Source organism: Mesorhizobium sp. RCAM 05104 (genome assembly GCF_059683645.1).
This window is the reverse complement of the sequence record NZ_JCASJA010000002.1, coordinates 57,672-113,449: the sequence shown is the minus strand read 5'-3', so window position 1 is coordinate 113,449 and position 55,778 is coordinate 57,672. Positions and strand designations below refer to the sequence as shown.

Here is a 55,778-nt window from a genome sequence, read left to right as displayed (position 1 = left end):
CCGCCGTCGCTCATTGAGACGCGTCCGGCGTGATGAAGCCTCAACAATCCGCCGCTTGGAGAGGGGCCGATCCGATTGCAGCTGGGGACTGGATCGTGCGTACCCGGTCAGGCTGTACGCCAAAACCAATGTGATAGGCGACGTACGGTTTTTTCGGAACCGACTTGCGGCAGTCAAGTTCTACTGGTGCTCGGTTTCCCTCACCGAGCCGGTGTAACAGAAAGGCCCGTCACTGCTTGCTCGGTGGCGGGCTTTCTCTTTTTGACGCGTCCGGCGCCGCCAAGTGCAGCCAGGCTTACGCTCGAGCCGCGCGACGCTTGGAAAGCGACTGCCACAACTCTGCTTCTTCGATGAACCCGCTCTCAAAAGCCTCGATAACTTCGCCGGCAAGCATATTCCTCTGATCCACGTCTTTAAGGGCGAGCCGGCGCTCATGGCACAAGTGGTCGAACACCCTCTGGATGATTGCCAGGTCGGCTGGGTTGAATACGCTACTGTATTTTTTGAAGGGCATGACGCTCTCCTCCCTTTGTCTGGGCGAAAGCGTGATCGGCTCTTTCAAGCGTCCGTCTGCCTCGGTTGGTCCGGACGACAAACGGCTCCTATACGCGCACACACGCCTTGGCGAATCCTTGGTGGACGCACATTGAAACCACGACCCAATTTCTGGAACCATTTCAGCGCCAGCTAATTGAATCGCCGTGGCAACGCAATGCGCCGACCTTAGCACCGCAGGGGTATGCGAAACCCCGGCATAGTCCCCGTCACACCCCGGGGGCGGCCCGCCGCTGCCGTGAATGGAGCGGCGGGTTTTTTGCTGGCCGCACTGGAACTGTTGCCGGCGGCGAAGCCTACTTCGCTGACCCGTCGTCGATGAGGGGTGAGGCGCTCGGCATGCATTGCTGCCAGCCGGCTGGCGTTGGCTGCTTCTCATATTCAATGATGGCAGCTGGGCACTGTTCGCGTTTGGCGAACGTTTCTGGCAACACCGCCAAGCCACCTTGAGGGCCTGGGACGACGAGATACCAGGCCAGAGCTGTCGGAAGCACGAGGCTCTTCTACCCATTTCTGCCGACGCCGGATCGGAACGATCGGAAGTTGATGGCGAAATGCTGGCTTTCAGCCTTTGATGGCATTTCAGCGCGGCATAACCGACGGATCAATGTTGCTGACTGAGTTACGATCGCGGCGTCACGCGTGCCGGACAGCGCCGTCATCGGGTAACGAACGTGCGCACTCAAAAAGCTGCATTGGCAACTGGTGCTGACCACTAGCGACAAGCAAGCGACCCTCGATCTACCCAAAGAGATCGGCGACTAGGTTCGAGACGATCGTGCCGAATTCGGAGAAGCGTTGGTGCGTAAGGCGACGACCTTCTCCATTGTGCATTGCACCGCGCTGAGGAGCTTGGTCGTACCTGCAATGGCAACGATCGATGGGTTTGCGCAAGCACCCAGGCGAGTGCGAGTTGTGCGGGCGTTACCCGCTTCTCGGTGAGCGATGCTCGCCTCGGAGGTCGTACAGGAAGGTCGGCGACCTGCCAAGCCTGACAGACGCCTTAGCTGGAGGAGCCGTCCTAATTGGTAATATGTTGGCGAAGCGCGCGATCTGGTTGACCACGTGGAATTGCAATCTTCCAAGGCCATGGTCCTCCAGCAACAACTTCCTGCGAACCTTCTGGGGCAGAATTTCAACTGCGGCTGCCACAAGCAGTCGCTGCACAGGACGCATGCCCGAGGCGATCGATGCCGTCCTCATTATGTCAAGAAACTCGAATATTATGCCCGAGGACTCCAGCGATGGCATCATCTGGTCGAGCATCGAGTGCCATTCATCCATGGAACGGGGCGCGCTGATTGCACCATAAAGGCGCGCAGCCGGCTCGGCTTCCGCGAAAGCCTGGGATTTTTCGGCGCCACTGATGGGACTGGCGAAGCGTGCATAGGCCTCGATAAACCCGAATGATGCCGTCGCCTGCACCCAGTCGAGAAGCCGAGGGTCGTTGGCGTGATAGGGCTTGCCATCCGGCGTTGCGCCATGGACCCCTTCGTGCACCCTGACGACCCTCGCGATCATCTTTTCGGCGGCACTCTTAGGCCCGTAGACGGTCATCATCGCCGCCGCGCCTGTACGTCGTAGGCGCATGACCGGGTCCTTCTGAAAGCTGCTGTGATCCCAGACCCCGGAGCGGACTGACGGCTCTGCAAGTTCGAGAATGACGGCAGCCACGCCTCCCACGAACAGCGTCACCGGGTTCTTGAAAATGCGCCAAGAGATGGAATCTGGCGGAATAAGAGCCAATTCTCCCGCTGGCTGGCTGAAGTCGAAATCTAGCCCCCTTGGGGGTTTCATCAGATCAGCGACGGGAGCAAGAAAGCGATCGAGAATGGGCATACACTTTCCGTCTGGATCAAGGGCTTCTTATCTAGCGTTCAACCCTCACATCGGCAACGAGCGAGCGATCTCTCCCGGATGAGCTGCTCAATGCAAGGGGTGAGTTGGCATCGTCGTCCGCGAGCGATAATGGCCGCTGTCAGCCTTACAAAAAAACTCTTTGATGCGGATCTTGAACGTGATTTCCCCGTTCGCAGCGGCTTTCTACTGAAGCTCGTATAGGAGCATCCGAAAGCCCGCCTTCGACGCATCAGGCGACCGGGCACGTACACGAGAGGATCGTGACGATATGTGACACCTCAACTGAGCGCCGCACATGGCCTGCGCTCTATAGCAAGGGCTGGGTATTGGAACTCGTCCGGCGAAAGAGCACGTTCCCAAAAAGTCCTACTAGGGCTCATTCCAGTGGCCCACTGGATAACCCTTCAATTGATGCAGAGCGCCATTGTTTCTCAGCCATTTGTCTGACCTATTGTGATTTGCGGCTCGGGGGCGGGCCGTATATTGGGGGAAGAATATTGAAAACTCTTGGATATTTGGGGGCAGCTTCGGCTGCTCTTCTGACTGCTTGCGCCACGCCTGCGGAGAAAATCACTGCCGCTTACACCTCACCGATTTTGTATCAGAATCTAACATGTCAACAGATCGCAGCCGAGGCACAGGCGGTGACGTCTCAAGTTGCGATAGCAACCGGAAACCAGAATCAGAAAGCGACAGGTGATGCTGTCGCCTTTACGGTCGGCATGGTTGTCTTCTGGCCCGCCTTGTTCCTCATGCACGGCGACGGCGCCGAAGCTGGCCAAGTCGCCAATCTGAAAGGCCAGATGCAGGCGCTCGAAATAGCCAGTGCGCAGAAGGGCTGCGGAATAGTGTTCCAGCAGCCAAAGCCGGAGCCGAAGTCAGCAAAGAAAGGCGCGACACCCTATCCATGACCGCCTTAGGACACCCTCGGACTGCGTCGCGGGAAAATCCATCGGTGAGGGGGCGGGCGGCCTTGGACCGTGTCTTCGGGCCGGCGGCATTGTCTGAGAGTAGCTCTGCCCGATAGGCGGTAGGGGAAACCGGGCCTCACTTCCCACACGCACCCTCCCAACATTCGGAAAGAGGTGACCATCGGTCGCGCTTCTTGCAAAGGCTAAAAACAAGGTCTACCGCCTGTGATGAATGGGGATCTCGCGGACTCCGTTTGTTTTGACTGCTCCAGCTTCAGGAGCAATGCGGATTGCCGAACCGCCGCCGCTTAGAGACACAACCTGCTTTCTCAGCTGTGCAAGTTCGCCCACTCGAACCCTTGTAAATGCCCATGACCATGGGACCCGACGCTCGGCCGCAAACGTCTTCTGCCCTCGCTCCAGCATCAATGCGCCAGACAAAATAGCCTTTGCTTTATTGTGGCGGGACGGTTTGGTTTGGATCTAACAGGTGACGAAAGATTTCATAACGGAATGAACAGCAGGCGCTGCAACGCCGGCGCCAAATTGGACACGTTGGGCCAGACCAGGTTCGAGGCGCGAGAGACAGGCGAAGTGCGTTAGCCAACGGTGAAAGCACGGAACCATTCGCTTCGCCCGTTCTTTCTGCCAAGCCAATCCGGGCTAAAGGAGCATTCTGATGAAAACGCTGGCTGACATTTTCGAGCATACACTTCAAGACATGTACTATGCGGAGAACGCGATCACCAAGGCTTTGCCGAAGGTTGCCGGGGCCGCGAAGGATGCCAAGCTCAAGAAGGCCGCGGAGGACCACCTCGAGGAAACGAAGGGACAGATCAAGAAGCTCGATCAGGTGTTCAAGTCGATAGGGAAGAAGGCCTCCGGCGAGAAGTGCGACGCTATCGAGGGTCTGATCAAGGAAGCTGACGGACTGATGGAGGAAGCGTCAGGAACGGCCCTGGATGCGGGCCTGCTGGCGGCCTGTCAGGCCGTGGAGCACTACGAAATCTCCCGGTACGGCTCTCTGCGGGAATGGGCAAAGGAGCTCGGGCATGACGAGGCGCACAAGCTGCTCAGTGAAATCCTCGACGAGGAGAAGGCGACCAACAACAAGCTGACGAACCTGGCCGTTACGTCGATTAACAGCATACGCTAATCCCCCGAGCCACGCTGATCCTCCGCCCCAATGGCACGTGGACTGCGAAGTCAAGATCGAAGTCGGGACCGCAGGGTTCGACTGCATCCGGCAGAACATTCGATCGTGGCTCTCGGAACTTTTGTGAAGCCAGGCCCTTCTCCATTCGAACCATGGAGGACTCAATGGCAAATCTGGGAAAATTGGCGGTCGCTATGCTTGGCGTCCTGGCATACCAAAATCGCGACAAGATCAGTGAGATGATCCGGGGAGCCGGAGGACGAAACCCGAGCGACTCTCAAGGCGGGATCTTGGATGAGATATCGAAAGGCGTGTCGGGAACAGCCCTCGGTGACATCCTCGACCGATTCAGAGGGGCAGGGGCAGGGTCGAAGGTCGACTCCTGGGTTGGCAGGGGGCCGAACACCCCAATCGAATCAAGTGACGTGGAAGCAGCTATCGACGAAGACACCCTGACTTCGCTTTCGACACAGACGGGTCTTTCACGCGAGGAGCTCATCCGCCGGATCACGCAAGATCTACCAGAGGCAGTCGACAAGATGACGCCAAATGGTGAATTGCCTGCGGAGCCGACGCAAGCGGATAGGACGACCCTGCTTGACGACGTACCCCCGCGTCGGACTCAGGGATAGAATTCAGCTGGTCCGGGGACGTCTAGAATGAGCTCTACAGCGCGGAGATCTGCTTACCCGCCCCAAGCCAACGGCTGGGGTCCGGCAGGGCTATCAAGCCTCTGAGGCGGCAAGGACAATTGCCGAATTGGATGTGTGGTTGCGCTACTCGATTCCCGCTGGCGTATCCCTGGAACATCAATTCGTTTCGGACTGGTCCCCGTGCTCCGCGTGCTGCTCGATACGGTCTTGGGAAGCGTTCCTGCTCTCGCCTCAATCTTCGACGTCTATTTCAAGGCAAACAATCGCAACGTCAGACTGCTTCGCCGTCATCTGCAGAGGTAAAGGTTGCGGTGGCAAGCGACGTTCGTTTGCGACCGGCGAAGAATCGAGCGGGGACGGGTTTCATCTCAACCTCGGGGTCCGCCGCGGCCGTTTCCAAGGCCGGCGCGCAAGGCAGTGATGATGCGGATCACTCGTGACGATAACATCCACACTAGCGCGCTGCGCGCCGACCTTGCTGCAGCATCATGTAGGCCGCAGGGGGAATGTCCGGCGTTGTCGTCTCGGTGAATGCGAGCCGCCCCGGCCACGCCGGATGCTAGGCTGTCAAATCGGTGCGATGCTGTACAGTGGCGGGCTGAGGTTCAGGCATGCGGGCGTTTGTTGTTTTCCAGGAAAACCTGCACGATCAGGCAAAGTTCGACGCCTATCGCAAGGTTGTTTTACCCACCTTGGCTGCGTTCGAAGGCAGGTTTCTTGCTCGCGGTGGAGAGTTCTCAATTCTTGAGGGCTCCTGGCCCTTCGCCCGCACCGTAATCATAGAATTTCCCTCGCGGGCCGCTGCCGAGGGCTGGTATGCCTCGCCATCCTATCAAGCGATCTTGCCGCTTCGCCTGCAGAGCATGACTTGCAACGCCGTCATCGTTGATGGGGTGGATTAGTTTGTAACGGCTGGTCCAGCGCCTGGCCGAAACAATAGCGAGAGTGCCTCTCCACGGCTCTCTGTCGACTTTTCAAACGGTCATGAAGCCTCCTGGGCGGCAGGCCTATAGACTTTGAATGTCTGATCCGGTGAAAATTCCTCTCTTGCGATACAGCGTGCCGAGCGCCTCGCCTTTCCCTGAAAGCGGGCTTCGACGCTCGTTGATGGGGTATGATCATGAGCGGGTCGTATGCCCTGCGGCTCGACCCGATAGTATCGCTGACGGACTTAACGGCTCTCGCTGGGCCGGTTGTTGTAGCTACAATTAGCTTTGACCGCGCCAGTGTGGTCGATATCTGAATTTGCCTAACCCGGCGACGGGTTCGCTGTAGCCGCCCCAGGGCGAGGCGAGCGCGATGTAACTTGTTCCTGCCGAAACTCCTGCTATGAGGCAGGCCGCACCTTCTTTGCCGCGCAAGTGCCTCACACGGCCGATTGCGCGACCGGAAGGCTTCAGCGCCAAGTCCGTGGGCGACATCGCAACGAACGCGGCGGCGGTCAACGCGAGCGGAACCGCTACCGAATTGGCGCGTTAGGGCCTCGACCGGGCCGCCGAGGTTTGTGCGTCTCGCCGGGCTATGATTTGTAACTTTGGTGATGTCCCAGATGAACGGCCCACTTCATGCTTCGGATGGCGTGGTCGATGGGAACAGCCGTAAAGTCGAACGCTTAGTGCCCGTGAGGCGGAGTCACCCTGCAGCAATTGCATCTCATCTGCACCGCTGGTGGGCCACGGCCTCGTTGGCTCTTCAGTTCCTCATCGTTGGCGGCTTTTGCCTGATCGCCGTAATGTGGATTGTCGGCTTGTGGGTCACATCGCAAATACGCGACGGCGTCATCACCAATGCTGCCGGCACAACTGCTCTCTACGTCGACAGCGTCATCTCGCCCCTTTTACCTGATATGCGCAGAAGCGAGGAGCTGACCGACGGCGTCAAACAGGCCCTTGATGAGACCCTGGATCAGGGAGTCCTTGGAAAAAGGATCGTCTCTTTCAAACTATGGAGGCGAGACGGAAAAATTCTCTACGCCACCGACAGCGCACTGATCGGCAGAGTGGTCGAGCCCGGCAAGAACCTATTGGCTGCGTTCGGCGGCAGTGTCGCCGCTGAGTTCAACAACCTGGATGCATCGGAACGTCAGGAGCAGACAGGAGCGACGTCGCCGTTGCTCGAAGTCTACAGTCCGATCCGCGAACCGTGGTCAGGCGATGTCGTCGCGGTCTCTGAATTCTACGAAGTCGCTGATGACTTGCACGCGACGCTAAGGTCGGCGCTGTGGTCGAGCTCGCTGGTCGTGGCCGGAGCCACAATGATGGCCCTCGCGTTGCTTTTTGGCATTGTTCTGCGAGGCAGCCGCACCATCGCGACGCAACGTTCAACCCTTGAGGTCAAAGTCGGCGAGTTGGAAGATCTGTTGGCCCAGAACTCTTCGCTCCGGCGGCGCGTTCAGCGAGCCGCGGGTCGGGCCACGGCGATCAACGAACGTCACCTGCGTCGCATCGGGGCCGATCTTCACGACGGGCCGGCCCAGCTTGTCGCGTTGGCGGCCTTGAGACTGGGTAGCCCGCTGCTGTCCGATCCCGTTACTCCAACGGCACTGCGCGAGGCCGAAATCCTCAACATCCATAGCACCCTAGATGATGCACTGCGCGAAATACGCGCTATTTGCCACGGGCTGGTACTGCCCCAGATCGAGACGTCGGCCGTTGTCGACATCTTGAAGTTGGCCGCTGCCGAGCACCAACGCAGGACATCGTCAAGCGTCGCGCTGGACCTTGCCGACGACATGCCGGAACTCGGGACTTCCGAAAAGATCTGCATCTATCGTTTCGCACAAGAGGGCCTGAACAACGCCTGGCGCCACGGGAAAGGAAAGGACCAAGCCTTGAGGGCCTTGATCAAAGGCGGAAAGTTCCAGGTTCAAGTGACGGATAGCGGCCCTGGGTTCAACGGCTCTTCAAGCGAAGGGCTTGGCCTGGCAGGCCTTCGGGAGCGCATAGAAAGTATCGGAGGCCATTTTGAGACCCTCTCTGGTGCCAGCGGTACGCGGTTGACGATCTCTCTGTCGCTTGAGGGCTAGGCGGATGACTGCCGCGGTACCGATAACCATTGTGGACGACCATCCGCTTTTCCGTGAAGGCGTTGCCCGCAGCCTGCTGGAAATCGGCGGTTTCGAGATTGTTGGTGAGGGCGCCAACGCCGCTGATGCCTTAGCGCTGGCAGACGATAGCGCACAAGGCATAATGCTGCTCGACATTAGTATGCCAGGGGGAGGGCTAGCCGCTGCTGCAAAAATCCTGGCGAGGAACCCGCTTCAGAAGATCGTGATCTTGACTGCTTCAGAAGCCCACGCCGACGTGGCCCAAGCGCTCAGGCTTGGCGTCTGCGGATATGTGGTGAAAGGCGTCGTGTCCAAATCATTGGCTGAAATCCTCCACAGTGTGGCCGCTGGAGAGCGATACGTTTCTCCCACGCTTTCAGCCAGGCTCCTCACCGGCCGGATGCAGCCGGACAACGGCAAGGCCCATCTGGTCAGTCAGCTCTCGGATCGAGAAGCTGGAATTTTGAAAATTGTTGCCGAGGGACTTAGCAACAAAGAGGTTGCCATCAAACTTGGCCTGCAGGAAAAAACAATCAAACATCATATGACCCAGGTCCTGACCAAACTCAATGTTCGCAATCGAACAGAAGCTGTCGTACTTTTGCTCCACTCGACCGACCGAGACGTCTAATCAGGTGTCAGGGTCACAGGGCCTTGAGACGCTTAATATCGGATGCTTTCGCTGGCCTGTCTATAATTGTGCGACCCTGAGCGTCCTTCATCCGGAAGCGGCCACCCTTCACCGTTTCGCTGATCCCGTCGGGATGCACGACCTGGATCGTCGCTGCCTGGATGCCCACGTCATCCGCATTCGCCGGATTGGTAGTGGTTTGGCCGGTGCCACCCGCGGTATTGCCCCCAGGGGGACCGTTGCCCTGTCCGTTGTTCCCTGAGTTGCCATTGCCGTTGCCGGAATTGCCGCTGTTACCCTTGCCGCCGCTGCCACCCTTCGCATGAGCGTCCGCGAAAACGAGATGGGGCAAGCCTCCATGCGGGAGCTCAATCGCATAAGGAGTTAGGGCGAGCCCACCCGTGGCGAAGACACGAACTGCGATCTGCCAGGTTCTCCGTGCCAGAGGTTCGGCCATTGTTCACCTCCTTTGGGACCCACATGGCCATGCTTGAAATGCGCCATGGTGGCCGTGCTGTCGTACAGCGCACGGGGTCCCTGCTGCCATCTGTCGATGGCTCTACCATTTCGAAGCTCTTTGGTTCCCAAGATCGGAATAGATTCTAATTCGATCTCCATCCTGTTTCTCGAAAGACTCCAGATCTTCCTTCCGGCAGAAGCCAAAGCAATGCCCCCATTGTCTCAAGGCAGCGAACCACGGGAGCGGCGCTCCTCCAATCCCAGCAGTCGGGACTTCAGTTGTTGCAAGGTTGAGATTGCCGGCCGTCGAGTAGCTTAGCCCCGGTCTGGACAACGGGCCCGTCATCGGCCCACGGCCGCTCGGGCTCTTTTCGAGTTCCAAGATTTAGTGACAGGGTGCCACCTGGGTGGCACGCGCCTTGACCGGGACGGACGTGCCCGGGTGATGCGTGGGCGAATTCCTCGAAATGGTCGCAGCCCACGATGACGGTCGCCCATAGCCGCACTGCGAGCGGGGGTGATGCCATGAGCGCACCCGCGCCCGACGCGATCCTGGCTGCTTTCGCATGGGAGCCGTAAACCTAATCGTTGGCGTGGTCACCGAAAGCGTTACTAGTCAAGCAGAGGGTCGGCGAGGAACGACGCGGCAATAAAGTCGTCGCATCAATGCGGCCTTGGCCGTCCGCCATGATGGCCGCGACCTTCTGAAAGGCCCTCATTTCGCGGTCGCTAATGCGGGCTTCGTGTAATCTTGTCATGAGGCAGCACGCGCGCTCCCAACAGATGGGACTTTTGGGTTTCTGGCTTCGACATTTGAATAGCAATCCGCTCATACGAGAGAGCCCGTCGCCAGTGGCGACGGACCCTGCTGCTTGGGCGTCAGTCGTAGACCTTGACGATCTTGTGGGTGCCCGGGTCCACAAGGACCGTCCGGTTGTCGATCACGACGTAGCGATATTTGATATTGGGAACTTCATGAAGCTCGACTGTGTCCGGCACAGCTGAGCCGACATTGAGCTCCACGCCGGGAAGCTTCACCGAGGCCAGCGGCTGCTTCTTCACATACTCACGGATGATCGTATCCTGCTCTGGCTGGATAAGGATGTCCTCGGCCGCCGCAACGCCGACGCCTCCGAACAGAAGAAACGCCGCGGCTGCCGCAGATAGATGCATTCTCATGATCTTACTCCTTACGAAATCGGCGCCAAACGACATTGATTGGCGTCGATTGCCAACTTGAGGCGAACGCATCTGTTCCCACGTCAGGGCTTCGGTCTGGCACGACACAAGACCTAAGTCTGGCGGGAAAGCGCAATGGTCCGAACGAGGACGGTGCTTGGAACGTGTGCCTGCTGCGGAAGTTCCTGTCTGCAGTAACCCGATGAGAAAGTATAGATATCAGTGTTGTGCAAGCGCGCTGGCTGTTGGCGCCAATCTTCGCGGTAACCATTACCTTCCTGACCATTGGAGTGACCCTTGGCGGAGCTTCAGACTGGGGTTTCGTGATCTGCGCAGCTATGTCCCTTCCTGCGTTGATAGGGTTCGCCCGCTGCTCCCCGTGCAGCGGGCGAACCCTCTATCTTCGAGTATACGGGCGCGAGGCCACCTAATGTTGAGCGACAACAAGACCCGCCTAATCGAGGCAGCGTTACTCGCAGCTGTGCCTATCTGCGTGACGATCACCGCGCTGATAGCTGTCTTCGTCTTGGCCAGAGTATAGTGAGACAGGCTGTTTGGCGACCGACCGTGCACGCGAGATTGAGGGTGCCGATCATCTGGACGGAGACGGTTAATGAACCGCATTCTTTTCATGGCAGCCGACTTTCTTTCCCGGCCACCCGGGTTCTACGTCATGTTAGTAGCGATGGTATTGTGCACCGCCCTGGTCCCTTTCGGCCTAACAAATGCAGTTACCTACGCGCTGTCTGTCGCGGCCATCGTGATTACAGGAGTTGTCCTGATACAGGGCTATCGTGACACCGCCGCAATCCACGCAAAACTTGATGAGCTCATTGTTTCGCTGGCAGAGACACGAAACGACGTTGTCGGATTGGAGCATGCTGAGCCGGAAGAAATTCGGGAAAAACTCTCCTTACTCGAAGCAGAGGCTGCGCGAAATGCTCGATCCGACGGATCGCCGTCTCACACGGGTGAGCGCTAGTCCGAAACCGGTTTGTCCATCATTGGAGCGGTCTATCCTAAGCGCGGGCACCGGCTTGGGGTCTATGGCGGCGTGCCGCCACACTTCAAAATGAACCGCTACTGTTCAGCGCTGTGATTAGACTCTTCCCCGCTGTTCCCCGTCGGCAAATTCCGTATAGCGCGATCGATCTCGGCTGATCCGCGTCGGGCTAACTCCGTCCTCTTCGATCCCGCATTCGAACCCGACGGTCGCGGGCAACCGAGAGCGGCAAATGGACATTTCGACTGAGGCTAGAGGAACATTATCCAGCTCGGCTTGTTTGAGCTAGCGGCGAGCGACGCTCCCTCGTGCCGTTCGCCGAAGATCGGGTGGAGAAACCCAGATCGGCCCGCGCTCTCCGCCAGAGGCGCGGGCTTTAACGCCCCTGACAAGCGATTTCCGAAAGCCGGCAGGCAACCTCTTCAGCGTGTCCGAGAAGCCGCCATGCTAAGGTGCGGACTAGGAAGGACCATGCTGGTGCCATTGGCTAGGTGTGGATCAACATGGCTGGCACAGCAGGTCTTCTAGGCCTAGGCCCGTCTTCCCTCTCCGGCCAAGCATTGCTGAATGCGATAGGCTATCTACCGCAGCTCGCGGTCGCGGTGAGGGGTACCTCGTAATTGCAACTTTGCTAATATACCGATAGGCTGGATAAAGCGGGACAGAGCCTATAAGCCACCCCGCCACGGCCGGCGCCCTCAATGTCCCCCCCGACTGGGACGTGCCGGCCGTTCCCCCAGCCAGGGAATAGGGATTCTCTCTTTGGTTCTTTTGCTCACTGAGAACGGTGCGCCGCCACGGTTCCTCGGCGAATGGCGAAGTGGAGCCGAAAACCCCGTGCACGGTCAAGTATCACGCATCGACGTTCGCACGCCCGATTGCACCTATGGGTGTCGGATATGCCGTTGGTTCCGGAAGCACGCAGACCTTTACCCACGCCTGAATCGCGAGGGATCGGCAAACCCGAGAATATGAAGACCAAGTCATCGCCCGACTTTCGCTGCGTGGCACGACCCGCAAGTAAGGATCCTGGCTCTGGAGAAGCCTGGGCATCGGTCGGCACCCCGGTCACCCACGCTTCGCGAGCGTGGTGTCGACAGCATAGTGTGCTGTTCTTAGTGAGACAGGACGATCGGAAGTATCAGGTCGGTGAGTACACCGTCGGTCGCGCCACCCAGGACCAAGTCCCTGACCCAAGAATGGCCGTAGCCGCCCATGACTAGCGGCTTGCCATCGATCACAGGGCATGCCCCTGGAGAGCTGCGCCAATCGAACGATCACCGGCCTGGATCGACATGGCGCAACCGCCAATCCGCGCATCCTCAGCCCCTGTGCACGGCGTTCGCCGATGTCTTGCCCCGGGAGCGGCTTTTCGTCGGTCACAGTGACAACAGAAACCTTGGAGGCGCGAGGGTTATCTACGGATCACATATTGAGCAGGCTCGCGTATCGACATGATTGAGCTGGGCTGCTTTTGCGAATGCAGCTTCTCGATCAAAAGGGCCGTGCCAGCGGCCGTTCCTGTCCCCCGCTTTGGCGTGCGTGCCCTGGCACTCGTTGCAAAAGCCGCAATCGGCTCGATAGATACGTTCTCGATCACGGGTCCAGCTTTCGTAGATCCAGTAGTTGATCCTACCCTCAAAACTGGACGGCGGTTCGGGGATTGCCGATGCTGCGTATGCTGACTCTGAGAGGGTGGCACGCGGTAAGCATGTCGACGCAGCGCCATTGCGATATCAATCGCCTCCTCGGGGCCGTAACAAACATGGATCGGGCAAAGGCAGTCGCCGGCTCCGCCGCAGGATTGTTGCTAGGCCATGTCATCGGGCAGGCATTCAAGCCAACAGCAAAAGAACGCGCGCTGTTCGGCAAGGCTGCGGGAGAAATTCGGGGCGCTGCCGACAAGTTTGTCAGTGACCATTTGCGCGGTGCAAAACTCGCGGCGGCAGAGGCCTTCGGCTTCACAGCGTATGGTACCGCGTTGCTGGCCGTGTTGGCAGCAGCCAGCGATTACTTCGGTCGCGGCGAAGACGGCAGAAACCCGCTCGCCGCCTTAGCTTTTTCGGACAGGGAACCGCTCCATCAGGAGCTTGAATCAAGCGCGCTTTTTTGTGTTGCGGGAGCATCTGATGCCGGGAACTTTGTTGACTAATGAACGTTCCCCCGCCGGACCAATTGTGGTTCGAGGAAAGGGGAAACTATGCAGAATCCTGGTGTCGGGTGGATCGCGGCAATCATCATCGGCGGCATCGCCGGATGGCTCGCCGAGATGATCATGAAAAGCAACATGGGCGTGCTGATGAACATCGTATTGGGGATCGTCGGCGCTATTGTCGCCAACGCCATCCTCGGGATTCTCGGCATATCGTTGAGCGGTTGGCTCGGCTATCTGGTCGCTGGCTTTATTGGCGCGTGTATTTTGATCGCTGTGGGTCGACTGATCAAACGCTGAGCCAGGCGCTCGTCGTCTTCCTCAGATAAGACCTTCGCACGGATCAGGGTGCCGACGAAGCGTTCTGTTGTTCCGCGCTTCGTCGGCCATGGCCGTCTGCGCGACGGTCACGAGTACCTTCCGAATAAAGAAGAAGAAGTAACAGGTGTCGTCGGATCGAAAAATCTCGTGGCGAATTTATTGACTGGCTAATTGAAGGAAGGAGAGAATCATAAGAAAGACATTGCTCTTTTTGAGCCTGCTCATCCCGCTCGGAGCATGCTCCCGCACAGAACAAGGCGCTGCTGTTGGAGGGTTGGGTGGAGCAGCGATCGGCGCTGCGGTGGCCGGCGACCCGGGTGCAAGGCGCTGTCGTCGGCGGTGCCGTGGGAGCAATTGCAGGTGCTGTAATCGGACACGCTAGCGAGGCCGGCCAGTGCAGGTATCGCGATCGTCACGGCCGCGTTTACGTTGCACGCTGCCCGGACGGCTATTGATATTCGGGCGCGTGGTCTCTTGCAGGTCACGCGCCCTCAATCGACTCGGACAATCGATATGCACTTTAAAGCGAAACTGATGTGCCTTTGGTTCATCCTTGTCGGCGCTGTCGCGATCGATGTTGGATCTACGCTCGCACTCATTGCCGCTCCGGTCGAAGCGCAGACCATTGCCGATCACTTCTCATCGATAAAATCAATGTCCGGAGACTTTGTTCAATCAGGTCCCAAGGGGGAGAAGACCCGTGGCAGGTTTTTTCTCCAGCGCCCGGGTAAAGTCCGGTTCAACTACGCGGACCAGTCGGGCGTAAGCGTAATCTCCGACGGTAAATCGTTGGTTGTGTTTAACAAAAGGCTTAAAACATCGCGACTTTATTCGCTATCAAAAACCCCCCTCAAGGTGTTACTCGACAACAAGGTCGATTTTTCTGGAAGTCGACTCAAGAGTATCCGGGAACAGGACGGCTTTGTCACAATCAAGCTCGTCGACAGGTCAGCGTTTGGAAAATCAACCATTACTTTGACGTTTGATAACAAGTCGCTCGATTTGCGCAAATGGAGCCTTACCGATGAGAAGGGTCTGACAACAACTGTCACTCTCTTCAATGTGAATAAGGGGGTCGAGATTGACAGGGGAACCTTCACGATCGATTACAAGGCAAACAGGGAATATAATACCCATGGAAAATCGCGCTGAGATCGTGCTTTGAGTTGGCGTAGCCCTTTGCCAAAGAGGATGCGGTTTATTAGGGCGCCCGTCGCTTGCGGCAATCTGTTATTCCCGTCGCGCACGGACCACCGCGTGGCAAAGAGCTGGGTTCGAGGATGAGAGCTCTGCCGCTCTGCCGCGCAGCCGCTAGCGTCGCGCCTCGTTTGCGGCCTCGCGTATGCCACCGGCGACCGGCCATAGCCCGCCCTCAGCCTGCTTCACCCAGCGGCGTTCCTATTCCCTGTGGCTGTTGTTGTGTAAGCGTGCGCGACCCCGTTGACCGCCCACAGCCTCTGCCCTCTGCCTTGAGCTGAACGTCGCGCAGGGACGGCCTTGCCCACGCCTAGCTCCCTTAGTCAGCAGGCGCTTGCGCGCGGTCGCGACGGCGGCGACGTGCTTGCCGCGGCCGGCCCGCACCCGCAGGAAGGTGCACGGGGTGGCCCAGGCGGGCGTGTTGCCACTCAGAGCGCCTCGACGCTGTTGCCGCGCACGTGACCGCCGCCCTGCTTGGTATCAGGCCGGAGCAGGTCCGGACTTTGGGGCGCTTGGGTTCAAAACCGAGACCACGAGCTTCTGCGGATCGCCGAACCGCGACACGTCCTTGGTCGCGGGCTACATCGCCAGCGTGACTGTCATGTCGACACCGGGAGGGGTCATCAGGGAACGCTTCGAATGTTGGAACCGTCGAATTCCACGGGAATTTCGACGGAGGCTCCAACGCTCGTTCCCCCGATCTATCCTTAACAATCTTTCGATCGACGGCGCGAATGTTGCGTCGCGTAGATGGAGACGACAATGACAACGATGGATCATACGAACTACAAGAGAGGCCGCGCGAAGTTCAACGTGCCCGCCTTAGTCAGCCGCATTCTGCGCTTGGCATATCACGCGATGAAGGTTTGCAGCGAACGCGCCGCGCTGCATGAGATGCCTGACTACCTGCTGAAGGATCTCGGCATAGCTCGCTCGGAAATCGATCGCTACACCTCGATGAGCTACTCGAAGTCCAGCAGGGACGGGCCGGATGCGGGGAATGCCAGATGAGCGTTTTTGACCCCGCCCTGCTTGACTGGCCAAGGCGGGGCCGTCGAAGCAGACGGGATCATGATTTGAAGACGACCTTACTGCGTCTCCGGCAACGTCCGCGCCGCGCTTGCTTTCCTTTAGGACGATCGAGCGCGGCGATGCTGTTGCGGCCTGCGGTGACGACGCAAACAATCCAGACTGAATAGCCGAATGCGCTGAAGCCGAAGGGCGGCAGGCACGGCGTGGCCGAACTTGCCGCAGATTTTTCGCTAGCCAAAACGACGGATCGACAACGTGACGGCGCAGCTGAACCTCGTTGTCCTGCAAGTTAGATAAACCGGGGTCCTTGGTGTCGGTAACGGCGAGGTCAAGGGCGGCGATCAGAAGGTCGCCCACTGCACAATCTGCTTTGCCTTCCGCCATGGAGAAATCGTGGCGCAGCACAACTTCGACGGCTTCGAAAGCTAACTTTCAGGATCTGCCAGATTGCCTGAACCCCGGCCGAGGACAACGCTTGGGTTTTCGTGTCCGCCACTGTCTTCGCGGTTTTCGTGGCTCGCAGGATGCCGCGTGTCGACGCACATCGCACTGATCACCGCACTGCGAGATAGCTTCGGAATAGGACTCATGCTTCCTGACGCTCTGCCCGCTGGTGCTAGCCGTCAGCCATTGCTAGCCCGCCGGCCAGAGCCGACGGGCTTTGCGCGTTTACCGGCGCGCAATGAGCAGGCAGAGTTGATGGAGGTCGCTGTCGTAGCTGCCGGGACTGGCGAGCACGTCCGCGCGGCGCTTCATCAACCGCGCGACCTGGCTTTCCATCTGAGCGACGACGCCTGCTGCGCCAATATCGCTCGGGTTTGTCGGGTTGGTAGGATTGATGCCGCCGATGTACGACACAGGGCGCCGAACTCAGCGCGCCCTGAAACTAATGGAATTGTAAAATCGGGACGGGCTCAACGCAGGGGGACGCGGGGAGCCATTCGTGGAAGTAGGTGAACGGCGGCGAGCTTTGGCGACGAAATACTGGCCGGCGGCCTCTCTTCCTCCACCGCTCGTGACAGCCGGTTCCGACCGTCAGATTTGGATTTGTAAAGCAGTTGATCGGCTCTCACCATCACGTCATGGAGACTCTCCGCGGATCGACGCTCCACCACCCCGAAACTTGCAGAAACGCGACGCGAAGGGGGGATTCGATCAAAGCTCTGGCGTTCTATCCGTTTTCGAATCCGCTCCGCGACGGCGGCGGCGTCTTCCTCCGGCGTGTCAGGCATCAAAATAGCGAACTCCTCTCCACCAATCCGCCCGGCGATGTCGGATGATTGGATCTCGCTGACTAAAATCGCACCTACCCGTCGAAGGACGTCGTCGCCGGCGGGATGACCATAGGTGTCGTTGATCGACTTGAAGTGATCGAGGTCACAAAGGACGAGAGAAACGGAGGCTCCGCCGGCTCGAGTGACCAAAACGCCAGATCGCTCCTCGAATCCTCGCCGATTGAGCACACCCGTGAGCGGATCGTTGTCACGCTCGCGACGAAGATCATCCAGTAGATCGGATAGCGCAGCCGCCAGGATCGCGAAAGCGAGCGCGGCGCCAAGCACGGCCAATGACACCTGCAGCGCCTGCCAGAACGGCGATTGGCCAAAGTCGCGCGCCGAGAACAAAGCGTTCGGCCCGGCCGTGAGCGCGGTCCTGGGAAAGAACTGAACCGCAAAGACGAACATGATCCAGAAAAGGGCACGGTCCACCGGCCTTGTCCGTCGTCCGGGAACGAGCCGAAGCGATGCGATCAGCAGGATCGCGCCATATCCGAAATTCTGGACATAAATGCGCGCAAGCAAATGCGGCGTGACGTAGCAGAAAAACCAGATCAGGCCCGTGATGACCAGCAGCGTCGCTAGCTCGACGCGCAGCCCGAGTTGTTTTTGCGATCGCCCGAGGATCCCTTCGGTGCCCGCAATGACGGCCGATGTGTAAAACAGGCTTGATATAACCGCGTTGGGATACGCCGAGTCCGGAAGATGAAAGATCTGCACCGAAGCGCCCGCGCAGAACAGTGTGCAAGAGAGGGCAAGAAGCAGCAGGTAGTGCCGTTTTCGTTCGACCAGCCACGCGCAGCAAAAAACCAAGGAAAACACAAGAAACATCCCTGGGGCGATCAAGGACATTGCGATCGTTGACGGAGACTGAGTCATTCTTTCCCTTGTTGAGACCTTACCTTCGCTTCCTGATTGTTGTCACGGCACGCTACCAAATCACGCCGAACGATGCCTGAAGGCGAATGGTAAGATTTTATGCAAGCCGCGGACAGGCTGTGGACTTCGCGAAAACGGGAGGTGCCAGACCATTTCTTGGACATCCCTTTGACGTAGCGCCACGGCTGGCACCATCCTGCCGACCCAAAGGACTTTTGTGGAAGGGATAGACTTCTGACGGCCCCCTATCTCGCTCGACATGAAGGGTATCGGAGCGCGAAATGCCGATGTTGGTACCGTGCGTTGCCTCGCTCACACTGGTTTGCACTCAAGACCAGTGTTTGTTGATAGAAGCCGCGTTGACAAAAGGGGCTCTGGGGCAATAGCGTATCGGACTGGTATAACAGGTATGCCACATGATCGGAGTTCTGATCAAGCAGCGGAAGCTTTCGGACGACGTTGCAGCGCACCTCGAGCGGATGATCCGCAAGGGAGAGCTGGTCGAAGCCGACCGGCTCCCGTCGGAACGGGAGCTCATGCGCCAGTTCGGGGTAGGGCGCCCCTCAATCCGCGAGGCTCTAATGCATCTGAGCAAGATGGGCCTTGTCGAGGTGAAATCCGGCGAGCGCGCCCGCGTCACTCGACCCACTCCCCAATTCGTGATCGATTCCCTCTCGGGGCCGGCGCGGCATATGATATCGGCACCGGGCGGGGTGCACGACTTTCAGAGCGCGCGTTTGTTTTTCGAGGTCGGGCTTGCCCGCAACGCCGCTGTCAATGCCACCCCGGAGGACATTGCAAGCCTCAAGGAGGCGCTCGAAATCAACCGGCAGTCGATCGGCGACCTGACGCGCTTCGAGCGCACGGATGTCGACTTCCACTACGTGCTGGCGGTGATCACCCGCAATCGAATCTTCACGGCCATCCACGCAGCGCTGGCCGAATGGCTGCTCGAACAGCGGCGCACGACCCTGGCCAAGGGTGAGGACCGCAAGGCCTACGAGGCCCACCGGGAAATCTTCGAAGCTATCGCAGCGCGCGATCCCGACGCGTCCGAAGCGGCCATGCGCAGGCATCTGGAATATGTGTCCAAGCGCTATCTGGAAATTGCGGGAGGCAGGTGATGACCGGCTTCGTCGTCTGGGTCGATTTCCGCCTCAAGCCGGGTGCCCGGGAGAGGTTCCGAGAACTCGTGGACGCCAATGCGGCCGCGTCGGTGCGCAGCGAAGCCGGCTGCCGTCGTTTCGATGTGACGGAGGCGCGCGGCGAGCCCGACCGTGTCCTGCTCTACGAGATTTACGACAGCCAGGCCTCATTCGAGGACCACTGCCGGACGGCTCATTTCGACGAATTCAATACGCAGAGCGCGCCGCTCGTCGACACCAAGCTGGTGACGGTCTGCGACCTGGTTCTCGAGGCATCGCCTTGAACAAGGCATAGGCGCAATGCGCCCCTTTGGGGCGAACGGGAGGCAAGTGCATGTCGGAGCCAGGTCTCAAGGCGCTAGCGTCTCACCGGCGGGTCAAGCTCGGGACGCTGGTCGCCGAGTTCGCGACGCCGGGTATCGGTCACATTTTGAAGTCCGCCGGCTGCGACTTCGTCTTCTTCGACATGGAGCATTCGGGCTTCAGCTTGGAAACTGTGAAGAGCGCGATCCGCTATTTCGAGGCGGCCGATCTGCCGGTCATGGTGCGTGTGCCTTCGCAGGACTACCACTTCCTCGCTCGCGCCATGGATATGGGCGCCGAAGGCCTGATCGCGCCGATGGTGAGCACCGTCGACCAGGCGCAGCACATCATCAATTCCATGAAATATCATCCCGCTGGCGCCCGTGGCGTGGCGCTGCAGATCGCGCATGACCGTTACCGTCCTGGCTCGGTCGCGGACAAATTCGAAGCGGCCAACCAGCGCTCGGTGTTCATCTGCCTGATCGAAACCGCCGACGGCGTCAAGAACATCGACGGCATTGCGGGACTGGCCGGGGTCGATTGTCTTTGGGTCGGACATTTCGATCTGTCGGTCTCGCTCGGCATTCCCGGCGACTTCGCCCACCCCACCTTCACCGCTGCGATGGCCAAGATCGTCGCCGCTGCCAAGAAGCATAACAAATCGCTCGGACGCCTCGTGCCCACCGTCCAGCAGGGACACGATTTCTATGCGCAAGGCTTTGATTTTATTTGTTATTCGGGCGACGTCTGGGTCCTTCACGACGCGATGGCCGACGCGGTGTCCAAGATCCGGGACGGCTGCCGGTAAGAACGGAGGAGACGATGGGCGACAAAACGTTCAAGGTGGCGCTTTCCGGTGATTTCCGCAAGCCGGACGGCTCGCTGACCTATCCCGACTTCGACCTCGAGCCGCTGCGCAAGGCAGCGGGCGTCGAGATGGCATTCCTGGAATCGAATAGCCCGCTTCGCGCCGACCAGCTCGAGGACGTCGATGCGCTGATCCTCCTCACCCATCGCTTCGATGCCACGAGTGTCCCCAAAAGCGGTCGGCTGGCCGTCGTCGCCCGCTTCGGCGTTGGCTACGATACCGTCGACGTCGAGGCCTGCACCGCCGCCGGGATCGCCCTGGTCATCACGCCCGATGGCGTGCGACGGCCCGTCGCCGTTTCCGTCATCACCTTGTTGCTGGCACTGACCGGCAAGCTGCTGACAAAGGACGCGCTCACCCGCAAGGGACCTCATGGCTTCCAGCAGCGCTCGGACCATATGGGCGTCGGCCTCGTCGGGCGTACGCTGGGGTCGCTTGGCATCGGCAACATCGGCGCCGAGGTCTTTCGCATGGCAAAGCCGTTCGATATGAGGTTCATCGCCCATGACCCGTTTGCCGACAAGCAGATAGCGGCCGAACTGGGCGTCGAACTGGTGGGGCTGGAGGATCTGTTTCGCCGCGCCGATGTGGTGTCGGTGAGTTGCCCGCTGACGCCTGAGACCCACCACCTCGTCAATGCCGACCGGCTCGCGCTGATGAAGCCGACGGCTTATCTGATCAACACCGCGCGCGGTCCGATCGTCGACCAGAAGGCGCTGACGGAAGCCCTGCGGGAGCGCCGCATCGCCGGCGCCGGTCTCGATGTGCTGGAGCAGGAGCCGCCCGATGTCGACGATGCGATCCTCAAACTCGACAACGTCATCCTGTCACCGCATGCGCTTTGCTGGACCGACCAGTGCTTTGCCGGCAACGGTGCCGCCGACGTCAAGGCGGTGATCGACGTCCAGCACGGCCGCGAGCCGCGCGGTGTGGTCAACCGCCAGGTGCTTTCGAGTGCGCTGTGGAAGAAGAGGCTGGCCGGTTTCGCCGCCCGCTTCGGGACTTAGAAGTACGAGAATTTGGCGCGCCGCCGCGGCCCCTTCGCGGCGGCTTTACGGGAGGAATGCTCGGCCGCCGCGCCCGCGGACGAGTGACGCAAATGGAAAACGGGAGGACCAAGCACTATGAACGATCATGAAAAACGTGACTTTCAGGCAGGTCTCGAAGCAGAGGTCGACGCCTTCATGCGCGGCGAAATCACGCGCCGGACTTTCATAACCCGCTTCGGCCAGATGACCGGCATGTTGGCGGCGTCCGCACCCATCCTGGCGATGATGACCGATTGGGCGCTGGCACAGCAGAAGCTCGAGCTCGCCGATCCCACTTCGCCGCTTGGCCAGGCGCAGGCCGCGGCCCTGAAAGCATCAAAGGAAGGACCGGCGGACGGTTCGGCCTTCCGCGCGGTCGAGGCGGCCAAGGCGCATGCGGGCGTCACGATCAACATGACCTACGAGGTCGGCCTGCAGGCGCTCGACCCGCGCAATTTCAGCGGACCGATGTGGGAGCAGCTTACGGGCATGAAGTCGAATGTGGTCGAACTGTCGAACCCCGACCAGTATTCCAAGGCGGTCGCCGAGCACATTGCCGGCTCGGGCGCCTATGATGTCCTCGACATCTCGCCGGCCTGGACCCCTTCGCTCGCCGATGGCGGCGTCATCGCACCGCTGGACGACTACATCGCCAAATACATGAACCCGGCCGACCTCGCCGATTATCATCCTCTTTACAAGGCCCTGCCGACCTACAAGGGCAAGATCTGGGGCTTCTTCGACGATGGCGACATGTTCGCTCTCTATTACCGCAAGGACATCTTCGAGGATGCGAAGATGATGGAGGCCTACCAGGCCAAGTTCAACACCAAGCTTGCACCGCCGAAGACCTGGGAGGAATACGCCCAGATCGCGCAATTCATTACCGACCAGATGGCGCCGAAGGTCTATGGCGCCGGCCACTTCCGCAAGGCGGGCAGCCCGGGCAATCAGTTCGACTTTCTGCAGCAATATCGCGCCAATGGCGGCAAACTGTTCGGCGACGATATGAAGGCCGGCCTGGTTTCGGATGCAGGCGTCAAGACGCTGACGAATATGCTCGCGGCCAACAAGGCATCGATCCCCGGCAACAACGAACTCGACGCCGTCTCTCTTTGGGCGGCATTCCTGACCGGGAAGGTTGCGATGATCTATTCCTGGCCTCCCACCGGCCGTATGGCGGCGAATTATTCGCAATCCGCCACGGCGATCAACTTCATTCCCCAGTCGCAGATCGCTGGCAAGGTTGGCTATGCCGTCGTCCCGGGCAATCCCGAACATGCCACCGGCTACAACAAGGCGCTGTCGGCGGATTCGCCCAACCCGGAGGCAGCGTATCTGTTCATGCAGTGGGCCTGCTCGCCGCCCATCTCGCTGGCGCGCTGCATGCTGCCCTACGCGCTGCGCGACCCATACCGCATCTCGCACTTCAAATCGGAGCTCTATGGCGCACTGTTCCCGAGCGCCAAGGAGTACCTGGCCAACCTCAACAACTCGGCCAATGTCGGCCTGCTCGACCCGATCATGCCAGGCGCACAGGACTATTTCTTGAGCATCGACCGGATGTGCACGGCGGTGTGGGCCGGTGCGGACCCGAAGGCATCGCTGGAGACGGCGGCAACGGAGTGGAACGAGACCACCGACCGGCTTGGCGTGGAGTCGCAGAAGGCCTTCTACACCGAGTTCCTGAAGCTGCCGGGCGCCACCGCGGACAACACGGTGGAAAAGCTTGGCATGGCGGTTACCCTCTGAGCCCCGCCTGAGGGGACGCCGGGTTTTTCTGCGCAAAACTGGTGTTGCGGGCGCTTGGCTCGCAACACCTCGCCGCAACCGCTAGCGATTTTTGGAATACAGCCGATGCCGCAGACCGCCACGATCAGTCGCATGAAAGCCGCCGGCGCCCCGCCACGGCTGTCGGTCTTCGCGCAATGGGCGGACCGCCACTTCAAATGGCTTCTGGTCGCGCCCGCGGTGCTCTTGATACTGGCGCTGTCGATTTATCCGCTCCTGTTCTCGCTGGTCGTTTCCTTCATCAACTACGACTTCCAGGTGCCGGGCCACGCCTTTGTCGGATTGAAGAACTTCGAGCGGGTCGTGTTTGATCCCGTGGCACGCTGGTCGCTGTTGCTGACGGCATGCCTGTCGGGCATCAGCGTCGCCATCGAGTTCGTGCTCGGCCTTCTCGTGGCACCCACCATGGTGCGCAGCTTTCCGGGCCGCGGCGTGATCATGTCGATCCTGATCGTGCCGCTATTCATCAGCCCGGTCATCGTCGGCCAGGCATGGACGCTGCTGCTCCAGCGGCCTTTCGGGCCGACCAATTACATCCTGACGCAACTGTTGGGGCAGGAGGTGACGATCGGCTGGATGACCGAGCGGCCATGGCTCTACGTCTCGCTGATCATCGCCGATGTCTGGCAGTGGACACCCTTCATGTTTGTCGTCCTGCTCGCCGGGCTGACCGCCATCCCCCCGAACCTCTACGAGGCGGCGGAACTCGACGGCGTCAATGCCTGGCAGGCCTTCTGGGCGATCACGCTGCCGCATCTCGGGCCGATGATGCTGTTGGCGCTGACCTTCCGTCTGCTCGACGCCATTCGCATGTTCGATACCATTTTCATCATGACCGGCGGCGGCCCGGGCACGCAAACCTACACCGCCTCCTACTATCTCTACACGGTCGGCTTCACTCAGTTTCATCTGTCGCAGGCGACAGCCGGAAGCTGGCTGTTCCTGGTTTTCACCGCGCTCGTGGTGACGCTGCTGGTGCGGCGGCTCTTGAAGGTCGAGCCGGTCTGATGGCCGCCGTCGCACCCGCCCGCCGCAGGAAACGCCGGTCGGTGCCGGTCGGCCGCATTCTGCTGCTCGGCTTCTTCCTGGTGTTCGTGCTGTGGCCTCTCTACTGGATGTTCAACACCTCGATCAAGCCAAGCGATGATTACCTGACCGTACCGCCTGTCTGGTTCCCGGCCGCGCCGACGCTTGTCCACTACCAAGCTGCGCTGTTCGCCTATCGCGGCCTCGACGGGCTCATCAACAGCCTGATCATTTCGCTGTCGGCCACGGTGCTTTCGGCGTTGCTCGGCACGCTGATGGCCTACAGCCTGGCGCGCTACAACACGGGCGGCCACCACCTGTCCTTCTGGGTGCTGTCGCAGCGCTTCCTGCCACCGATCGGCATCGTCCTGCCGGTATTCCTGATCTACCGCGGCGTCGGGCTATACGACACCCATATCGGGCTGATCATAGCCTACACGGTCTTCACGCTGCCGGTGTCGGTGTGGATGATGTTCGCCTATTTCCGCGGCATGCCGAAGTCGATGGAAGAGGCGGCCCTGGTCGATGGCTGCACGCGCTGGGAGGCGTTCTGGCGCGTTGCCGTTCCGCTCGCCGCGCCAGGCATCGTCGCGGCGGCGGTCTTCGCCTTCATCGCCTGCTGGACAGAGTTCTTCTTCGCGCTGATTTTGACCAGTCGAACCGCGTTTACGCTGCCAACGGTGTTCCGCGCCTTCATCGGCTTCCAGGGCGCGCAATATGGCGAAGCGGCGGCCCTTGCCATAGTCTCCCTCGTGCCATCGATCGCCCTGGGGGTCCTTGCTCAACGACATCTCGTGCGCGGGCTCACGCTCGGCGCCGTTCGCGGATAGAAAGGGGCGGCATGGCCGAAGTCAGGATCACCGGCTTGCACAAGCGCTACGGCGCCTTCCATGCGGTGCGCGGCATTGACCTCCACATTCGCGACGGCGAGTTCACCGTTCTGGTCGGCCCGTCCGGGTGCGGCAAGAGCACCCTCTTGAGGACCATCGCAGGACTGGAGGAGAGTTCACAAGGCACGATCGAGATCGGCGGCGAGGTGGTCAATGATTTCCGGCCGCGCGACCGCGACGTGGCGATGGTGTTTCAGGACTATGCGCTCTATCCGCATATGAGCGTGGCCAAGAACATCGGCTTCGGTCTCAAGGCCCGCAAGATGCCGAGGCCAGAGGTCGAGGCGCGCGTTGCCGAGGCAGCCCGCATGCTCGGGATCACGTCCTTGCTCGGGCGGTTTCCGCGTCAATTGTCCGGCGGGCAGCGCCAGCGCGTCGCCATCGGCCGCGCCATAGTCCGCAACCCGCGCATCTTTCTGTTCGACGAGCCGCTGTCCAATCTCGATGCCCAGCTTCGCGACGAAATGCGCGGCGAGATCAAGCGTCTCCACCAGGAGATCGCCACGACGATGATCTACGTCACGCATGACCAGATCGAGGCGATGACGCTGGCTGATCGCATCGTGCTGATGCGCGACGGGTTGATCGAGCAGCAGGGCGCGCCACTGGACTTGTTCGAGCGGCCCGCCTCGACCTTCGTCGCTGGCTTTCTGGGTTCGCCACGCATGAGCTTCCTGCCGGGCACGCTGAAGTTGGACGGCGGCGTCGCCGCCATCCAACTGGCCGACAGTCTGCTGCCGATCGTAGCGGGGCGGACGCTGAAGGGCGCCACGGACGGGCAGTCGGTGCTGCTCGGGCTGCGCCCCGAACATCTGACGCGGGCGCTCACTGCTACGCCCGCGCATGGCACGTTTCGCTATGATGCAACCATCGACCTGCTGCAGCCTACTGGCTCGCGCAGTTATGCGACCTTTCGCCTTGCCGGCGCGCCGGTGATGGCGGAACTGCGGGCGCACGACGTCAGCCGTCCCGGCGAGAGGCTGCCGATCGACATCAACATGAACCGGGCCTCGATTTTCGACGCCACGACGGAGCGGGCAATTTGACCTCGGCAGCATCTCGAGCAATCCGCCTGTGTGGAACCGAGCAGCTTGAGTCGCCGGTGCGAACACTGCGCACGGGGGCCTTGTCGGTCGAGTTCGACAATGGGGCGTTGCGCTATATCCGCATTGGCGGGATCGAAGTTCTGCGCGGGATCTCGTACCTCGTACGGGACGAAAACTGGGGAACTTATTCGCCCGTTCTCGATGATCTCCAGATCGACGAAAGACCGGATGCGTTCAGCGTCGCATACCGTGCAACATGCGGCGCTGCGTCCGGTCGCCTGACCTACCAGGCACGGATTTCGGGCAGGAGTGATGGCGCGCTGTCGTTTATCGCTCAGGCAGAGCCAGAGACTGCCTTTTTGACCAACCGGACCGGCTTCATCGTGCTGCATCCGATCGAGACCCTGGCCGGCATGCCGGTGAAGGTGCTGCGGGAGGATGGCGGCGAGGAGCTATCGCTGTTTCCCGGCGACATCGATCCCAAATGTCCGTTCACCGACATCCGCGCGTTGTCGCATGAGATCGCGCCTGGAACCTGGGCCACCTGCACCATGGAAGGCGATGCCTTTGAGATGGAGGATCAACGCAATTGGTCCGACGCCTCTTATAAGACCTACGTGCGCCCTCTGCGTCGCCCATGGCCCTACAGCCTGCCCAAAGGCCAAAAATTCACGCAGTCCATCCGGCTCCATGTGTCGGGGACGCTTCCTGCCGGGGGGCCAGAACAGGGCAATCCTACGACCAGCCTAACGATCGGCGCAGCCGTCGGCCGAGTACCCCGAATTGGCGTCGGCGTCGCTGCCGATGAGGCGAAGCATGCGTTGAAGGCAGCTGAACTCATTCGACGTCTGGCTCCGCGCTGGATGGTCTGCCAGGTCGATCTCCGGTTTGGCCACGGCGTGGATGAACTCGAAAGCTACGCCGCGCTGGCACGGTTGACCGGCGCTGGCGTCGTGCTCGAGATCATTACCAAGGGTAAGCTCGATCCCTTCGGCGAATTGCAGCCGGTCGCCGATGCCGTTCATGGGATCGGCCTCGATCTGGAAGCCGTCACGGTCTTCCCGGCACAGGACATGAAATCGGTACAGCCGGGAGCACCGTGGCCTGCCATGCCCAGCTTCCACGAAAGCTACGCCGCCGCTCGCCGGGCTTTTCCGGGGATCGCGCTGGGCGGCGGCATGGCGACTTACTTCACCGAACTCAACCGTAAGCGTCCGCCAGCAGAAGCGCTCGATTACGTGACTTTCACCACCTGTCCAAGCGTGCACGCGCCAGATGATGTCTCGGTGATGGAAACGCTTCAGGCTATCCCTCATCAGATCCGCTCTGCGCATGCTTTCATGGGCGACCGAGTGCCGCTACGCATAGGTCCCAGTCAGCTCGGCTGCCGCGAGAACCCCTACGGAAGCTCCACCGCGCCGAATGAAGCGAACGCCCGCGTCTGTCTGAGCCGCATCGACCCGCGCCAGCGCGGCCTGTTCAATGCGGCCTGGACGCTCGGCTATTTCGCGGCCTGCGCGCGCGAGGGAATGGAGGCCGTTGCGTTCGGCGACTTCACCGGCCCGTTTGGGCACCTCTACAGGACGGCCGATTTCGTGCAGCCATGGTATGATCAGCAGGATGGCCGAACGGTCTATCCCGCTTTCCATGTGTTGGCAGGTCTGTCGGAGCTCGGCGGAGGCACTCTGCTGTCCGTAGAAATTTCCGGAGCTGACAGCATCGCTGCGATCGCAGCTGAAAGGGATGGGCGCGCGACCCTGTGGATCGCAAACCTCACCGCCAAAACGCACTCCGTGCAGCTTTCGGATGCGCCGAGCAGCGCCCGTATTGCCCTTCTTGGCGCCGACCAGTTCGAGCGGGCGGCAACCGATCCGAATTTCATGAAAAGTTCCGCAACACCGCTGGAAGACCAATTCATCTCGCTTGGTGCTTATGCCGTGGCGCGAGTCGACCTCGGCCCGTCGTCTTCAACCTAGCCCGATGTGCGGTGGTTTTGAGGGTTGATGGCTGACCTCACAGCCAGCATCGTAATGGCGAACAGAGCCGAATGTCCCCTCTGGCGGTCAATGTCGATGGTCGATGTCCGCTCGTGGCGCTACTTGCTGGTTCCCCATCAGGGCGCGTTAACTGGCCATCGCCTTGATGTGCATCAATGTCACACGATCCGTGGCCCCTACGATCGTCTGCAATGACGTTGGAGACGCCCGATGAACGAAGAGGTCAAGAACAAGGTTCTGACATTGTTGGACCAGCACCGGATCATGACAATCGCTACGCTGAGGCCGGACGGCTGGCCGCAAGCGACGACCGTCGGCTACGTGAACGAAGGCCTTAACATCTATTTTCTCTGCGGTCTGGAAAGCCAGAAGGCAATGAATTTGGCGCGAGATGATCGCGTGTCATTGACCATCGATCACGATACGCCACAGGTGATGGAAATCACTGGACTTTCCATGGCGGCGCGCGCGCAGGTGGTGGCCGACCGGGCCGAAGCAGAAAAGGTCCTGCGGATGCTGCCGCTGAAGTATCCGGAGCAAGCCTCCATGCCAGGTCCGATGCCGACTCCGGACCAGGTCCGAATATTCCGCGTGACGCCGACGGTCATATCCGTGCTCGACTACTCCAAGGGTTTTGGCCACACCGATCTCGTCACCTGCTGAGTGCGATCCTCCGCAGGACAAGCCTTGGGGCGGGGTGGCTGTGATGCCCAGAAAAGAAGGAGTGGGTTGGCCGAGTCGTATTTCCCACCCGAGTTCCCCTCGCAGGTTCATCCTGAATCCGGCGCGACAAATGCTTCGAACATGTGTCCTCACCGGCCATGTCTAGCATCGTCCTGCTACCAGGGCGCTGAACCTACACCTCGGGAGGATAAAGCAAGTGATGGTATTGTGTTCGTCGTGGTCGCCGGATGCGCCTCGCTACGATCCCGTTGGCAGTTACCTCAGAGACGAAGACGGCCTCGACATGGTGAGGCGCTGTCCATGTCGCTCGTCTTCGGCGGGCGAACGTTCCAACAGGCGTTTGCGGTGCAACCTAATCAGGTGAGAAAGCGGCAGAGAATCGGCGATGTTGTCGAAAGTACGCTGACGTTCTAGGGCATTCTGGATAGGCCACTGGCAATGTTGGCGAGAAGGACATCTGTGTCGAAAAATCGGCTCCGCGACGGCTAGAGTATGCGAAAAATTCTAAACTATCAGACTGGGCAGCGTAATGATCTCATCAGGAGAGCGGGCGAGATGCGTTTTGAAGACAAGGTCGTGATCGTCACCGGGGGAAATTCCGGTATTGGACGTGGGATAGCGCGGTACTTCGCCAAAGAGGGCGCGAGACTTGCCCTTGTCGGTCGCGACGGTGCCAAAGGTTTGGAGGTAGAAGCGGAGATCGCGTCTGCGGGCGGTAGCGCAACTTTCTTCCAATGTGATTTGGCAAGCGAAGCGGCAGTGGAAGAATTGGTGAGCAAGGTTGCCCAATGGGGCAGACTGGATGTCGTGATCAACAATGCCGGGGTGGGCTCCCGCCGGTCGGGCATTGAGGCCAATGAACCGCCCGGCCTGCGCTGGTCGAAGTTGCGGGGTCCTAATCTCGATTCGACGTACTTCGTCTCTTCTTACGCGCTCCCCGCAATGCGCGACTGCGGCGGCGGTGCGATCGTAAACATCTCATCGACAGCTACACTGCATGGAAACTGGGGACTATACGGCGTTGCGAAGGCGGGGGTAGAGGCGCTCACGCGTTCGTTGGCGGTTGAAGGTGCACCATTCGGAATCCGGGCGAATTGTGTCAGCCCCGGTTGGATCTCTACAACTTTGGATGAAAGCGAACCTGCGTTAAGCTCGGATAGTTCGGGCGAATGGGAGACTGCGCCAGGGGTCTTCAATCGCATGGGGACCCCAGACGAGATTGCCGCGGCGGTGGCCTTCCTCGCAAGTGCTGAAGCGTCCTTCATTACTGGTCAGACGCTTGTGGTCGATGGCGGATTGTCGATCCTCGATTACACTTCCATGGCCCTGCTCAAGACGCGTGGCGCCGCGTTATTCTCGGGAAAGCTGGCAGACACGTCGGCCAATTAGGCCTGACAGCTTCAATTGAACCTTGCCACGATCGAAAACGAGCATGCCCCGACCGGCCGAGAGTGATCGGCTCCAATCGCGGCAACAACCGAAACGGGAGCTGAAGTGACGCGATCGAGAGCATTGATCACCGGCGCAGGTGCAAAAGATGGAATTGGCTTTGCCTGTGCCAGGCTCCTGGCCGAGGCTGGTTTCGCAGTTGCACTATCCGCAACCACGGATCGCGTGCTCGACCGTGCGAACGAACTGAATGCCGCAGGTCACACTGCAAGTGGCCACATAGGCGATCTAACCCTGACCGAGGACGTCGATCGCCTTTTGTCCGAACTCGGGAGGGTCAATGTTCTTGTCAACAATGCCGGGATGGGCACAAGAGCGAAGCCCGCCCTTGAAAAGCGCCTCACAGAAATTGCCAATGATGAATGGGATCATGAACTCGCGGTGAGCCTCAAGACCGCTTTCTTGGTCACCAGGGCCTTCCTTCCAGCAATGCTATCGGCAGGATATGGGCGCATCGTAAATGTGGCTTCGGTGACTGGGCCGTACGTATCGAGTCCCGGTTCTTCCGCATACTCTGCGGCCAAGGCTGGCATGGTGGGATTGACCCATGCGCTGGCACTCGAGGTGGCCTCGAATGGGGTTACGGTCAACGCGGTCGCTCCCGGCTGGATTCAAACTGGTGCGTCGACACCCTCCGAGTTGTCAGCGGCCCTGAACACACCATGTGGACGTGCCGGTCGCCCAGAAGAGGTTGGAGCGGCAGTCGTTTTCCTTGCATCGCCTGCCGCCAGCTATATCAACGGTGCGGTCCTCGTTGTCGACGGCGGGAACATTCTGCAGGAACGGAAATCGTGAAGCCTGTTGATGGCGCTGAGCATTGATCGCCTGACGTCATGCCGACCCTCGGCCAGCGGAGGCAACGCCGCCGCGGCTGGCAGCGTACTTGCATCTCCATTGCGAGGAGAGCGCCCGAGGAAAAGGAAACGGCGAGGGGCCTGACCGTGGCGCGACCTTTCGCACGCCGGTCGACCTCTACAGACGTGGCGTCTGCGCAGAAGCCTGCTTTTCAGTCGAAAGCGCGGCCGCGATCAAGCCGCTCAACAAGAGGGTGCCGCCCGCAAGCACTGTTTCGTCGAAGTCGAAATGTGGCGTGTGATGGCCGTCCGCTATGTCAGCGCCTAGAACAAAGATACCGGCAATCCCGCCTCGATCGGCAACAGCTGAGGCGAGAAGAGTTGCGTCCTCGCTCGCTCCGAAGGAGTGGGCGTCCAGGACGTTCGCAAAAGCGCCAAGTTTGCTGTTTGCCGATTTGGCCCAGTCGACGATCGTCGGTGGGTTGCGCCAATCCGATGCTTCGCCCCGAAGCTCGATACCTGTCGTGACTTCGTAAGCGCCGGCGCTCGCCTCAATCATTCGCCGGCATCGCATATCAAGCAATTGTAGCGCCGGCATCGCGGCGGCGCGGATCTCAAATTCCAGAACCGCTTCGTCCGGCACGACGTTCAGGGTCGCGCCTGCATGCAATGTTCCTACATTGACCCTAACGCCGGGTTCGCCCGACTGAGCGAGGCTGTGTAGCCCGAGGGCGGCCTGACACGCAGCGAGCAGCGCGTTTCGGCCTTGCTCCGGTGATTTCCCGGCGTGTGCGGCCAATCCAGAAAACCTGACCGTGAACTTCCGCGTCGCCAGGAACTCACCGACGTCGAGCGCAAGGCTGCCCGACGGAACTCCCAGGCCAGCTGCGCCAGGCGATCACGCGCCGGCAGCATGATCTCTATTTCGTTGCCTTCGACCTGCTTTACCTCAATGGCCACGATCTGCGCGACATGACGCTGGAAGAGCGGCGTGAAATCCTGGCCGGCATGATCGAGCCCGGCGGGCGCATCCAGTTCAGCGAGCCGATGCCGGGCGAAGCCAATGCGATCTATCATCTGCTCGACCAGGCCGGACTTGAGGGCATGGTATCAAAGCGCCGCGACAGCAAGTATCGCAGCGGCCCGTCGACGAACTGGCTGAAGACGAAATGCTACGCCATCGACGAATACGATCTGCTTGGCGTGGAGCGCGAGGCCGGCAAGCCTGCGTTCGCGCTCATGGCCGACAGGGAAACCGGCAAGTATGTCGGCTCGGCCTTCATCAATTCCAGCCGCGCGATCCGTGAGCGCCTGTGGAAGCGTGTCCAGGAGCACGCAGGGCCGGGCGCCCATGGGGATGAAACGGCCGGCGACCCACTGGGTCAGGCCCGGACTGATCGGCCGCGTCAAACACTTGCGCGGTGAGGAAGATTTGCGGCACGCTTCGCTGCAAGATTTCCGAGAGGAATGAGCAGACGAGGTAGCGATTTTATCTACGATTGGATATCGGGCCATTTACCTGACGAGCCGATCTCTGACCCCCCGCGCTGCTGATCATTGAAATGGCTGTGTGGATGCGAAACGGGCGGCTGAGGCCCACGGCATTCCGGGCTACAAATTCGTAATGCAGGGATTGCGCTAATGGAGCGCTGGGAACCGAGTTCGGTAATCGACGTTTTTTCCGAAGGTCATGCTGAATGACCCAACGACGGAGGAAACCATGAACACCAAGATGCTCACAATGGGCGCGATGGCGCTTGCGATGATGACCGGTTCGGCTCTTGCCGCTGGCAACACATCTGCACTCGACGATCCGGCAAAGATGTCACCGTTCTTCACCGATGCCGGCATGAAAACTTTGAAGACGGAAAAGGATTTCAAGGCCGCATGGACGTCTATGAAACCCGATGAGCAGAAAGCGGTGTTGAAAGATTGCGGCGATACCACGCTCAATAAGTCGCACGCAGATTTCTGCGCCATGGCAAAGAAGATGGGCGGCTAATCCAGGCCGGACGTCGAAGGCGGGCCCCGGGTCCGCCTTCGAATAACTGCGGCTCGGGCTGCTGTGCCTACAATCCTCAGCTATAAAGGCTTCCCGGCGCGCATCATGGCGCGCTGGATCGCCAGCTGCGCTTCCGTCTTGGCGTTTTCTTTCTGAAATGGCGAAAGCCGGCAAGCGTATGCAGGGCGGTCATTTCGTGAATATCGGCCGGTGAGGGTTAGCTGTGGCCCGGATCGACCACATGCGTCATGCGGGGGGATGGCTTCCTGCTCCGCGGTCACGTTAGCGAGCAAAGTTTCATATGGCGCCCTTCGCCGGGGGCGGTCGGTCCCGCATCCCGCCTCACGGCGGCGCTATGCTGATGCTCCTTCGGCCGCCCTGTTGAACCGGTCTCAGGGCCACGAACCTGCTCCAGCACCGAACTGACTTATTCCCGCTGACTGACATTTCGGTGCTTCCGCCTTGTACGCCCTTTTTCACATGGTCGGGAGAGCAGGAGCTCTCCCGACGGAGAGTCAGAGGAGGGGCGGGTTTTTCGCGACGGGTTAAAAGCGGAAGGAGAGGCCTTCGGCGCCCGTCGCGGAGAACCGCAATGTCTGTCCGGACCAATCGAACTCATCCTGTCGCCGGCCGGTCGAACCTCTACGACGAGATCACTGGCAAGATAATTGCCGAGCTGGAAGCGGGTCGTTTTCCTTGGGCTCAGCCATGGGGGACGTCGCGACAAAAGCGTCGCTTCACCGCTCCGATCTACGCCAACCTCTTCGCCGACGAGGAAGGCGAGGGCCACAGTCTCATCTGGTCCCGCCCCAGCCGCCGCAACGGCGAGTAAATCGAAATCCTCTCGCCTGGCAATCGCGCCAGGCGAGAGTGCTCTAGGTCTGATCAGACCTTCGCGCAAATCGCAGGCCCGCACCGCCGCCATTTTCCGCAAGGAATTCTATTCCCGCTGCCTCAAACGCACGGCGGATCGCAGCAAGATTGTTTCGGTGCGGAATACGAATACTCCTCTCGAAGTCTACTATCGTAGTCCTGGAAACAGCGGCTGCCTCGGCTAGGTCGCCCTGACTCCATCCGAGCATGGCTCGTGCAGCACGACACTGCTGAACAGAGATCGCATCACTCTCAATATCGTTCTTTTTGGTTGACATAGGTCAAAAAAGCCGCTTTTAGTATGCCACCCTACGGAAGTCATTGATGAGGTCTGGCGAAATAGCCTCGCTCGGCCCCACTACGCGACGACGTTGATAGCTCAGAATCTTCATTGATTCTGACGATAGCTACCAATTGACCTTTCGTCACGGGTGAGAACGGGAGGCGCCGGTGAGTGGAGATAAGGCAGCTTCACAATCCCCACCAATTGGCGACAACCAGCCGTCGGCCGATCCAGCACTTCTCCTGTCCCTTGCCTGGATTGACGCTCACGTTGCGATGCTGGCCTCGTGCGTCCGGCAGCAGCAGGCTGAGGAGGGGGTCCTGGAGTGCGGCGCGCTCATGCCTGTAGGCGAAGTGATTGGGCGCGGGGAGGGGGTTGGCGCCGACCGCGACTGTCCTGATTTCCTAAAGGAAGGGCAGGATGGCGCTGAAAAGGCGGACGCCTTGCTGGCTGAGATTGCCGCGACGCCTGCTCAGTCCCTGGCGGGCGTGGTCGCCAAGCTCGCGGTCATCCTTCGGGAGGCGACTGACAACACCGACCTTTGCGAATTTCCGCTGCCGCACATCCGCTCGGCCTTGGCCGATCTGCGGCGCCTCACGCATGAAGCGATAAGCGATCAGCCTCCCGGCTGGCCCGCAGGCGATCAGCCGATCGGCTCGCTGTTCGAGCAGCCTGCATCATCGTTCGCTGCCTGGCGCGCCTTCAGCGCATGGAGCCAGGGCAATGATGAGGCCTATCGCGCCTGGACGGACACATTCAAGACACTGCAAGGCGCAAGCCAGTAGACATCACAAAAGCTCGGCCTGATCGTTCGTCGCCGGGATATCTCCTCGTCCATTCGTCAATGACGGAATCCAAGGATTTCGCTCAACGCCGCATCCCCCTATCAAATCCTTGAGAAGGGAAGGATGCGGATGAAGGCGGATACATCGCAGTGGCGTGACCCACAGGCATATGCGTTCGTCAAAGGGGCCGCCGCCGATGCGATTGCCTGGGAGTTCCTGCGACGCAATCCTCAGTATCAGCAGGACTTCGCGTCCTCTCGCTCGGCCAAGGCGATGCACGCATTGCGCAAGCGCTGGGGTTTGCAGTTTCGCCGCCAGGCCTGACCAAACTGCATTCGAGCAGCCCGTCTATTGGGCGCCTCAGATCGACCCTGGGGTCGTGAACCTAGTCGAGGTTCCGCCGAATCTGCGAGTGCGGGAGGGTCGCGCCCTCCACGTTTCACTGGCCGCTGGCCAGCGTGACGAAGTGGGCCATCACGTGCGCTCCGCGCCGGACGGCACGCAACTGGCGCTTCTCGCAGACGCGCAGCCAGGCGAACCGCTGGCTGCCATCATTCCACTCGACGACATGGCGTACGACAGGCTCCAGGCGATCGAACGGTTCATTCGCTCGATCCATAGGCAGCACGTTCCGGACGCTCGCTTGACTGCCGCCCAGCGCCGACGCCTTGGCCTCATGCTGCGATGCCTGGATGGCCGCGACCAGCAGGCATCCCATTTTGAAGTCGCGACCGCTTTGTTCGGTCGGCGGCTGGTCAGCGCCGCCGGCTGGCAGGACTCGCCTTTTCGCTACCAGACGCATCGCCTCGTGCGCGACGGACTGAAGATGGTCGAGCGCGACTACCGCCAATTGTTGCGCGCGCGAAGGCGCCATCTCTGACGAGTGCCGCCGCGTTGCCCACTTCTTGTGCTGTCTCCAAGCCGACACCTACTCTCAATCGTGAAGCAAATGGCGGCTTTGTGCCCAATTTCGGCCCTTTAGGATGGCGATGCGTTCTCCGAAAGCGGTTGTTCGGCTTCAGTCTTGTTCGGTGTCGACGACACAATGGTGCGCGAGAGACTCGACCATCGCTCGGAAACACTACGCCCTGCGTCGCCTGCAGACCGATCACATTGATCTGTATCAGAATCACCGCCCGGGGCCGGACATGGACATCGAGAAGACCTTGTCCATAGGCCATTTGCCCCGCATTTCATTTGAACACTGTTTAAGGCGCTCGATCATCCAACGGCCCGCGGGTCCCGGAGGTGAGGCGATTGGGTAGATGGCCGATATCGGCAGCTCAAGTCCGCCCCGTGGTATATCTTGGATCGAAAGTTCAACAAGCCGCCCCTCGGCGATCTCCTTCTCGACGGTATGGAGCGGCATGCCACCCCAACCCAGCCCGCTGATGAGAAAGGCGTGCTTGGCAAACAGGTCAGCCAACCGCCAGGTTGAAGGCGATATGACTCCGATCTCCCTCCCGGCCGAGAGATCGGATCGATCTGTCAGCACCAGTTGAACGTGTCGCGCCAGCTCATCCCGTGGAATGAGGCCACCATACGCCGCGAGCGGATGGTCTGCAGCCGCGACCATGACAAAGTCAACGCTGGTGACACGCTCAGCCACAAGGCCAGAGGGCAGTACTGGCAAAGATCCAACAATGCCGATGCTCGCGCGACCATCCAAGACGGGTTGCACCGCGCCGCCGAGGGCCTCGACAAGTAGCCGCAAAGGTGTGGCGGGGAATTGTCCGCGAAACTCGTGAGCGACCTCGGCAATCGCGGAGATCGGAAAGAAGACGTCGATCACCGCAGCCAGCTCCGCCTCCAGCCCGCCCGACATTCCCTTCGCGCGTGCCTTCATGCCATCTACGCCGGAAACGACAGCCCGAGCGTCGGCAAGAAGGACACCACCTTCGGTCGTCAGCCGCGGATATCGAGCGCTGCGGTCGAAAAGCGTGACACCAAGCTGCGTCTCCAAGTTGGCCATCGCTTCGCTGACGGCGGACTGGGTTCGCCTGAGGCGTCGGGCCGCAGCAGAGAAGCTTCCTTCGTCAGCCGCAGCAACAAAGGTCCGCAACTGGTCGAGAGATACACCATCAAGCACGTTGGGCCTTTCTATCGAATTTACCGATGGATTTCCTAAAAACATGCAGGCTGCTCCTATTTATGCAAGCGCCCACTGACACGTCAACGCTCGCCGATACAATCGTTGGCGGCAAGGCGCGCCGGCAAAACTGCGTGTCGACCACGGATGCTTCGATGATTTAAAGCCATCGGCCGTGCCGATGGATAGCATCGTAACATACCGGCTTTCCCGACACCTACGCACGTGGCATTTACGATCCTTAGACGCGATCAAGAAATTCTACCGAACCCCGAGCCTAACCGATGGGTGGCGCAACACATCCGCCCCTGAAAGCCATGCAGGATGTGATGACGGGACCTCAACGTCCTTCTTGAGATGAAAACTGCGCTGTTGGAGCGTGGTCTCTGCGCGACAGCGCCAAATTGGAACTCTGCAATGGAGGCGGCAATGACTGTTACGAGTGCCCTGCCAGACTCGGCAGTGGAACATTTGATCGTTCCGCCTGTTCGCGATCTGGGCGATGGGTTCAAGGTTCGCCGTGCGCTCCCATCCGCACAGCGCCGCACGGTTGGTCCCTTCATTTTCCTCGATCATTTCGGACCAGTGGTGTTTCGAGAAGGGGCTGGCCTGAATGTCCGCCCCCATCCCCATATCGGTCTGTCGACCCTCACCTATCTCCTCGAAGGCGAAATGGTTCATCGAGACAGCATCGGGAGCGTTGAGACGGTCCGTCCCGGTGACGTGAACTGGATGACAGCGGGCAGCGGCATCGTCCACTCCGAGCGCTCACCCGCGAAGTTGCAGGCTCAAGGTGGAACGATGTTCGGCCAGCAAATCTGGGTCGCCTTGCCCAAGGCGCTCGAAGAAATGCAGCCGGGTTTCTCCAATCACGCCAACGGCACTCTGCCTAGGCTCCAGGCCGAGGGAGCCTCGCTCACCGTAGTTGCGGGCAGTGCGTTCGGAGAACGCTCGCCGGTGCCGGTCTATTCGGACCTGATGTATGTCGACGCCCTGCTCAAGCCTGGCGCGCGGTTGCAAGTGCCCACGGAGCATATTGAGCGGGCGGTGTTTATCGTCTCTGGCGAGATCGAAATCGCCGGCCAGACAGGAACTTTCGGCGAAGCGCAGTTTGTCGTCTTCAAGCCTGGCGCGGAGATCATCGTGAGCACACGCGGCGGAGCGCATCTGATGCTAGTCGGCGGCGAACCTTTTCCCGAGCAGCGTCACATCTACTGGAACTTCGTTTCGAGCTCCAAGGACCGGATCGAGCAGGCCAAGGACGACTGGCGGCAGGGCCGCTTCCCCGAAGTCGCTGGCGAAACGGAGTTCATCCCGTTGCCGCCAGAGCCGCCGCGGGTCGAGTCTGCCGGCTCATGACCTGGCAAGTAGGCACTATGGAAATCGCTATCGACAAGTTTCGCCGCAATTTTCTCTGGCATGCCTCGGGTAGAGCGCCGCAGCGCGGTGGACATCCAGAATGCATTCCGGGCGGCCAAGGTGGTCATGGCGGTGTCTGATACTGGATCAGTCCACTGTCATTGGCGAGAAACGGCTTGAGTTGGCAGTCATGGTCGAGCGCGCGCCTCTTCAGCTTGATGGAACTCATTTAAAAATATCAATCGATCGGAGAAGTAAATGAAGCGCAGAGAGATACTTATTGCCGGCGCTGCAGCCGGCGCAGCGACATTGCTGACGACGCCGACGACAGCGGTAGCCGCCGCCGCAGGCAGCATATCCAGTTCCAAAACCAAAGGAAATGACATGACATCAAACAAGTGGATGATTGACCCGAACGATGCTGTATTGCTGCTGATAGATCATCAGAGCGGCTTGTTCCAGTTGGTCCGTGATATGGAGTACAGGGAACTCCGTAACAACGTAACTGCTCTTGCGAAGGTAGCGAAGATCGCGAAGATCCCGACAGTTGTCACGGCATCAGTTCCCGAAGGTGCTAATGGTCCGACCATTCCCGATATCCTTCTGAGCAACCCCGATGCGGTGTACGTTCCGCGCAGCGGCCCGATCAACGCGTGGGATCACCGCCCCTTTGTCGAAGCCATCGAGAAAACCAAGCTTAAGACACTGCTAATCGCAGGCACACTCACCAGCATTTGCATGGTGTTTCCTGCACTGAAAGCCCTCGAGGCTGGATACAAAGTGTTCTGCATCGTGGATGCATCGGGCAATTGGTCGAAGATGGCGACCGACATATCCATTGCCCGGGTCACGCAGGCGGGCGCGATGCCGATTGACACATTCGCGGCGATTACAGAGGTGATGCACACTTGGGATCGCCCAGACGCGATGGATTTCGCCAAGGTCTTTGTCGACCACGTCGAACCCGCATATGGGGCGTTGTTTGAAAGCTATTACGCGGCACAGAAGGCCGCGAAATAGGTCTAGGCAAAAAACTGGAATTGGGCCACCTGGCGACAGGTGGTCCCTCACTATTCACCTTGGAAATTGCCGAAAAACTGGACGGCAGGTTTCCAGCGCTCAGCAATTCAACCTGAATGACGGCAACGGAGCCGCAAGCCGTCGTTGAAATCATCCTGTATTCAACGGCAGCTATTCGATCCTCGGCGCCAGGAGCAGACCGTCCGTTGTCGGCCCCAAACAGGACCTTCGTAGTGTGGGGTCGTGCACTTGGAACCGGATGGGCAGGGGCTTTGATGCGGGTCAAGCCATTGTAGGCTGACATCTTGGCGAACCAGTCCGCATCGGCTCTGGGTCCACCGATGCCGCCATTGCCTCCCCTTCATTTCGCGAGCGCACCAACGACCTCTCGAACGGGCTGATCTGGCCGAAGGACGGCTGAAGCCTCGACCGCCTATGCCGCAATGGCGCGGCGCGCGTTTCTTCCCCTGAGCAAAGCCCATTCCTCGCGGAACCAAGAAACGCGCGCCTGCGCCATCCTCCGCTTTGCTGCGGCCGCAAGCGATGCGGCGGCGGTCGCCTCCGGCCCCGCGATCGCCATCGAGGTCGCATGGTGCGGGCTCGGAAACGAAGAAAACGGAGACTGAAAATGGCTACCATCGGCACTTTCAAGAAGACCAATGCGAACGAGTTCACCGGCGAGATTGTCACCCTCAGCGTCCAGGCCAAGGGCGTACGCATCGTCCCCGACACCCGGGCCAGCGGCGAGAACGCTCCAAGCCACCGCGTGGTTGTCGGCAAGGCCGAGATCGGCGCCGCCTGGTCCAAGCGCTCCAACGAGGGCCGCGACTATCTCGGGCTCAAGCTGGACGATCCGAGCTTCACCGCTCCGATCTACGCCAACCTCTTCGCCGACGAGGAAGGCGAGGGCCACAGCCTCATCTGGTCCCGCCCCAACCGCCGCAACGGCGAGTGAACTGGCCAACGCCTCGCCCGGTATCGGGCGAGGCGTCTTCTGCCGGTGACCGCGGAAGCTTTTCGCGCCGCGGGCTGCCATCACCGGGCTTCCTGTCATCAGATGCGTTGCTTGATGCGCGATGGCGTGAAGATGGTTGAGCGCGGCTACCACCAATTGATGTGCGCGCGACGCCGCCACTCCTGAAAGCCTCTTGGCGGTGCGAAATAGCGGCCCGCAATTGCGCACCTGACCACGGTGCCCTTGCTCCGCCATCCTGGCCATGGATCGCCGTTCAATCGCGACGGCCGCAAGGAGACATCCCATGAATGCCGACGCCGCGCCATTGCCGCCGCGCTACCTGCGCACTTCGGAAGCAGCGCATTTCCTCAGTCTTTCTGCGCGTACGCTCGAGAAACACCGCACCTACGGCACCGGGCCTGCCTATCGAAAACTCGGCGGCCGCGTCGTCTACGCCGTCGACGACCTCCAGGCCTGGGTCCAGCGCGGCGCGATGACGTCGACATCCGATCCGCATGGCTCGGTGATGCCAGCCAAGCCTCAAGCCGCTCGCCTGATCGCCTATGCCGGGCGCGAGAGGCGCTGACCCGGCTGATCTCCCCTATGTCTGGACGCACACGCCAACCGTCGGAACGCGGACAGCTTGATCTGTTCCACGCGCTGCCCGGTGTTGTCGCGCCACGCGATGCGCAGGACCTCATGGCCTATCCCTTCTTTTCCCTTGCCAAATCCAGGCGCATCGCGCCGATCGATTTCCGCGCCGGCGATGTGGCGATCCGCGTCGAGGCGGTGCCAGACCACGGCATGGCGACGATCTGGGATGCCGATATCCTGATCTGGGCCGCGAGCCAGATCGTCAACGCGCGGGATGCCGGATTGCGCACGTCGCGCCTGATGGCCGCGACGCCCTATGAAATGCTCACCTTCGTCGGCCGCGGTGTCTCGAAGCGAGACTATTTGCGCCTCAAGGCGGCGCTCGATCGCCTGCAGTCGACAAGCGTCGTCACCTCCATTCGCCAGCCCGCCGAAGGCCGGCGCCATCGCTTCTCGTGGATCAATGAATGGCAGGAGCGCTTCGATCTAAACGGGCGCCCGCTCGGCGTCGAATTGATTTTGCCCGATTGGTTCTACAGCGCCGTCATGGATGACGCGCTGATCCTGACCATCGACCGGGCCTATTTCGGGCTGACGGGCGGCCTGGATCGGTGGCTCTATCGGCTGGTGCGCAAGCATGGCGGACGCCAGCGCGCTGGCTGGCGTTTCGACATCCGGCATCTGCATCAAAAGTCCGGCAGCCTCTCGCCGCTCAAGCGCTTCGCCTTCGAGCTGCGCGACATCGTGCGCCGCCAACCTTTGCCGGGATATCTGCTGTTCACGGAAGTCGAAGCCAGCGGCCGTGTGCTGCTGGCTTTCGAACCGGCGCCAGCGCCGGTTGACAGGATCGTGCCATCGGGAACCCGAATTATCGTGCCATCGGGAACCGCATCCTCGTGCTTTCGGGAACCGCGATCGGCCTTAAGGGACGGGCCCGTAACGGAAAACCGCGCCCTTAACTTAGAGTCTAACTCCCAATCTAACAGTCTTGCGCGCAAGTCGCGGACTGATGGTTGGGAGCAGAGGCGGCGGTGCGTTGGCCTGCGCGAGGGCGACGACACATGACGTCGTCTGCCCGATCGACGCCGCGCGGCGACCTCACGACGGTCGAGCTGATCTGGATCGAGAAGCGGATCGAGCATCGCATCCGCTTCGGACGTCCGGCCGATCAGACGATCATCGACAAGCGGCGCCGCGTCGTCGGATTTGCGCCAGGCAGTGTTTTTGCGTTCGTGCGCTGGGCGGCGAATGACTTTGGCACTGTCGTTTCGCGCATCGACATCGTGCGCGCGGTCTTGCCCGCTGAACCTTATCAGACGCTGCCTTACATCCGGCCAGGCGGCGAGATCCTGCTCAAGATCGCGGGCTGGAACAAGGTCGAGCGAGTTCTCCAGCTGATCGATGCGATCGAAGCGATCGGTCTCGATCCGGCCGAGGCCGCACCCGACTATTGGCGTCAGACCCACAACCGCCTGGTCGCCGGCGCAACGCCGCGTGCCTATTCGCTTGAGCGGCACCGGGCCTTTCTGTTGCGCAAGCGGGTGACCTCATGAGCCGCGCCGCCTACATAGCCGCGGCACTTGCGGCCGTCGTCGCGACGGTCGCTCCGGCTGTCGTGAAGATGCCGCCGCTGCTGCTGTGGAATGCATCGGCCAGCGCGCCGCTTGGGCTCTATGCGATCAGGAAAATGGCCGTACCAACGGCTGGCGCGCTCGCTGTCATCGAACCGCCAGACAAGGTCGCCCGGTTCGCCGCCATGCGTGGCTACCTTCCGCTCGGCGTGCCGATGCTCAAGCACATCGAGGGCCTTCCCGGGAGCCAAGTCTGCCGCCTCGGCCGCGCCATCACGGTGAACGGGCTCGGCGTGGGTGTTGCATTGGCGCGCGACCGCAAGGGGCGCGCGCTGCCGGCATGGCAGGGCTGCCGCGTCGTCGCCGCCACCGAAATCTTCGTCATGAACCGGAAGGTCGAGGACAGTCTCGACGGCCGCTATTTCGGCCCGTTCCCGGCGACCTCGATCGTCGGAGCCGCGCTGCCGCTTTGGACCGACGAGAGGGGCGATGGCCACAACACCTGGCTCGCTCCGGCGAACTGAAATTCAGCCCAGCCAACAAGAGGTAGGAGATAATCCATGGCCGAGATCGGCGTCTTCCACAAAACTGAATCTGGTTATTCAGGACGCATTCGAACGCTGCTCGTTGATGCCGAGCTGGTGCTCGTGCCGACCAAAATATCTGACGGCAAAGCGCCGGATTTTCGTATCCACATCGGCGACGGCAGCAGCCCCGAGGTCGGCGCGGCCTGGAAGGAAACCGGACAGACGGCTGGCGACTATCTGTCGTGCCGGTTGGAGGATCCGCTGTTTGGCCGGCGCTTTCGCGCCGGTCTCTTCCGAACCGACGACGGCTCCTGGTCGCTGCGCTGGATCCGGCCGAAATCGCGGCCGGAGCGCGCTCGATGAGTGGGTCATCGGCGCCGAAATGTGCGACCGGAAGCCGCCCCGTCAGTCGGCTACCCAGTCGGCGAGAAGCACTTTGCCTTATCGGTGGCATGCTGATCCTCTGCCACGCAATGACGGGGGCCCTCGCACAATCCGCGCCGGCCTCACGCAAATCCGCGGACGATCCTTATGCCGCGCCTATTGCCGAGGCGTCGCATCGCTTCCGTGTTCCCGAGCGCTGGATACGGGCAATCATGCACCTCGAAAGCGCCCGCGACCCGCGCGCCGTGTCACGAAAGGGGGCCTTGGGCTTGATGCAGATCATGCCCGCAACCTTTGCCGAGCTGCGCCTTCGTCACCAGCTCGGCCGCGATCCCTATGATCCGCGCGACAACATCCTTGCAGGCACCGCTTATCTTCGCGAGCTGTATGATCGATACGGTTCACCGGGCTTTCTGGCCGCCTACAATGCCGGGCCAGGGCGTTACGAAGCCTCCTTGAAGGGGCGTCCGCTGCCGGCTGAGACCCGGGCCTATGTTGCGACGCTTCGCCCTTTCTGGGGCGGCGGTGATGCACCCGGCGCGCTCACCGCCGGTCATGCCGAGGCCGTCAGCTGGAAGGTTGCGCCGCTGTTCATAGTGCGGTCGGGGTCCATGGCCGCGTCCGGTCTTTCGTCCGGCGAAGCCCCTTTCGTCGACGTCTCGTCGTCACCGTTGGTGCGCGAACTTTTCGCGGCCGTTCCGCAGCCCCGCCAGCTGTTCACTGGGTCCGACGTCCGGACATCGCAGCGATGACGAAGTCTCCGTCAGGTCGCGCCCTGGCGTCTCGTTTGACGTCGCAGCCAATGAGGCGCGCAGAGCACAGGGCAACAACCGAGGGATGGCAGGATAAAAGCGCGCACATTGCGCGGCGGTCGGGTGGTTGTTCTTGTTTGATTTTCTGGCGCGTTCCGCACATTTCCAGCCATCGGCGCAATGTGTATGAAGCAGCCAAGATATTGTATTTGTTTTTCTTTTTCCACATTGCGGTGCCGCGCCATGGCTGATGAGCGCGAGTTTCGCATTCGACCCGGGCGCATCCGCTCGACGCGCGCCCAGCAGGCCCGGCCCTTCATCGCGCAGGTGTTGGCCGCGGCGAAAAAGGCCGGCGGCGGTATTTCGCGCTCGGGCCGGATTGTACAAGCGAGCCGCTCCCGCTTTGGTCACGGTCAGCGCGCCAGCATCCAGGCCAACCGCCTCATCACCTCGCGGTCGCGCGGCGCCGTCGTCAAGGCGCGCGTCGTCCGTCATTCCGTGGGCGCCGCTCCACTTGGCACCCACCTCAACTATCTGCGCCGCGAGGGTGTCAGCCGGGACGGGGAGAAGGGGCAGTTGTTCGGGCGGGGGACGGAGAATGCCGATGGCGCGGCCTTCGCCGCTCGCGCCAAGGACGATCGTCACCATTTCCGCTTCATCGTCTCGCCGGACGACGCTCTCGAGATGGCGGACCTCAACGCCTTCACCCGCGATCTGGTGGGGCAGATGGAGAAGGACCTCGACACGCGGCTCGACTGGGTGGCGGTCGGTCACTGGAACACCGACCATCCCCACATTCACCTGATCGTGCGTGGGGTTCGCGACGATGGCCAGGATCTGATCATCGCGCGTGACTACATCAAGGAAGGCATGCGCGACCGGGCTCGCGATCTGGTTACCCAGGAACTGGGTCCGCGCACCGATCTCGATATCCGCCACAGGCTCGAAAGCCAGATCCAGTCCGAGCGGTGGACGCAACTCGATCGGCAGTTGCGTCGCGACAGCCGCGACAGCGGGATCATCGACCTCGCGCCATCTCCAAAAAGGCAACCGGACGAGTATCACGCTCTGAAAATCGGTCGCCTGCGCAAGCTCGAGACCCTTGGTCTTGCCCAACAGGCCGGGCCTGGCCAATGGGCAATCGACGAACGGGCCGAAGCAACACTGCGCGAGCTTGGCGAGCGCGGCGACATCATCAAGCGCATCCACCGCGCAATGAGTGCGGCTGGCATCGAGCGTGGCTCAGCCAATTATGTCCTGGCCGCGGAGAGCCTGGAGACGCCGGTTATCGGCCGGCTGGTTGATCGTGGGCTCGATGACGAACTGATCGGCACGGCCTATGCCGTGGTCGACGGCGTCGACGGACGCACCCATCACATCAAGCTCTCCGAGCTGGAGGCGGCTGGCGACGGCGCACCTGGATCGATTGTCGAGCTGCGAAAATTCGATGATGCGCGCGGTCAACGCCGGGCCGCACTCGCCGTGCGCTCCGACCTTGGAGTGGATCAGCAGATTACGGCATCGGGTGCGACCTGGCTCGACCGGCAGGCAATCGCGCGCGAACCGGCCGCCCTGGCCGAGGCCGGCTTCGGCGCCGAGGTTCGCGACGCTCTCGACCGGCGCGCCGAACATCTTGTTAAACAGGGGCTCGCGGAGCGGCAAGGCAGACGCATCATCTTCACCCGAAGCTTGCTCGATACACTGCGGCGGGCGGAACTGGGGACGCTTGGCGACAGGCTTGCGGCCGACACTGGTAAGCCCTTCAAGCGCGCCGCCAGCGGAGACTTTGTTGCCGGCGCCTATCGCCAGCGCTTGTCACTCGCCTCCGGCCGTTTCGCCATGATCGATGATGGGCTCGGCTTCCAGTTCGTCCCCTGGACGCCATCACTCGAAAAGCATCTCGGCCAGCATGTCTCCGGTGTCGTGCGCGGCGACGGCGGCATCGACTGGAGTTTTGGCCGCAAGAAGGGGCTCGGCCTCTGAAAACCAGATGAAAGGAGCACGCCATGTCCGCCACGAAAATCTTGTGGGGCCATATACTCACGGTCTTCCTGATCGTCCTGGCGACGACCTGGGCGGCGACGCAATGGACCGCATGGAAACTCGGTTTCCAGGCGGGGCTTGGTCCACCCTGGTTCGAGATTGCTGGGTTGCCCATTTACTATCCGCCCGCTCTGTTCTGGTGGTGGTATTTCTACGATGCCTACGCCCCCTCTATCTTCGTGAAAGGCGGCTTGATCGCCGTGTCCGGTGGCTTCCTCTCGATCATCGTTGCCATCGGCATGTCGGTGTGGCGGGCGCGCGAAGCCAAGACTGTTCAGACCTACGGGTCGGCGCGCTGGGCCCAAAAGCGAGAGGTGGAGGCTGCGGGCCTGATCGACAACGATGGTGTGGTACTCGGGCGTTACGATCGCCATTATCTGCGTCACGATGGGCCAGAGCACGTGTTGTGCTTCGCCCCGACGCGGTCCGGCAAAGGCGTCGGTCTGGTGGTGCCTTCGCTTCTGACCTGGCCGGGCTCGGCGATCGTCCACGACATCAAGGGCGAGAACTGGCAGCTCACCGCTGGCTTCCGCGCGCTGCACGGACGCGTGCTGCTTTTCGATCCGACCAATTCGAGATCGTCAGCCTACAATCCGCTTGTCGAAGTCCGTCGTGGCGAATGGGAGGTCCGCGACGTCCAGAACATCGCCGACATTCTCGTCGATCCGGAAGGGAGCCTGGAAAAGCGCAACCATTGGGAAAAGACCAGTCACGCGTTGCTGGTCGGCGCGATCCTCCACGTTCTCTACGCCGAGCAGGACAAGACGCTTGCCGGCGTCGCCGCCTTCCTCTCCGATCCGAAGCGTCCGATAGAATCGACGCTTGCCGCGATGATGAAGACCGCGCACCTGGGTGATGCCGGCCCGCATCCGGTTATCGCCAGTGCGGCGCGCGAGCTGCTCAACAAATCCGACAATGAACGCTCGGGCGTGCTGTCCACCGCGATGTCCTTCCTCGGTCTCTACCGCGATCCGGTTGTCGCCGGGGTGACCCGGCGCTGTGACTGGCGAATTTCCGACATCGTCGGGGGCAAGCAACCGGCAACGCTCTATCTCGTCGTGCCGCCTTCGGACATCAACCGGACCAAACCGCTCATCCGCCTCATCCTCAATCAGATCGGTCGCCGCCTCACCGAGGACCTGCCTACCAAGACAACCCGCCACCGGTTGCTTCTGATGTTGGACGAGTTCCCGGCGCTGGGCCGCCTCGATTTCTTCGAGAGCGCGTTGGCCTTCATGGCCGGCTATGGGCTGAAGAGCTTTCTCATCGCGCAGTCGCTCAACCAGATCGAGAAGGCCTACGGTCCCAACAACTCGGTCCTCGACAATTGTCATGTCCGCGTCAGCTTCGCCACGAACGACGAGAGGACTGCCAAGCGTGTCTCAGACGCACTCGGCACGGCAACCGAAATGCGGGCGATGAAGAACTATGCCGGTCACCGGCTTTCGCCGTGGCTCGGACATCTCATGGTGTCGAGGCAAGAGACCGCCCGTCAGTTGCTCACCCCTGGCGAGATCATGCAGCTTCCGCCGACCGACGAGATCGTCATGGTGGCAGGCGCGCCGCCAATCAGGGCCAAGAAGGCGCGGTATTATGAGGACGCCAGTTTTAAGGAGCGCGTGTTGTCGCCACCCGAACTGGCCCGGTCCGGAGAGGCCGAGCCTGACGACTGGAGCGAGTTGCCGATCCTGGCTCACTCTGAGGCGACGCAAGTTTCCGGAACGCTACAGCAGGGCGATGGCGATCCAACGGGATCGGAGCGCCGCCTGCAGGCAGAACTCAATCGGGCGCAGGCTTTCGAGAAGGCGGCGCCCATTGAGAATGAATTCGAAATGGAACCGGCCGACGATGCCGACGATGATGATGCCATCCGCAACCGGCGCCTGGCGCGCCTCATGCAGGGTGTTGCACGGCAGGTCTCCCTCGACCCCGATGACGGCATGGAGTTGTAGGCGCCATGACGGCTCGCAAAAGGAAAGTGCAGATTTCCGTCTATCTCGACCAGACCATCATGACGATGCTTGGCGATTATGCAGCGCGGCGCGGTCAACCCCAATCCATGATTGCGGAAGCAGCACTGGCTTCCTTCCTGTCGCCGGATGCCGATGAACGCCGCGAGGCCGCTATCGCCAAACGCCTCGACCAGGTCGATCGCCGCCTGGCCAGGCAGGAGCGCGATATCGGCATTGCGGTCGAGACACTGGCGGTGTTCGTCCGCTTTTGGCTCGCGACAACGCCGGCGTTGCCCGAGCCCGCCGCCCAGGCCGCACGCGCCAAGGCGGCCGAACGCTATGAAGCCTTCGTCACGGCCTTGGGAAGGCGCCTGGCGAAGGGGCCGAAACTGCGGCAGGAGATTTCCGAGGATATCAATCCGATGGACAACAGCGAAAACCCACCCTGACGGATTGCAGGTCAATCATCGGCTGGCTTGGAGCCTGATGGCCATGTTCATCATGATGATGGGTATACTCGACGCCGCTGGCGATCACGCGACGACGATGTTGTTGCACAGGTGACGACGATGGTGATCAGCCGCGGCAACAGAATGAGCGAGCAAGTCCCGGCAGCCGGTTCGTCGCACCTTGATCAATCGATGGCATCAGCCTTGTTGTCGGTGAGAAGAGCCGCCCTCTTGCCGATAGCCGACTTGACTGAGTCGACAAGCTGTTCAGGAAAATCGCGGGGCAGCGACATGATCACCTCGTCGGCCTGCTTCTCCACGTTTTCAGCAATGTCATCGAAAATTCTGCGCATGACAGCGGTACCCACACCGGCAATGTCAGCGGTCTGCAGGAAATGGCGTGGCATGATGTCAGGTACCGAATAGTGCCTGTTCTTGCCGACGGACATTGCCAGCTTGAATTTTTTGCGCGGGATCTGTCCGGTATCAAGGCTGGGTTGGGCGGTCAGCACGTCGTAAAGCGGCGTCATGCGGAATCGTCCGCCAGGGCTGAGAAAAATACTGAAATTCTTGGCGTGGCCGTCTGTCGCGCCAATCAGCCAGAACAAGATGCAGGTGCGCAAGAAGGTACCGATGTCTTCATCAGGCGTATCGCTACCCTTCAGAAGCTCGACGATCTCGCGCATGCCGGGACCGCCATCCGACTGGTACTTGCGCGTCGGCGGCACCGACAGCGCTTGACAGATATCCTCCTGCGGCAGGCGCAGGAGGCGGCCGTCGCGGGCCCACAGCCGGTCGAAGCGCTCTACGATCAGCGTGCGGCGCTCGCCGAAGTCAGCGATCTGCGCCTGAGCGGCGGGAACGCCAAACGCTTGCAGCAGCTTAAGGCACAGATACTCGTTCTCGACGCTGTTGGAGAGATCGATGCCGTTCGGCAGCCGGCCGATCTGCGGCTTCAGGATATGGGTGGTCGCTGCCGTGCCGATCGGTTTGAACCAGCTTCCGTCCTTGCGCAGCAGTGCGGTCTTTTCCTGCGCGCCGGCAATCGAGATGCGAAAGTCCTCATCCTCGCCGAGGCCTAGCGGAGCGGCAGCAAGGTTCTCGATTATCCCGGCGACGTCCTCGTTGCTGACCGGCTTGCCTTCGACACTGCCGGGAGGGCCTGGATCCATGCCATCGGGCAGGAATTGCAACGCCCCGACGCAGTCATGGCCGAGCGTAGCCAGCATGCTGTAGGCATCCGTGCCGTCGGCGCCGACGCGTTCGGCAACACGCCTGCGTATGGCGTCATTGTCCGGAAGCAGGTTGTCGAAGACGTTGGTCACTGGCGTGCCGATATAGCGGTCTTCGCGTAAGGGAAGCGAGAGTGAGATCGGGAAGGTGCCGCGCCAGCCCAGCCATTCGCGTGCGTATTGGAAGTCGATGGCGCCCGTCGATTCCCTGCGCAGTACGCCGACCGAACGCCCGTTCAGAAACACGTTCAGGGGGATGTGAGCCCGTCGCCGTGCCATCAGAACAGGTCCTCAATATCAGCAGAGCTGCCTTTGCTGCGCGCGCGCACGACGAGTTCAAGGTCGAGAGCGGAGAGGGCGGCCATCAAGGTGCGGAGTTGCATAGCGGGCTCGCCGGCCTCGAGGCGGGAGACCGTACCCTGGCGCAGGTGGATCTGGTTGCTGAGCGAGCCTTGCGTGAGTCCGGCGTTCTTGCGGGCGCGGCGCAGAATGGCCCCGAGTTGTTTTTCGTTGCGAGCGATCTGGTCTGTCATGATAGGTCTCCACGTCTGCAATATACGCGATCGCGTATTATTCGTCAATATACGGAGTTGCGTATAAAATGGAGATATACGCGATCACGTATATGAGGAAGATATACGCGACCGCGTATGATGCCGACGCGTCAGCCGGCAGCGGCGGTCTTGGCGCCCCAGCTGAAGCGGTCCGCACCCGGTCATCGCCAGCGCCGCACGGGAACTTCTGAACAAGTCCGACAACGAACGCTCCAGTGTACTCTCGACCGCGATGTCCGCAATGCGAGGCGGCGATCTCCAGGCGTCTCTACCGGACCGACCGCCGGATCGCGCGCCTGGAGCGCCGGCATCTCGCTGGAAACCTTGGCCGTTTTTATCCGCTTCTGGTTGGCGCGACTCCCGCTTTGCCGGAACCGATGGCGCAGGCGGCGCGCGCGAAGGCGAACGAACGCTACGAGGCATTCGTCGCCGCGCTTGGCAGCGCCTCGCCGAGGGGCCAAGCCGGCGGCAGGAAATCCCCGTAGACGTCATGCCATCCAGCGACGCAGAATGACGATGAGAGGCCTGTGGGCAGAGGCGCCGCCCGGGCTAGCGCGGCGCCGCCATCTGGGTTCTGTTGCTGATGGCGTTCAGTTGGCGGCTCCGCACAACTGCGACGTCGTCAATCCTGGCGGCACGTTCTCAGTGGGGCCAAATCCGTACTTCGCCATGATGGTGGCGATCGTGCCATTCGACATGACCTTCGCCAGACCCTGATTGTAGAGGTCGCGCAGATCGCCATCGTCCTTCCTGAACGCGATCGCGATGTAGCTGATCGACTTATCGTCCGTCGTGAACGGGCTGGCGCGCTCCAGATCGGGGCTCTTATTGCCGGCAAGCAGCCCGATCACCGTCGGGGAAGAGAACAGAGCCGCGTCGACGCGACCGGCGCGCAGTGCCGCGATGTTGGTCTCGATGTCGGGGAACTGCAGGATGCGGTCTTCCGGCACGCCCTCGGTGATCGCGTTCTTGATGACATTGCTGCCGCGGCCGCCGCCCATGATCGCGTCGGATTTCTTGGCGAGATCCGCATAGCTATGGATCGCCTTGGGGTTGCCGGCGAGCACGACCGCCGCGTCGTCGGACCTCAGGTCGGGAGCGCCGAAGGCAACCTGCTGACATCGCTCCGGCGTTATCGATAGGCCTGATGCAACGGCATCGAAACGGCCGGCCATCAGGCCAGGGATCAAGGCGCCGAACTCGGTGACCTCGAAGTCGACCTGCTTGACGCCGAGATCGGCAAAGGCAGCCCTGAGAAGATCCGGATGCCAGCCGAGCAACTCGCCGGTTCCCTCCTTCTTGTAGCCCCATGGCGAGCGGTTGTGGATGCCGATGACGATGCGCCCTTCCTTCAAGACGCGTTCTTTCGTGGTCTCTGCCGTTGCCGGCAGCACAGATCCAACAAGCGCGGCATAGCAGATGCAGGCCAGGCCAATCGCAGCCGATCGGGCTCGAAATTTCATCGGTATCCTCCCATGAGTTTGAGTTGCGCGAAGGCGTCCCGCCTCAGCCGCTCAACGCTACGGTTGGATGCGGTGTTTCGTCAATATATATATACGAAATATAGACGAAATATTGCGGATGAAGTGGTGAGTGGGTCAGGCCTGCCCCTCGAGGAGGGTCGGTCCACGGCCACCGCACGCGTGCCCTGGGCGTCGAGCATTTCGGCCCGACCGGTACGATCGCGGATCTCTATCGGCATTACGGGATCGATGCGCAAGGCATCATGGCCGCGGTGCAATCGGTGTCGGCCGGCCGGGCCGCTGAGGCACCTTGGCTCCGCCGCCTGACGTTCCCCCAGCATCGCCTCGCGGCCGGGTCGTTCGATATGGGCCGTCAATACCGGAATTCCTTGAGGGCGGCTGCCAACCGTCGGCGCCATCTTCCCCGTGGCGTGAAAGCGTGGGGGAGATGAAATGGGTGGGGCCGGCGATTTCATGAGCCGTGAAACGATGAAGTCGTCGGTGGGGACGGCGGCGGCGATTGCGCATCACGGCGAACTCATCCAGGGCGTCTTCAAGGATGATGGCGGGCGCCTTCATCGCGGGCTCGTGACGCTGCCGATTGCCGGCTTGAGATCGGAGGCGCGCTTTGCCAGGAGCGACGACGATGCGGTCGTTGTCCACCCCGATCATAAGGTCAAGGCGTCGGCCGCCGCGCGGCTCACGCTCGGTTTCTTGAACGTCACCGGCGGCGGCGAGCTGACACTTCAAAGCTCGATTCCTGTGGGGCACGGCTACGGCTCATCGACGGCTGACGTTGTCGCTTCCATTCGTGCTGTCGCCGCAGCCGTTGACGTCCAGCTGCGACCGTCAAGCATCGGGCGTCTGGCCGTGGCTGCCGAGCGCGCCAGCGACGCGATCGCGTTCGACGAGCACGCAGTGCTTTTCGCGCAACGCGAAGGCACGGTGATCGAGAATTTCGGAGGCTCCCTGCCGCCGCTGCTTCTGGTCGGGTTCAAGGCAAATGGCGGGGTTGCGGTCGATACATTGCAGCTGCCGCCCGCACGCTACGACAGTGCCGAGATCCAGGAATTCGGCGTGCTGCGGGCGCTGGTGGCGCGGGCGGTTCGCCTTCAAGATCCCTATCTTCTCGGACGCGCCGCCTCGGCCAGTGCCCTGATCAGTCAACGGCACTTGCCGAAACAGGGCTTCGGCGAGATCGCCGAAATCGCCGGGCGAGCCGGGGCGTGCGGAGTGCAAGTCGCCCATAGCGGTTCGTTGTTCGGCCTGATTTTCGATCTTTTCGCATCGAATCTGAAGCGACGGGCGGCCCTGGTCGCGCAGCAGATAAGACGTGCCGGCTTCAAGGATGTCGAAGTGCACCTGGTCAATGCGGAGGGCTGGACATGGTGACCCCCGCAGTGGACTATTTCAGGGACCTCGAGACCCCGCGCCTTGTGCTGTTGGCGCCCAATCTCGTGGCCGCTGCGTTCCCGCTGATGAAGCTGATGCCGGCCCGCTACATTCTGGATCGGGCAGCGTCGAATGGCGAACTGAAGGCCGGCTCCCATATTGTCGAAACGACGTCCGGCACGTTCGGAATGGCGGTGGCGCTGCTGGCGGCGGCGCGTGACTATCGCCTTACGCTGGTCACCGCTTCAACGCTGATCGATGCCAAATACAAAGCCCGCCTGGAGCGCATCGGCGCCACGGTCATCGCCCTTGACGATCCGCGCGGCGACGGCAATCAGCCTGGCCGCCTGAAGCGCCTCCAGGAAATCCTCGCCAACGAGCCGGACGGCTTCTGGACCCGCCAATACGACAGTCCGGGTAATTGGCTCGCTTATGCGCGGCTGGCCGAACTTTTCATCCGGGCGATGGGCAAGGTTGACTGCCTGGTCGGCTGCGTCGGTACGGGCGGCTCGTTATGCGGCACCGCGTCCTTTTTGCGAACGGTCTTTCCGCATCTGACGGTGTTTGCCGTCGATACCCATCGCAGCATCCTGTTCGGACAGCCCGTCGGCAAACGCATGCTGCGGGGCTTGGGCAACAGCGTTCTGCCGAAAAATGTCAGGCATGAGCTTGTCGACGAGATCCATTGGGTTGGCGCCTATCCCGCTTACATGACCGCGCATCGTTTGCTGCGCGAGCACGGCCTCTTCATGGGGCCGACCAGCGGCGCCGCCGCCTTGGTGGCGCAATGGGTTGCAACGACCCTTCCGGATGCGCAAGTGGCGGTCATCATGCCTGACGAAGGCCATCGCCATGCCGAGACCGTCTACAATGATGACTGGCTTGCGGCTCTGCCTGGCTGGCCCTGCAAGGAACTGTCCGAGCCAAGGACTCTGACCACCATCGCACCGGCCGCGGAGACGCAATGGACGCGCTTTCTTTGGCTGCGTCGCAGTCTCGACGATGTGCTGAAAACGCAGGAAGCAGGCGAAGTGCCCCCGGCTGTTGGCGCTCCGGAAAATCTATGAAACGAGATCCAGCCCGCTTTTGTCGAGCCAGCGCCAGGCGTCGTCAGTCGTCTGGAAGACCTGATCGCGTTCATTCGATCCGGCGGACCGATCGAGGTCCTTGAGACCGCTGGCTGTCACGACGGCCACGACACGGTCTGTCGCTGCGATGACACCTTGGTCCTTCAATTTCGATATCGCCATCAGCGGCGTGACCGACGCCAGTTCGGCAAAGATCCCTTCGTCCCGCGCAAGGCGCTCCTGCATCCCGATCAGGCCGTGATTGCTGACGGGGACGGCGTGCCCGCCGGATTCGCGCAGAGCCTTCAGCGCCTGAAAGGTGCTGCGCGGCGTGCCGATCGATACGGCAAGGCTGTCGAAGAGCATCTTGCGTTCACTCAACGCATCGGCGCCGCTGGCCAGAGCGTCCGCCAGCGACCCATGCACCTCCGCCGCGACGAGACGCGGCAGGCGCGTGATCGACCCTTGCGCGAACAGCTCGCAAAAGCCAGCCCACACACCGGACAGGGCATCGCCGTAGCAGACCGGCAGGACGCACCAGTCTGGCGCCGTGCCATCTGATTGCTCGACGATCTCGTAGGCGATCGTCTTGTAGCCCTCGATGCCGAGTGGATGGCTGCCGACGACCGGACCGTGATAGGGCGAGGCGATGAACCAGTCGTAGCGGGCAGCCGCCTGTTCAAGCAGCGACCATCGGTCCATTTTGCTGACCAAGGGCAGGACCGTCGCGCCATATTTGCGGATCTGCGCCAGCATGGCGCCGGCTGATCCCGCGAAAGTGGTGACGACGCATTTCAACCCGGCTCGGGCAGCGTAGGCCGCCAGCGAAGCGCCGGCGTTTCCCGATGAGGCGGTCGCGACGATCTTCGCGCCGCGCCCGCGCGCCACGCTGACCGCGATGGTCGAGAAGCGGTCCTTGTGCGACCAGGTCGGGTTTCGGCCTTCGTCCTTGATTGCGAGGTCCGGCACGCCGAGAAACGTACCGACGCGCGGTGCGGCAAGCAAAGGTGTCAGACCCTCGCCGAGGCTCACCGCCTCCGCCTCTGGGCAAGGCAGCATATGCGCATAACGCCACAGCGAGCGCGAGCTGGTGGCGCCGG

General features: G+C 61.0%; 56 protein-coding genes and 3 pseudogenes (1 of these 59 only partly in view). 46 read left to right on the top strand and 13 right to left on the bottom strand.

Annotation, left to right across the window (positions count from 1 at the left end):
* Window positions 1-295: 295 nt before the first annotated feature.
* Together AC56QP_RS35715 and AC56QP_RS35710 are read right to left on the bottom strand one after the other, a co-directional pair.
* Window positions 296-514 (bottom strand): hypothetical protein, encoded by a 219-nt coding sequence (locus AC56QP_RS35715; RefSeq protein ID WP_489863759.1) that lies wholly within the window; start codon window positions 512-514, stop codon window positions 296-298.
* 965 nt (window positions 515-1,479) lie between these two features.
* On the bottom strand, window positions 1,480-2,394 hold the full coding sequence (locus AC56QP_RS35710) for an oxygenase MpaB family protein (protein WP_497101077.1): 915 nt from the start codon (window positions 2,392-2,394) through the stop codon (window positions 1,480-1,482).
* 518 nt (window positions 2,395-2,912) lie between these two features.
* Here AC56QP_RS35710 and AC56QP_RS35705 point away from each other — a divergent pair.
* From AC56QP_RS35705 to AC56QP_RS35675, 7 genes are all read left to right on the top strand, one after another.
* Window positions 2,913-3,326: a hypothetical protein gene (locus tag AC56QP_RS35705; RefSeq protein WP_489863761.1), complete on the top strand. Its 414-nt coding sequence runs from the start codon at window positions 2,913-2,915 to the stop codon at window positions 3,324-3,326.
* A 679-nt stretch (window positions 3,327-4,005) separates the two neighbouring features.
* The gene (locus AC56QP_RS35700) at window positions 4,006-4,482 is read left to right on the top strand and encodes a YciE/YciF ferroxidase family protein (RefSeq protein WP_489863762.1); all 477 of its coding nucleotides are present in this window, start codon (window positions 4,006-4,008) and stop codon (window positions 4,480-4,482) included.
* A gap of 152 nt (window positions 4,483-4,634) precedes the next feature.
* Window positions 4,635-5,114 carry a YidB family protein gene (locus AC56QP_RS35695; protein WP_497101076.1) on the top strand — a complete coding sequence of 160 codons (480 nt, stop codon included), beginning with the start codon at window positions 4,635-4,637 and terminating at the stop codon, window positions 5,112-5,114.
* Window positions 5,115-5,249: 135 nt separating this feature from the next.
* Window positions 5,250-5,438: a DUF4112 domain-containing protein gene (locus AC56QP_RS35690; protein WP_497101075.1), complete on the top strand. Its 189-nt coding sequence runs from the start codon at window positions 5,250-5,252 to the stop codon at window positions 5,436-5,438.
* 308 nt (window positions 5,439-5,746) lie between these two features.
* Window positions 5,747-6,037, top strand: a complete 291-nt coding sequence (locus AC56QP_RS35685) for a DUF1330 domain-containing protein (protein ID WP_489863763.1) — start codon at window positions 5,747-5,749, stop codon at window positions 6,035-6,037.
* Between the two features lie 647 nt (window positions 6,038-6,684).
* Complete coding sequence (locus AC56QP_RS35680; protein WP_489863764.1) at window positions 6,685-8,160, top strand: sensor histidine kinase; 1,476 nt, start codon at window positions 6,685-6,687, stop codon at window positions 8,158-8,160.
* Window positions 8,161-8,164: 4 nt separating this feature from the next.
* Complete coding sequence (locus tag AC56QP_RS35675) at window positions 8,165-8,812, top strand: LuxR C-terminal-related transcriptional regulator (protein ID WP_489863765.1); 648 nt, start codon at window positions 8,165-8,167, stop codon at window positions 8,810-8,812.
* Between the two features lie 13 nt (window positions 8,813-8,825).
* Here AC56QP_RS35675 and AC56QP_RS35670 read toward each other — a convergent pair whose 3' ends face one another.
* Both AC56QP_RS35670 and AC56QP_RS35665 read right to left on the bottom strand, forming a co-directional pair.
* A complete protein-coding gene (locus tag AC56QP_RS35670) occupies window positions 8,826-9,269 on the bottom strand; it encodes a hypothetical protein (protein WP_497101074.1) in 444 nt (147 codons plus the stop codon).
* Between the two features lie 881 nt (window positions 9,270-10,150).
* Window positions 10,151-10,450 carry a DUF1236 domain-containing protein gene (locus AC56QP_RS35665; RefSeq protein ID WP_489863766.1) on the bottom strand — a complete coding sequence of 100 codons (300 nt, stop codon included), beginning with the start codon at window positions 10,448-10,450 and terminating at the stop codon, window positions 10,151-10,153.
* Window positions 10,451-11,063: 613 nt separating this feature from the next.
* Between AC56QP_RS35665 and AC56QP_RS35660 the strand changes: the two genes are divergently transcribed.
* The 6 genes and pseudogenes from AC56QP_RS35660 (at window position 11,064) to AC56QP_RS35635 (ending at window position 16,134) form a co-directional block, all read left to right on the top strand.
* Window positions 11,064-11,432 (top strand): low affinity iron permease family protein, encoded by a 369-nt coding sequence (locus AC56QP_RS35660; RefSeq protein WP_489863767.1) that lies wholly within the window; start codon window positions 11,064-11,066, stop codon window positions 11,430-11,432.
* Window positions 11,433-13,164: 1,732 nt separating this feature from the next.
* Window positions 13,165-13,605 (top strand): hypothetical protein, encoded by a 441-nt coding sequence (locus AC56QP_RS35655; protein ID WP_489863768.1) that lies wholly within the window; start codon window positions 13,165-13,167, stop codon window positions 13,603-13,605.
* A gap of 48 nt (window positions 13,606-13,653) precedes the next feature.
* Window positions 13,654-13,905, top strand: a complete 252-nt coding sequence (locus AC56QP_RS35650; RefSeq protein WP_489863769.1) for a GlsB/YeaQ/YmgE family stress response membrane protein — start codon at window positions 13,654-13,656, stop codon at window positions 13,903-13,905.
* 211 nt (window positions 13,906-14,116) lie between these two features.
* Window positions 14,117-14,381 (top strand): annotated as a pseudogene (locus AC56QP_RS35645) (YMGG-like glycine zipper-containing protein).
* Window positions 14,382-14,439: 58 nt separating this feature from the next.
* Complete coding sequence (locus tag AC56QP_RS35640; protein WP_489863770.1) at window positions 14,440-15,078, top strand: LolA family protein; 639 nt, start codon at window positions 14,440-14,442, stop codon at window positions 15,076-15,078.
* A gap of 807 nt (window positions 15,079-15,885) precedes the next feature.
* A complete protein-coding gene (locus AC56QP_RS35635; RefSeq protein ID WP_489863771.1) occupies window positions 15,886-16,134 on the top strand; it encodes a DUF1127 domain-containing protein in 249 nt (82 codons plus the stop codon).
* 690 nt (window positions 16,135-16,824) lie between these two features.
* Here the strand turns inward: AC56QP_RS35635 and AC56QP_RS35630 are convergent.
* Both AC56QP_RS35630 and AC56QP_RS35625 read right to left on the bottom strand, forming a co-directional pair.
* On the bottom strand, window positions 16,825-17,013 hold the full coding sequence (locus AC56QP_RS35630; RefSeq protein WP_489863772.1) for a hypothetical protein: 189 nt from the start codon (window positions 17,011-17,013) through the stop codon (window positions 16,825-16,827).
* 56 nt (window positions 17,014-17,069) lie between these two features.
* Window positions 17,070-18,284, bottom strand: a complete 1,215-nt coding sequence (locus AC56QP_RS35625; protein ID WP_497101073.1) for a GGDEF domain-containing protein — start codon at window positions 18,282-18,284, stop codon at window positions 17,070-17,072.
* A gap of 443 nt (window positions 18,285-18,727) precedes the next feature.
* On the opposite strand from AC56QP_RS35625, the gene nanR reads away from it, so the two are divergent.
* From nanR to AC56QP_RS35565, 12 genes are all read left to right on the top strand, one after another.
* On the top strand, window positions 18,728-19,435 hold the full coding sequence (gene nanR, locus AC56QP_RS35620; protein WP_489863774.1) for a transcriptional regulator NanR: 708 nt from the start codon (window positions 18,728-18,730) through the stop codon (window positions 19,433-19,435).
* A complete protein-coding gene (locus tag AC56QP_RS35615; RefSeq protein ID WP_489863775.1) occupies window positions 19,435-19,740 on the top strand; it encodes a putative quinol monooxygenase in 306 nt (101 codons plus the stop codon). The genes nanR and AC56QP_RS35615 overlap by 1 nt, the downstream gene beginning before the upstream one ends.
* A 50-nt stretch (window positions 19,741-19,790) precedes the next feature.
* Complete coding sequence (locus tag AC56QP_RS35610) at window positions 19,791-20,567, top strand: HpcH/HpaI aldolase family protein (protein ID WP_489863776.1); 777 nt, start codon at window positions 19,791-19,793, stop codon at window positions 20,565-20,567.
* 14 nt (window positions 20,568-20,581) lie between these two features.
* Window positions 20,582-21,634 (top strand): NAD(P)-dependent oxidoreductase, encoded by a 1,053-nt coding sequence (locus tag AC56QP_RS35605; protein WP_489863777.1) that lies wholly within the window; start codon window positions 20,582-20,584, stop codon window positions 21,632-21,634.
* Window positions 21,635-21,751: 117 nt separating this feature from the next.
* Window positions 21,752-23,407 carry an extracellular solute-binding protein gene (locus AC56QP_RS35600; protein ID WP_489863778.1) on the top strand — a complete coding sequence of 552 codons (1,656 nt, stop codon included), beginning with the start codon at window positions 21,752-21,754 and terminating at the stop codon, window positions 23,405-23,407.
* A gap of 105 nt (window positions 23,408-23,512) precedes the next feature.
* On the top strand, window positions 23,513-24,454 hold the full coding sequence (locus AC56QP_RS35595; RefSeq protein ID WP_497101072.1) for a carbohydrate ABC transporter permease: 942 nt from the start codon (window positions 23,513-23,515) through the stop codon (window positions 24,452-24,454).
* Window positions 24,454-25,302 (top strand): carbohydrate ABC transporter permease, encoded by an 849-nt coding sequence (locus AC56QP_RS35590; protein WP_497101071.1) that lies wholly within the window; start codon window positions 24,454-24,456, stop codon window positions 25,300-25,302. Before AC56QP_RS35595 ends, AC56QP_RS35590 begins: the two co-directional genes overlap by 1 nt.
* Window positions 25,303-25,313: 11 nt before the next feature.
* Complete coding sequence (locus AC56QP_RS35585) at window positions 25,314-26,408, top strand: ABC transporter ATP-binding protein (RefSeq protein ID WP_489863780.1); 1,095 nt, start codon at window positions 25,314-25,316, stop codon at window positions 26,406-26,408.
* A complete protein-coding gene (locus tag AC56QP_RS35580) occupies window positions 26,405-28,384 on the top strand; it encodes a D-apionate lactonase family protein (protein WP_489863781.1) in 1,980 nt (659 codons plus the stop codon). Before AC56QP_RS35585 ends, AC56QP_RS35580 begins: the two co-directional genes overlap by 4 nt.
* Before the next feature lie 231 nt (window positions 28,385-28,615).
* Entirely contained in the window at window positions 28,616-29,068 is a 453-nt protein-coding gene (locus AC56QP_RS35575) for a pyridoxamine 5'-phosphate oxidase family protein (RefSeq protein WP_489863782.1), read from the top strand.
* Window positions 29,069-29,644: 576 nt separating this feature from the next.
* Complete coding sequence (locus AC56QP_RS35570) at window positions 29,645-30,478, top strand: SDR family NAD(P)-dependent oxidoreductase (protein WP_489863783.1); 834 nt, start codon at window positions 29,645-29,647, stop codon at window positions 30,476-30,478.
* Between the two features lie 123 nt (window positions 30,479-30,601).
* Window positions 30,602-31,333 carry an SDR family NAD(P)-dependent oxidoreductase gene (locus AC56QP_RS35565; protein ID WP_489863784.1) on the top strand — a complete coding sequence of 244 codons (732 nt, stop codon included), beginning with the start codon at window positions 30,602-30,604 and terminating at the stop codon, window positions 31,331-31,333.
* A 177-nt stretch (window positions 31,334-31,510) separates the two neighbouring features.
* Here the strand turns inward: AC56QP_RS35565 and AC56QP_RS35560 are convergent, their stop codons facing one another.
* Window positions 31,511-32,167: a peptidase dimerization domain-containing protein gene (locus tag AC56QP_RS35560; protein ID WP_497109063.1), complete on the bottom strand. Its 657-nt coding sequence runs from the start codon at window positions 32,165-32,167 to the stop codon at window positions 31,511-31,513.
* Window positions 32,168-32,217: 50 nt separating this feature from the next.
* Here AC56QP_RS35560 and AC56QP_RS35555 point away from each other — a divergent pair, with 50 nt between their 5' ends.
* The 3 genes and pseudogenes from AC56QP_RS35555 to AC56QP_RS35545 form a co-directional block, all read left to right on the top strand.
* On the top strand, window positions 32,218-32,757 hold the full coding sequence (locus AC56QP_RS35555) for an ATP-dependent DNA ligase (RefSeq protein ID WP_497101100.1): 540 nt from the start codon (window positions 32,218-32,220) through the stop codon (window positions 32,755-32,757).
* 295 nt (window positions 32,758-33,052) lie between these two features.
* Entirely contained in the window at window positions 33,053-33,334 is a 282-nt protein-coding gene (locus tag AC56QP_RS35550) for a hypothetical protein (RefSeq protein WP_489863785.1), read from the top strand.
* A gap of 592 nt (window positions 33,335-33,926) precedes the next feature.
* Window positions 33,927-34,059 (top strand): annotated as a pseudogene (locus AC56QP_RS35545) (ArdC-like ssDNA-binding domain-containing protein); the annotation flags it as partial.
* A 150-nt stretch (window positions 34,060-34,209) separates the two neighbouring features.
* Here AC56QP_RS35545 and AC56QP_RS35540 read toward each other — a convergent pair.
* A complete protein-coding gene (locus AC56QP_RS35540) occupies window positions 34,210-34,416 on the bottom strand; it encodes a helix-turn-helix transcriptional regulator (RefSeq protein WP_140671377.1) in 207 nt (68 codons plus the stop codon).
* 349 nt (window positions 34,417-34,765) lie between these two features.
* On the opposite strand from AC56QP_RS35540, the gene AC56QP_RS35535 reads away from it, so the two are divergent.
* The 3 genes from AC56QP_RS35535 (at window position 34,766) to AC56QP_RS35525 (ending at window position 36,155) form a co-directional block, all read left to right on the top strand.
* Window positions 34,766-35,275, top strand: a complete 510-nt coding sequence (locus AC56QP_RS35535) for a Y4oE-related protein (RefSeq protein WP_489863787.1) — start codon at window positions 34,766-34,768, stop codon at window positions 35,273-35,275.
* Between the two features lie 129 nt (window positions 35,276-35,404).
* Complete coding sequence (locus tag AC56QP_RS35530; protein ID WP_489863788.1) at window positions 35,405-35,599, top strand: transcriptional regulator domain-containing protein; 195 nt, start codon at window positions 35,405-35,407, stop codon at window positions 35,597-35,599.
* A gap of 244 nt (window positions 35,600-35,843) precedes the next feature.
* Window positions 35,844-36,155, top strand: coding sequence for a DUF2285 domain-containing protein (locus AC56QP_RS35525; RefSeq protein ID WP_489863921.1), 312 nt, complete (start codon window positions 35,844-35,846; stop codon window positions 36,153-36,155).
* A gap of 249 nt (window positions 36,156-36,404) precedes the next feature.
* On the opposite strand, the gene AC56QP_RS35520 is transcribed toward AC56QP_RS35525, so the two are convergent.
* Entirely contained in the window at window positions 36,405-37,364 is a 960-nt protein-coding gene (locus AC56QP_RS35520) for a LysR family transcriptional regulator (RefSeq protein WP_489863922.1), read from the bottom strand.
* A 417-nt stretch (window positions 37,365-37,781) separates the two neighbouring features.
* Here AC56QP_RS35520 and AC56QP_RS35515 point away from each other — a divergent pair, with 417 nt between their 5' ends.
* From AC56QP_RS35515 to AC56QP_RS35460, 12 genes are all read left to right on the top strand, one after another.
* A complete protein-coding gene (locus AC56QP_RS35515; protein WP_489863789.1) occupies window positions 37,782-38,723 on the top strand; it encodes a pirin family protein in 942 nt (313 codons plus the stop codon).
* Between the two features lie 384 nt (window positions 38,724-39,107).
* On the top strand, window positions 39,108-39,743 hold the full coding sequence (locus AC56QP_RS35510; RefSeq protein ID WP_489863923.1) for an isochorismatase family protein: 636 nt from the start codon (window positions 39,108-39,110) through the stop codon (window positions 39,741-39,743).
* 628 nt (window positions 39,744-40,371) lie between these two features.
* The gene (locus AC56QP_RS35505; protein ID WP_113190782.1) at window positions 40,372-40,698 is read left to right on the top strand and encodes a DUF736 domain-containing protein; all 327 of its coding nucleotides are present in this window, start codon (window positions 40,372-40,374) and stop codon (window positions 40,696-40,698) included.
* A gap of 304 nt (window positions 40,699-41,002) precedes the next feature.
* Window positions 41,003-41,284: a helix-turn-helix transcriptional regulator gene (locus AC56QP_RS35500; protein ID WP_489863790.1), complete on the top strand. Its 282-nt coding sequence runs from the start codon at window positions 41,003-41,005 to the stop codon at window positions 41,282-41,284.
* A gap of 17 nt (window positions 41,285-41,301) precedes the next feature.
* The gene (locus AC56QP_RS35495) at window positions 41,302-42,357 is read left to right on the top strand and encodes a replication initiator protein A (protein WP_489863791.1); all 1,056 of its coding nucleotides are present in this window, start codon (window positions 41,302-41,304) and stop codon (window positions 42,355-42,357) included.
* Window positions 42,354-42,845: a DUF2840 domain-containing protein gene (locus AC56QP_RS35490; RefSeq protein WP_489863792.1), complete on the top strand. Its 492-nt coding sequence runs from the start codon at window positions 42,354-42,356 to the stop codon at window positions 42,843-42,845. Before AC56QP_RS35495 ends, AC56QP_RS35490 begins: the two co-directional genes overlap by 4 nt.
* Entirely contained in the window at window positions 42,842-43,387 is a 546-nt protein-coding gene (locus AC56QP_RS35485) for a S26 family signal peptidase (protein WP_489863793.1), read from the top strand. Before AC56QP_RS35490 ends, AC56QP_RS35485 begins: the two co-directional genes overlap by 4 nt.
* 36 nt (window positions 43,388-43,423) lie before the next feature.
* Window positions 43,424-43,753 (top strand): DUF736 domain-containing protein, encoded by a 330-nt coding sequence (locus AC56QP_RS35480; protein ID WP_489863794.1) that lies wholly within the window; start codon window positions 43,424-43,426, stop codon window positions 43,751-43,753.
* The gene (locus AC56QP_RS35475) at window positions 43,750-44,526 is read left to right on the top strand and encodes a lytic transglycosylase domain-containing protein (protein WP_489863795.1); all 777 of its coding nucleotides are present in this window, start codon (window positions 43,750-43,752) and stop codon (window positions 44,524-44,526) included. Before AC56QP_RS35480 ends, AC56QP_RS35475 begins: the two co-directional genes overlap by 4 nt.
* A 243-nt stretch (window positions 44,527-44,769) precedes the next feature.
* Complete coding sequence (locus AC56QP_RS35470; protein WP_489863796.1) at window positions 44,770-46,509, top strand: relaxase/mobilization nuclease domain-containing protein; 1,740 nt, start codon at window positions 44,770-44,772, stop codon at window positions 46,507-46,509.
* Window positions 46,510-46,532: 23 nt separating this feature from the next.
* Window positions 46,533-48,521 carry a conjugal transfer protein TraG gene (locus AC56QP_RS35465; protein ID WP_489863797.1) on the top strand — a complete coding sequence of 663 codons (1,989 nt, stop codon included), beginning with the start codon at window positions 46,533-46,535 and terminating at the stop codon, window positions 48,519-48,521.
* A 5-nt stretch (window positions 48,522-48,526) separates the two neighbouring features.
* Window positions 48,527-48,970 carry a CopG family transcriptional regulator gene (locus tag AC56QP_RS35460; RefSeq protein WP_489863798.1) on the top strand — a complete coding sequence of 148 codons (444 nt, stop codon included), beginning with the start codon at window positions 48,527-48,529 and terminating at the stop codon, window positions 48,968-48,970.
* 185 nt (window positions 48,971-49,155) lie between these two features.
* Here AC56QP_RS35460 and AC56QP_RS35455 read toward each other — a convergent pair whose 3' ends face one another.
* Window positions 49,156-50,481, bottom strand: a complete 1,326-nt coding sequence (locus AC56QP_RS35455; RefSeq protein ID WP_497101098.1) for a type II toxin-antitoxin system HipA family toxin — start codon at window positions 50,479-50,481, stop codon at window positions 49,156-49,158.
* Entirely contained in the window at window positions 50,481-50,735 is a 255-nt protein-coding gene (locus AC56QP_RS35450; RefSeq protein WP_284276439.1) for a helix-turn-helix domain-containing protein, read from the bottom strand. The genes AC56QP_RS35455 and AC56QP_RS35450 overlap by 1 nt, the downstream gene beginning before the upstream one ends.
* 266 nt (window positions 50,736-51,001) lie before the next feature.
* Here AC56QP_RS35450 and AC56QP_RS35445 point away from each other — a divergent pair.
* Window positions 51,002-51,270, top strand: a pseudogene (locus tag AC56QP_RS35445) (CopG family transcriptional regulator); the annotation flags it as partial.
* Between the two features lie 76 nt (window positions 51,271-51,346).
* Here the strand turns inward: AC56QP_RS35445 and ehuB are convergent.
* Window positions 51,347-52,219, bottom strand: a complete 873-nt coding sequence (gene ehuB, locus AC56QP_RS35440) for an ectoine/hydroxyectoine ABC transporter substrate-binding protein EhuB (RefSeq protein ID WP_489863799.1) — start codon at window positions 52,217-52,219, stop codon at window positions 51,347-51,349.
* Window positions 52,220-52,807: 588 nt separating this feature from the next.
* Between ehuB and AC56QP_RS35435 the strand changes: the two genes are divergently transcribed.
* Both AC56QP_RS35435 and AC56QP_RS35430 read left to right on the top strand, forming a co-directional pair.
* Window positions 52,808-53,611 carry a GHMP family kinase ATP-binding protein gene (locus AC56QP_RS35435; RefSeq protein WP_497109061.1) on the top strand — a complete coding sequence of 268 codons (804 nt, stop codon included), beginning with the start codon at window positions 52,808-52,810 and terminating at the stop codon, window positions 53,609-53,611.
* Complete coding sequence (locus AC56QP_RS35430; RefSeq protein WP_489863801.1) at window positions 53,605-54,678, top strand: PLP-dependent cysteine synthase family protein; 1,074 nt, start codon at window positions 53,605-53,607, stop codon at window positions 54,676-54,678. Before AC56QP_RS35435 ends, AC56QP_RS35430 begins: the two co-directional genes overlap by 7 nt.
* Here AC56QP_RS35430 and AC56QP_RS35425 read toward each other — a convergent pair.
* A protein-coding gene (locus AC56QP_RS35425) for a threonine synthase (protein ID WP_489863924.1) crosses the window boundary here: on the bottom strand, window positions 54,673-55,778 show its 3' portion. It continues 157 nt past the right edge of the window; the window shows 1,106 of its 1,263 coding nt (coding positions 158-1,263); its start codon lies off the right edge, out of view — the gene reads right to left on this strand; it ends in the stop codon at window positions 54,673-54,675. The genes AC56QP_RS35430 and AC56QP_RS35425 overlap by 6 nt on opposite strands.

What these genes read in the sequence shown, in the direction of transcription:
- AC56QP_RS35615 (WP_489863775.1), top strand. Translation starts at nt 19,435, where the DNA reads ATGACCGGCTTCGTCGTCTGGGTCGATTTCCGCCTCAAGCCGGGTGCC.
- AC56QP_RS35680 (WP_489863764.1), top strand. Translation starts at nt 6,685, where the DNA reads ATGAACGGCCCACTTCATGCTTCGGATGGCGTGGTCGATGGGAACAGC.
- AC56QP_RS35525 (WP_489863921.1), top strand. Translation starts at nt 35,844, where the DNA reads ATGGCGTACGACAGGCTCCAGGCGATCGAACGGTTCATTCGCTCGATC.
- AC56QP_RS35530 (WP_489863788.1), top strand. Translation starts at nt 35,405, where the DNA reads ATGAAGGCGGATACATCGCAGTGGCGTGACCCACAGGCATATGCGTTC.
- AC56QP_RS35490 (WP_489863792.1), top strand. Translation starts at nt 42,354, where the DNA reads ATGACGTCGTCTGCCCGATCGACGCCGCGCGGCGACCTCACGACGGTC.
- ehuB (WP_489863799.1), bottom strand. Translation starts at nt 52,219, where the DNA reads ATGAAATTTCGAGCCCGATCGGCTGCGATTGGCCTGGCCTGCATCTGC.
- AC56QP_RS35485 (WP_489863793.1), top strand. Translation starts at nt 42,842, where the DNA reads ATGAGCCGCGCCGCCTACATAGCCGCGGCACTTGCGGCCGTCGTCGCG.
- AC56QP_RS35535 (WP_489863787.1), top strand. Translation starts at nt 34,766, where the DNA reads ATGCTGGCCTCGTGCGTCCGGCAGCAGCAGGCTGAGGAGGGGGTCCTG.
- AC56QP_RS35495 (WP_489863791.1), top strand. Translation starts at nt 41,302, where the DNA reads ATGTCTGGACGCACACGCCAACCGTCGGAACGCGGACAGCTTGATCTG.
- nanR (WP_489863774.1), top strand. Translation starts at nt 18,728, where the DNA reads ATGATCGGAGTTCTGATCAAGCAGCGGAAGCTTTCGGACGACGTTGCA.
- AC56QP_RS35625 (WP_497101073.1), bottom strand. Translation starts at nt 18,284, where the DNA reads ATGTCCTTGATCGCCCCAGGGATGTTTCTTGTGTTTTCCTTGGTTTTT.
- AC56QP_RS35505 (WP_113190782.1), top strand. Translation starts at nt 40,372, where the DNA reads ATGGCTACCATCGGCACTTTCAAGAAGACCAATGCGAACGAGTTCACC.
- AC56QP_RS35655 (WP_489863768.1), top strand. Translation starts at nt 13,165, where the DNA reads ATGTCGACGCAGCGCCATTGCGATATCAATCGCCTCCTCGGGGCCGTA.
- AC56QP_RS35675 (WP_489863765.1), top strand. Translation starts at nt 8,165, where the DNA reads ATGACTGCCGCGGTACCGATAACCATTGTGGACGACCATCCGCTTTTC.
- AC56QP_RS35540 (WP_140671377.1), bottom strand. Translation starts at nt 34,416, where the DNA reads ATGCTCGGATGGAGTCAGGGCGACCTAGCCGAGGCAGCCGCTGTTTCC.
- AC56QP_RS35710 (WP_497101077.1), bottom strand. Translation starts at nt 2,394, where the DNA reads ATGCCCATTCTCGATCGCTTTCTTGCTCCCGTCGCTGATCTGATGAAA.
- AC56QP_RS35465 (WP_489863797.1), top strand. Translation starts at nt 46,533, where the DNA reads ATGTCCGCCACGAAAATCTTGTGGGGCCATATACTCACGGTCTTCCTG.
- AC56QP_RS35600 (WP_489863778.1), top strand. Translation starts at nt 21,752, where the DNA reads ATGAACGATCATGAAAAACGTGACTTTCAGGCAGGTCTCGAAGCAGAG.
- AC56QP_RS35500 (WP_489863790.1), top strand. Translation starts at nt 41,003, where the DNA reads ATGAATGCCGACGCCGCGCCATTGCCGCCGCGCTACCTGCGCACTTCG.
- AC56QP_RS35460 (WP_489863798.1), top strand. Translation starts at nt 48,527, where the DNA reads ATGACGGCTCGCAAAAGGAAAGTGCAGATTTCCGTCTATCTCGACCAG.
- AC56QP_RS35430 (WP_489863801.1), top strand. Translation starts at nt 53,605, where the DNA reads ATGGTGACCCCCGCAGTGGACTATTTCAGGGACCTCGAGACCCCGCGC.
- AC56QP_RS35595 (WP_497101072.1), top strand. Translation starts at nt 23,513, where the DNA reads ATGCCGCAGACCGCCACGATCAGTCGCATGAAAGCCGCCGGCGCCCCG.
- AC56QP_RS35660 (WP_489863767.1), top strand. Translation starts at nt 11,064, where the DNA reads ATGAACCGCATTCTTTTCATGGCAGCCGACTTTCTTTCCCGGCCACCC.
- AC56QP_RS35670 (WP_497101074.1), bottom strand. Translation starts at nt 9,269, where the DNA reads ATGGCCGAACCTCTGGCACGGAGAACCTGGCAGATCGCAGTTCGTGTC.
- AC56QP_RS35475 (WP_489863795.1), top strand. Translation starts at nt 43,750, where the DNA reads ATGAGTGGGTCATCGGCGCCGAAATGTGCGACCGGAAGCCGCCCCGTC.
- AC56QP_RS35570 (WP_489863783.1), top strand. Translation starts at nt 29,645, where the DNA reads ATGCGTTTTGAAGACAAGGTCGTGATCGTCACCGGGGGAAATTCCGGT.
- AC56QP_RS35685 (WP_489863763.1), top strand. Translation starts at nt 5,747, where the DNA reads ATGCGGGCGTTTGTTGTTTTCCAGGAAAACCTGCACGATCAGGCAAAG.
- AC56QP_RS35470 (WP_489863796.1), top strand. Translation starts at nt 44,770, where the DNA reads ATGGCTGATGAGCGCGAGTTTCGCATTCGACCCGGGCGCATCCGCTCG.
- AC56QP_RS35640 (WP_489863770.1), top strand. Translation starts at nt 14,440, where the DNA reads ATGCACTTTAAAGCGAAACTGATGTGCCTTTGGTTCATCCTTGTCGGC.
- AC56QP_RS35480 (WP_489863794.1), top strand. Translation starts at nt 43,424, where the DNA reads ATGGCCGAGATCGGCGTCTTCCACAAAACTGAATCTGGTTATTCAGGA.
- AC56QP_RS35575 (WP_489863782.1), top strand. Translation starts at nt 28,616, where the DNA reads ATGAACGAAGAGGTCAAGAACAAGGTTCTGACATTGTTGGACCAGCAC.
- AC56QP_RS35515 (WP_489863789.1), top strand. Translation starts at nt 37,782, where the DNA reads ATGGAGGCGGCAATGACTGTTACGAGTGCCCTGCCAGACTCGGCAGTG.
- AC56QP_RS35510 (WP_489863923.1), top strand. Translation starts at nt 39,108, where the DNA reads ATGACATCAAACAAGTGGATGATTGACCCGAACGATGCTGTATTGCTG.
- AC56QP_RS35610 (WP_489863776.1), top strand. Translation starts at nt 19,791, where the DNA reads ATGTCGGAGCCAGGTCTCAAGGCGCTAGCGTCTCACCGGCGGGTCAAG.
- AC56QP_RS35635 (WP_489863771.1), top strand. Translation starts at nt 15,886, where the DNA reads ATGACAACGATGGATCATACGAACTACAAGAGAGGCCGCGCGAAGTTC.
- AC56QP_RS35700 (WP_489863762.1), top strand. Translation starts at nt 4,006, where the DNA reads ATGAAAACGCTGGCTGACATTTTCGAGCATACACTTCAAGACATGTAC.
- AC56QP_RS35715 (WP_489863759.1), bottom strand. Translation starts at nt 514, where the DNA reads ATGCCCTTCAAAAAATACAGTAGCGTATTCAACCCAGCCGACCTGGCA.
- AC56QP_RS35550 (WP_489863785.1), top strand. Translation starts at nt 33,053, where the DNA reads ATGAACACCAAGATGCTCACAATGGGCGCGATGGCGCTTGCGATGATG.
- AC56QP_RS35585 (WP_489863780.1), top strand. Translation starts at nt 25,314, where the DNA reads ATGGCCGAAGTCAGGATCACCGGCTTGCACAAGCGCTACGGCGCCTTC.
- AC56QP_RS35590 (WP_497101071.1), top strand. Translation starts at nt 24,454, where the DNA reads ATGGCCGCCGTCGCACCCGCCCGCCGCAGGAAACGCCGGTCGGTGCCG.
- AC56QP_RS35455 (WP_497101098.1), bottom strand. Translation starts at nt 50,481, where the DNA reads ATGGCACGGCGACGGGCTCACATCCCCCTGAACGTGTTTCTGAACGGG.
- AC56QP_RS35450 (WP_284276439.1), bottom strand. Translation starts at nt 50,735, where the DNA reads ATGACAGACCAGATCGCTCGCAACGAAAAACAACTCGGGGCCATTCTG.
- AC56QP_RS35605 (WP_489863777.1), top strand. Translation starts at nt 20,582, where the DNA reads ATGGGCGACAAAACGTTCAAGGTGGCGCTTTCCGGTGATTTCCGCAAG.
- AC56QP_RS35665 (WP_489863766.1), bottom strand. Translation starts at nt 10,450, where the DNA reads ATGAGAATGCATCTATCTGCGGCAGCCGCGGCGTTTCTTCTGTTCGGA.
- AC56QP_RS35695 (WP_497101076.1), top strand. Translation starts at nt 4,635, where the DNA reads ATGGAGGACTCAATGGCAAATCTGGGAAAATTGGCGGTCGCTATGCTT.
- AC56QP_RS35650 (WP_489863769.1), top strand. Translation starts at nt 13,654, where the DNA reads ATGCAGAATCCTGGTGTCGGGTGGATCGCGGCAATCATCATCGGCGGC.